Origin of the sequence: Paraburkholderia sejongensis, from assembly GCF_020880815.1 — a bacterium.
Lineage (GTDB): Bacteria > Pseudomonadota > Gammaproteobacteria > Burkholderiales > Burkholderiaceae > Paraburkholderia > Paraburkholderia sejongensis.
This window is the reverse complement of sequence record NZ_JAJITD010000008.1, coordinates 56,695-114,093: the sequence shown is the minus strand read 5'-3', so window position 1 is coordinate 114,093 and position 57,399 is coordinate 56,695. Positions and strand designations below refer to the sequence as shown.

At 65.7% G+C, this 57,399-nt stretch carries 48 protein-coding genes, 1 tRNA gene and 1 riboswitch; of the genes, 21 read left to right on the top strand and 28 right to left on the bottom strand.

All coding sequences use genetic code 11. The annotated features are described in order from the left end of the window. Positions 1-234: 234 nt before the first annotated feature. The 3 genes from LJ656_RS17305 to hrpA all read right to left on the bottom strand — a co-directional run bounded on the left by LJ656_RS17305 (position 235) and on the right by hrpA (position 6,457). Positions 235-1,236, bottom strand: a complete 1,002-nt coding sequence (locus LJ656_RS17305) for a sterol desaturase family protein (RefSeq protein WP_230510614.1) — start codon at positions 1,234-1,236, stop codon at positions 235-237. A gap of 81 nt (positions 1,237-1,317) precedes the next feature. Next, positions 1,318-2,337 carry a YVTN family beta-propeller repeat protein gene (locus LJ656_RS17300; protein WP_230510613.1) on the bottom strand — a complete coding sequence of 340 codons (1,020 nt, stop codon included), beginning with the start codon at positions 2,335-2,337 and terminating at the stop codon, positions 1,318-1,320. A 124-nt stretch (positions 2,338-2,461) separates the two neighbouring features. Then, positions 2,462-6,457: an ATP-dependent RNA helicase HrpA gene (gene hrpA / locus LJ656_RS17295; protein WP_230510612.1), complete on the bottom strand. Its 3,996-nt coding sequence runs from the start codon at positions 6,455-6,457 to the stop codon at positions 2,462-2,464. 1,049 nt (positions 6,458-7,506) lie between these two features. Between hrpA and argA the strand changes: the two genes are divergently transcribed. The 3 genes from argA (at position 7,507) to proP (ending at position 11,451) form a co-directional block, all read left to right on the top strand. Next, the gene (gene argA, locus LJ656_RS17290; RefSeq protein WP_075301437.1) at positions 7,507-8,895 is read left to right on the top strand and encodes an amino-acid N-acetyltransferase; all 1,389 of its coding nucleotides are present in this window, start codon (positions 7,507-7,509) and stop codon (positions 8,893-8,895) included. A gap of 63 nt (positions 8,896-8,958) precedes the next feature. After that, positions 8,959-9,231, top strand: a complete 273-nt coding sequence (locus tag LJ656_RS17285; protein ID WP_230510611.1) for an oxidative damage protection protein — start codon at positions 8,959-8,961, stop codon at positions 9,229-9,231. 726 nt (positions 9,232-9,957) lie between these two features. After that, a complete protein-coding gene (proP, locus tag LJ656_RS17280) occupies positions 9,958-11,451 on the top strand; it encodes a glycine betaine/L-proline transporter ProP (protein ID WP_230510610.1) in 1,494 nt (497 codons plus the stop codon). Between the two features lie 60 nt (positions 11,452-11,511). On the opposite strand, the gene LJ656_RS17275 is transcribed toward proP, so the two are convergent. The 7 genes from LJ656_RS17275 to LJ656_RS17245 form a co-directional block, all read right to left on the bottom strand. Continuing rightward, positions 11,512-12,000, bottom strand: coding sequence for a metallophosphoesterase family protein (locus tag LJ656_RS17275; protein WP_230510609.1), 489 nt, complete (start codon positions 11,998-12,000; stop codon positions 11,512-11,514). 22 nt (positions 12,001-12,022) lie between these two features. Further along, positions 12,023-12,598: a TMEM175 family protein gene (locus LJ656_RS17270; protein ID WP_230510608.1), complete on the bottom strand. Its 576-nt coding sequence runs from the start codon at positions 12,596-12,598 to the stop codon at positions 12,023-12,025. Between the two features lie 117 nt (positions 12,599-12,715). Then, positions 12,716-13,087, bottom strand: a complete 372-nt coding sequence (locus LJ656_RS17265) for a cupin domain-containing protein (protein ID WP_230510607.1) — start codon at positions 13,085-13,087, stop codon at positions 12,716-12,718. Between the two features lie 10 nt (positions 13,088-13,097). Next, entirely contained in the window at positions 13,098-14,510 is a 1,413-nt protein-coding gene (locus LJ656_RS17260; RefSeq protein ID WP_230510606.1) for an FAD-containing oxidoreductase, read from the bottom strand. A 167-nt stretch (positions 14,511-14,677) separates the two neighbouring features. Beyond that, positions 14,678-14,866 (bottom strand): hypothetical protein, encoded by a 189-nt coding sequence (locus LJ656_RS17255; protein WP_230510605.1) that lies wholly within the window; start codon positions 14,864-14,866, stop codon positions 14,678-14,680. Between the two features lie 183 nt (positions 14,867-15,049). Continuing rightward, positions 15,050-17,368, bottom strand: coding sequence for a putative bifunctional diguanylate cyclase/phosphodiesterase (locus LJ656_RS17250; RefSeq protein ID WP_230510604.1), 2,319 nt, complete (start codon positions 17,366-17,368; stop codon positions 15,050-15,052). A 205-nt stretch (positions 17,369-17,573) separates the two neighbouring features. Further along, positions 17,574-18,446 (bottom strand): SH3 domain-containing protein, encoded by an 873-nt coding sequence (locus LJ656_RS17245; protein WP_230510603.1) that lies wholly within the window; start codon positions 18,444-18,446, stop codon positions 17,574-17,576. Positions 18,447-18,781: 335 nt separating this feature from the next. Between LJ656_RS17245 and LJ656_RS17240 the strand changes: the two genes are divergently transcribed. Then, positions 18,782-19,531, top strand: a complete 750-nt coding sequence (locus tag LJ656_RS17240) for an SDR family oxidoreductase (protein WP_230510602.1) — start codon at positions 18,782-18,784, stop codon at positions 19,529-19,531. Between the two features lie 71 nt (positions 19,532-19,602). On the opposite strand, the gene LJ656_RS17235 is transcribed toward LJ656_RS17240, so the two are convergent. Beyond that, the gene (locus LJ656_RS17235) at positions 19,603-19,983 is read right to left on the bottom strand and encodes a helix-turn-helix domain-containing protein (RefSeq protein WP_230510601.1); all 381 of its coding nucleotides are present in this window, start codon (positions 19,981-19,983) and stop codon (positions 19,603-19,605) included. A 115-nt stretch (positions 19,984-20,098) separates the two neighbouring features. Beyond that, complete coding sequence (locus tag LJ656_RS17230; RefSeq protein WP_230510600.1) at positions 20,099-21,535, bottom strand: aminotransferase-like domain-containing protein; 1,437 nt, start codon at positions 21,533-21,535, stop codon at positions 20,099-20,101. Between the two features lie 187 nt (positions 21,536-21,722). Between LJ656_RS17230 and LJ656_RS17225 the strand changes: the two genes are divergently transcribed. After that, entirely contained in the window at positions 21,723-24,083 is a 2,361-nt protein-coding gene (locus LJ656_RS17225; RefSeq protein ID WP_230510599.1) for an FdhF/YdeP family oxidoreductase, read from the top strand. 39 nt (positions 24,084-24,122) lie between these two features. Here LJ656_RS17225 and LJ656_RS17220 read toward each other — a convergent pair whose 3' ends face one another. Together LJ656_RS17220 and LJ656_RS17215 are read right to left on the bottom strand one after the other, a co-directional pair. Then, complete coding sequence (locus LJ656_RS17220; RefSeq protein WP_230510598.1) at positions 24,123-24,626, bottom strand: M48 metallopeptidase family protein; 504 nt, start codon at positions 24,624-24,626, stop codon at positions 24,123-24,125. A gap of 31 nt (positions 24,627-24,657) precedes the next feature. After that, positions 24,658-24,742, bottom strand: a tRNA-Leu gene (locus LJ656_RS17215). A 178-nt stretch (positions 24,743-24,920) separates the two neighbouring features. Between LJ656_RS17215 and LJ656_RS17210 the strand changes: the two genes are divergently transcribed. The 3 genes from LJ656_RS17210 to LJ656_RS17200 all read left to right on the top strand — a co-directional run bounded on the left by LJ656_RS17210 (position 24,921) and on the right by LJ656_RS17200 (position 27,547). Then, positions 24,921-25,745 carry a phosphodiesterase gene (locus LJ656_RS17210; RefSeq protein ID WP_230510597.1) on the top strand — a complete coding sequence of 275 codons (825 nt, stop codon included), beginning with the start codon at positions 24,921-24,923 and terminating at the stop codon, positions 25,743-25,745. Between the two features lie 121 nt (positions 25,746-25,866). Next, entirely contained in the window at positions 25,867-27,066 is a 1,200-nt protein-coding gene (locus tag LJ656_RS17205; protein ID WP_230510596.1) for an MFS transporter, read from the top strand. A gap of 31 nt (positions 27,067-27,097) precedes the next feature. Then, on the top strand, positions 27,098-27,547 hold the full coding sequence (locus LJ656_RS17200; protein WP_230510595.1) for a DUF1493 family protein: 450 nt from the start codon (positions 27,098-27,100) through the stop codon (positions 27,545-27,547). Here the strand turns inward: LJ656_RS17200 and LJ656_RS17195 are convergent. From LJ656_RS17195 to LJ656_RS17175, 5 genes are all read right to left on the bottom strand, one after another. After that, positions 27,469-27,900, bottom strand: coding sequence for a response regulator (locus tag LJ656_RS17195; RefSeq protein WP_230510594.1), 432 nt, complete (start codon positions 27,898-27,900; stop codon positions 27,469-27,471). The two genes, LJ656_RS17200 and LJ656_RS17195, sit on opposite strands and share 79 nt — an antisense overlap. A 20-nt stretch (positions 27,901-27,920) precedes the next feature. Next, positions 27,921-28,553, bottom strand: a complete 633-nt coding sequence (locus tag LJ656_RS17190) for a response regulator (protein ID WP_230510593.1) — start codon at positions 28,551-28,553, stop codon at positions 27,921-27,923. A gap of 116 nt (positions 28,554-28,669) precedes the next feature. Next, positions 28,670-29,227, bottom strand: a complete 558-nt coding sequence (locus tag LJ656_RS17185; protein WP_230510592.1) for a ferritin-like domain-containing protein — start codon at positions 29,225-29,227, stop codon at positions 28,670-28,672. Positions 29,228-29,354: 127 nt separating this feature from the next. After that, positions 29,355-29,516, bottom strand: a complete 162-nt coding sequence (locus LJ656_RS17180; RefSeq protein WP_230510591.1) for a DUF1328 domain-containing protein — start codon at positions 29,514-29,516, stop codon at positions 29,355-29,357. Positions 29,517-29,569: 53 nt separating this feature from the next. Then, positions 29,570-29,746: a DUF1328 family protein gene (locus tag LJ656_RS17175; RefSeq protein ID WP_230510590.1), complete on the bottom strand. Its 177-nt coding sequence runs from the start codon at positions 29,744-29,746 to the stop codon at positions 29,570-29,572. Positions 29,747-29,898: 152 nt separating this feature from the next. On the opposite strand from LJ656_RS17175, the gene LJ656_RS17170 reads away from it, so the two are divergent. Then, the gene (locus LJ656_RS17170) at positions 29,899-31,389 is read left to right on the top strand and encodes a sensor histidine kinase (protein ID WP_425605949.1); all 1,491 of its coding nucleotides are present in this window, start codon (positions 29,899-29,901) and stop codon (positions 31,387-31,389) included. Positions 31,390-31,608: 219 nt separating this feature from the next. Next, positions 31,609-31,746 carry an entericidin A/B family lipoprotein gene (locus LJ656_RS17165; RefSeq protein WP_075301481.1) on the top strand — a complete coding sequence of 46 codons (138 nt, stop codon included), beginning with the start codon at positions 31,609-31,611 and terminating at the stop codon, positions 31,744-31,746. 330 nt (positions 31,747-32,076) lie between these two features. Here the strand turns inward: LJ656_RS17165 and LJ656_RS17160 are convergent, their stop codons facing one another. Then, positions 32,077-32,871: a DUF4397 domain-containing protein gene (locus LJ656_RS17160; protein ID WP_230510589.1), complete on the bottom strand. Its 795-nt coding sequence runs from the start codon at positions 32,869-32,871 to the stop codon at positions 32,077-32,079. A 308-nt stretch (positions 32,872-33,179) separates the two neighbouring features. Between LJ656_RS17160 and LJ656_RS17155 the strand changes: the two genes are divergently transcribed. After that, positions 33,180-35,216 (top strand): NADPH-dependent 2,4-dienoyl-CoA reductase, encoded by a 2,037-nt coding sequence (locus LJ656_RS17155; RefSeq protein WP_230510588.1) that lies wholly within the window; start codon positions 33,180-33,182, stop codon positions 35,214-35,216. A gap of 22 nt (positions 35,217-35,238) precedes the next feature. Here the strand turns inward: LJ656_RS17155 and LJ656_RS17150 are convergent, their stop codons facing one another. Further along, entirely contained in the window at positions 35,239-36,162 is a 924-nt protein-coding gene (locus LJ656_RS17150) for an EamA family transporter (protein WP_230510587.1), read from the bottom strand. 140 nt (positions 36,163-36,302) lie between these two features. Here LJ656_RS17150 and LJ656_RS17145 point away from each other — a divergent pair, with 140 nt between their 5' ends. After that, on the top strand, positions 36,303-36,560 hold the full coding sequence (locus tag LJ656_RS17145; protein ID WP_230510586.1) for a hypothetical protein: 258 nt from the start codon (positions 36,303-36,305) through the stop codon (positions 36,558-36,560). A 170-nt stretch (positions 36,561-36,730) separates the two neighbouring features. Here the strand turns inward: LJ656_RS17145 and LJ656_RS17140 are convergent, their stop codons facing one another. Then, positions 36,731-37,180 carry a hypothetical protein gene (locus tag LJ656_RS17140; RefSeq protein WP_230510585.1) on the bottom strand — a complete coding sequence of 150 codons (450 nt, stop codon included), beginning with the start codon at positions 37,178-37,180 and terminating at the stop codon, positions 36,731-36,733. Between the two features lie 661 nt (positions 37,181-37,841). On the opposite strand from LJ656_RS17140, the gene LJ656_RS17135 reads away from it, so the two are divergent. The 6 genes from LJ656_RS17135 (at position 37,842) to LJ656_RS17110 (ending at position 44,946) form a co-directional block, all read left to right on the top strand. Continuing rightward, positions 37,842-38,243 (top strand): GreA/GreB family elongation factor, encoded by a 402-nt coding sequence (locus LJ656_RS17135; protein WP_230510584.1) that lies wholly within the window; start codon positions 37,842-37,844, stop codon positions 38,241-38,243. A 140-nt stretch (positions 38,244-38,383) separates the two neighbouring features. Then, positions 38,384-38,501, top strand: a riboswitch (TPP riboswitch). Positions 38,502-38,596: 95 nt separating this feature from the next. Beyond that, positions 38,597-40,528, top strand: coding sequence for a phosphomethylpyrimidine synthase ThiC (gene thiC / locus LJ656_RS17130; RefSeq protein WP_230510583.1), 1,932 nt, complete (start codon positions 38,597-38,599; stop codon positions 40,526-40,528). 329 nt (positions 40,529-40,857) lie between these two features. Then, positions 40,858-41,070 (top strand): glycine zipper 2TM domain-containing protein, encoded by a 213-nt coding sequence (locus LJ656_RS17125; RefSeq protein WP_230510582.1) that lies wholly within the window; start codon positions 40,858-40,860, stop codon positions 41,068-41,070. 377 nt (positions 41,071-41,447) lie between these two features. Further along, positions 41,448-41,825 (top strand): hypothetical protein, encoded by a 378-nt coding sequence (locus LJ656_RS17120; protein ID WP_230510581.1) that lies wholly within the window; start codon positions 41,448-41,450, stop codon positions 41,823-41,825. Between the two features lie 279 nt (positions 41,826-42,104). Further along, positions 42,105-43,703, top strand: a complete 1,599-nt coding sequence (locus LJ656_RS17115; RefSeq protein WP_230510580.1) for an L-lactate permease — start codon at positions 42,105-42,107, stop codon at positions 43,701-43,703. A gap of 316 nt (positions 43,704-44,019) precedes the next feature. Continuing rightward, a complete protein-coding gene (locus LJ656_RS17110) occupies positions 44,020-44,946 on the top strand; it encodes a DMT family transporter (protein WP_230510579.1) in 927 nt (308 codons plus the stop codon). Between the two features lie 642 nt (positions 44,947-45,588). On the opposite strand, the gene bamC is transcribed toward LJ656_RS17110, so the two are convergent. Then, complete coding sequence (bamC, locus tag LJ656_RS17105) at positions 45,589-46,815, bottom strand: NlpB/DapX family lipoprotein (RefSeq protein ID WP_230510578.1); 1,227 nt, start codon at positions 46,813-46,815, stop codon at positions 45,589-45,591. 422 nt (positions 46,816-47,237) lie between these two features. Between bamC and LJ656_RS17100 the strand changes: the two genes are divergently transcribed. After that, positions 47,238-47,654, top strand: a complete 417-nt coding sequence (locus LJ656_RS17100) for a DUF2844 domain-containing protein (protein ID WP_425605958.1) — start codon at positions 47,238-47,240, stop codon at positions 47,652-47,654. Positions 47,655-47,732: 78 nt separating this feature from the next. Next, positions 47,733-49,007, top strand: coding sequence for a DUF3443 domain-containing protein (locus LJ656_RS17095; protein WP_230510576.1), 1,275 nt, complete (start codon positions 47,733-47,735; stop codon positions 49,005-49,007). Positions 49,008-49,105: 98 nt separating this feature from the next. Here LJ656_RS17095 and LJ656_RS17090 read toward each other — a convergent pair whose 3' ends face one another. Beyond that, positions 49,106-49,603: a hypothetical protein gene (locus LJ656_RS17090; protein WP_230510575.1), complete on the bottom strand. Its 498-nt coding sequence runs from the start codon at positions 49,601-49,603 to the stop codon at positions 49,106-49,108. 323 nt (positions 49,604-49,926) lie between these two features. Here LJ656_RS17090 and leuA point away from each other — a divergent pair, with 323 nt between their 5' ends. Then, positions 49,927-51,633: a 2-isopropylmalate synthase gene (gene leuA, locus LJ656_RS17085; protein WP_230510574.1), complete on the top strand. Its 1,707-nt coding sequence runs from the start codon at positions 49,927-49,929 to the stop codon at positions 51,631-51,633. 116 nt (positions 51,634-51,749) lie between these two features. Here leuA and LJ656_RS17080 read toward each other — a convergent pair whose 3' ends face one another. From LJ656_RS17080 to boxC, 4 genes are all read right to left on the bottom strand, one after another. Beyond that, entirely contained in the window at positions 51,750-52,529 is a 780-nt protein-coding gene (locus LJ656_RS17080; protein WP_230510573.1) for an amino acid ABC transporter substrate-binding protein, read from the bottom strand. Positions 52,530-52,675: 146 nt separating this feature from the next. After that, positions 52,676-53,911 carry a benzoyl-CoA 2,3-epoxidase subunit BoxA gene (gene boxA, locus LJ656_RS17075; protein WP_230510572.1) on the bottom strand — a complete coding sequence of 412 codons (1,236 nt, stop codon included), beginning with the start codon at positions 53,909-53,911 and terminating at the stop codon, positions 52,676-52,678. Between the two features lie 34 nt (positions 53,912-53,945). Next, entirely contained in the window at positions 53,946-55,373 is a 1,428-nt protein-coding gene (gene boxB / locus LJ656_RS17070) for a benzoyl-CoA 2,3-epoxidase subunit BoxB (protein WP_230510571.1), read from the bottom strand. Between the two features lie 31 nt (positions 55,374-55,404). Then, positions 55,405-57,075 (bottom strand): 2,3-epoxybenzoyl-CoA dihydrolase, encoded by a 1,671-nt coding sequence (gene boxC, locus LJ656_RS17065; protein ID WP_230510570.1) that lies wholly within the window; start codon positions 57,073-57,075, stop codon positions 55,405-55,407. Positions 57,076-57,399 lie beyond the last annotated feature (324 nt).

The following is a 57,399-nucleotide window of genomic DNA, read 5'->3' as shown; positions in this document are numbered from 1 at the left end:
AGTGCCTGCGAACGAAACGAAAGGGAAGAAAACGCGCGGTGCGCCGGCCGGCGATGCCGGGGCGCGCGAGCGTGCGCACGAACGTGCACAGCATAAACTACCGGACGCGCCGCTGGGACGGCCGAACGACGCGCTCGCGAGGGTCACCGAACAGGATGAAAACGGCAGTCGGGCGGGGGTCAAGCGGGGTTCAGACGCGGTTCAAGCGGGATTCAAGCGGGATTCAGACGGTATTCAAACGGCCGCGGCGTCGTTGCCGGACGCGTGGCGCTTGCCGGGGGCCAGGCGCCGCGCGATGCGCGCGAACGCGAGCCAGTGCTGCGCCCAGAAACCGTCGCCATAACGGCGGCCGTCGAGCTGGTCGGCGATGCCGGTCGGCTCCATCTCGCGGCTCCACGACACGCTGCGAAACAGCATGTCCCACCACGGAAACAGCACGCCGAAGTTGCAGCCGTACTTGAGCCCTTCGTGGCCGTAGCCGATCGCATGATGGCGGCGATGGAAGGTCGGGCTCACCAGCAACCGTTCGCCGAGCCAGCCGTAGTACAGCCGGATATTCGCGTGCTGCACGCTCTGCGCGAGATTGGTGATCGCGACGAGTACGACGAATTGCGACGGCGGCACGCCGATCACCAGCGCGATCACCGCGAAAAACGACGCCTGCAGCAGATTGTCGAGCAGATGGTTGCGGTCGTCGGACCACAGCGACATCTGGCGCTGGCTGTGATGCACCGCGTGCAGCTCCCACCACACGCCGATCCGGTGCTGCCAGCGGTGATACCAATAGCCGGCAAAATCGAGCACCAGCAGATACATCACGAACGTGACGAGCGGCTGGGTGGTCACGCCGGGCCACAGATTGTCGAGACTGATATTGGCGATGCCGTGCAGCCGCAGCCAGCCCTGCACGGTGTCGAAGAACGGTTGCAGCGCGAAGAAGAAGAACAGATTCAGGATGCCGAGCTTGGCGATCCACGTGTACAGCACGTCGACCCGCACCGCCTTGCGGCTTTCCCATCGCTCGACCGGGCGCAGCGCCTCGAGCGGGCGCAGCACCGCATACATCGCGAGGACTTCGAGCACGCCGACGATCACCCAGTACAGCGCGTCGTAGGTGTCCTCGTCGTAGTCCATCAGGTTGAAACGGAACAGCAGCGGCTGCACCACGTCGACATACAGCCATGTCTGGATGGCTGAAACGAAGCTGTCGAGTGAAGAGAAAATCAGATGGAACATGGTGCTGGCCTGGTTGCTGCGTCCGTCGTGTGTCGCGCGGGCGCCCTGCTGCTGTGAGCCGCCGGGCGCCTGGAAACTTCGTCAGGCACCGTTAGGCGCGGTGACCGGCGCGCGATTGAAGAAGTAGATGCCGTGCGGCGAGCGGCCCACCGCGATGGTCTGGATCAGCTTGCGCGTGCTCAGATCGATGATGCCGATGTGCTTCGCGAAGCGGAACGTAACCCACAGATAGCGTTTGTCGGCGGAAAGTTCCATGTCGTCCGGGCCCGGCATCAGGCCCGTGATGTCGCCGACGTTGGTGAGCGTATCTTCGTCGATGATGCTGATCGTGCTCGCGACCCGGTTCGATACCGCGACGTGCTTGCCGTCCGCCAGCGAGCGGAAGTTGTGCGCGCCCTTGCCGGTGTGGATCGTCTTGACGACCTTCTGGTTGCGCCAGTCGACCACCGCGACGTAATCCTCGCCGGTCATGCCGACCAGCAGATACTTCTCGCCCGGCGTCATCCACAGACCCGCCGGCACCTTGCCGACCTTCATCTTCCACTTCACGGTTTGCGTAGCGAGGTCGATCGCGGCGAGTTCGCCCGAGACCTGCAGCGTGACGAATACCGTTTTGCTGTCATTCGTGAACGCCATGTGGCTCGGCATCACCGCGAGCGGCAGACGCGACGCCAGCGTCATCTGGTTCTTCTGGCTGTCGTAGTGATAGATGTCGAGCCGATCGAGCCGCAGGCCGGTGGTCACGAGCCACTTGCGGTCCGGCGAGAAGCCGATCTGATACGGATCTTCGATGTTCTCGACCCAGCGCTGCAACTGGCCGGTTTTCGGGTCGACGAACATCAGATTGTTCGACACCGAATTCGCGACGATCAGCGAGGAATTGTCCGGCGTTGCCATCAGGTGATGGGGTTCCTTGCCGGTGGGCACCGTGCCGATGACCTGGCGGCTGCTCTCGTCGATCAGACTCAGCGTCGCTTCGCCGGAATTGAGCACGATCACGTTATTGGCGTGGGCCGCCGGAGAAAAAAAGCCTGCGGCGGCGACCAGCGCGGCGGTCGCGGCGAACGTGGCAGTCAAGCCGGGAAGAAAAAATTTACGCATGAAAACTCGCTTCGGAGAACAACTGTCATTGTAGAACGTTTGCCGCGCCGAGCGGTTGACGCAAATCGTGGCCGCCGCCCCGGAAAAATGACCGGGGCGCTAGCGAGCGGGGCCGCTGCGCCCGCTAGCGCTGCATCGATTCCCACACCTTGTGCAGCCGTTTCACCGATACCGGCATCGGCGTGCGCAGCTCCTGCGCGAACAGCGAAATCCGCAGTTCTTCGAGCAGCCAACGGAATTCCGCCAGACGCGGATCGACCACCCCGCCGCGCTGCGACACCGCGCGCTGATAGTGCTGCTGCAACGGCTGGAATTCGGCGAACTGGCGCGCGTCGCGCGCCGGGTCCGCGCGCAGCTTGTCGATCCGCAGCGCGATCCCTTTCAGATAGCGCGGGAAATGCGCGAGCTGCGGGTACGGCGTATCGATGATGAAGCGCTTGCCGATCAGCGCATCGAGCTGACTCTGTAGATCCGCGTAGGCGGCCGCGAACGGCTTGGCATGCAGCATCTTTTTCGCGAGGCCCGCGTATTCGGCGAGGATCTGGCCGACCAGCCGCGAGATTTCCTGCGCGAGCAGCGTCAGGCGGCTGCGCCCTTCGTCGCGGCGAGTGTGGAAACTGCCGTCGTCGTCCGGCAGCGGGTCCTGCAGACACGCGCGATCGAGCGCGGTGTCGATCAATTGATCGCGCAGTTCCTCCTGGGTGCCGCGCGGCATGAACTGCATCGCCATTTCGCGCAGGCCCGGCAGGTTCTTCTCCAGATATTTGATCGGCTCCTTCAGTTGCAACGCGAACAGCCGGCGCAAGCCCGCGCGATGAATTCGCGCCGCCTCTTCCGGCGAGTCGAACACTTCGACGTCGCAATGCGTGCCGCGATCGACCAGCGCCGGATAGCCGAACAGCGTCTGGCCGCCGCGACGGATTTCGAGCAGCTCGGGCAGCTTGCCGAAATTCCACGTGGTCAGGTTTTGATACAGCGCGGTGCCGGGCGCGCCATCGTGCGCGGCGGTTTGCGGCGCGTTCGCGCCCTTGCCGCCCGACGCCGAACGCGCCGCGCCGGTCGCACCCGCCGGCGCCGACTGAGCCGCGTGAGCCGCCTGCCCCGCCTGCGCGGGCGTCGCCACCCCGCCGCCGCCCGCATCGGCCAGAGCCGCGCCGGCCGCGCTCGACACCAGCTTCTGGAAATGCTGCTGCGCCTGGCCGCCGAGTTCGGCGCGCAGTTGCGACAGGTTGCGTCCCATCGCGAGCTGCCGGCCGTGCTCGTCGATCACCTTGAAGTTCATGAACAGGTGCGCGGGCAGCGTCTCGAGCTTGAAGTCGGACTGCTTCAGCGCGACCTGGGTCTGCTCGCGCACGTCGGCGATCAGCGCTTCGAGCAGGCCGCCCGCGCCGAAGCGCGGCATCGCATGCCGCTCGGCGAAACCGGCCGCGTAATCGGGCAGCGGCACGCAATGGCGGCGCAGTTTCTGCGGCAGCGACTTCAGCAGCAACTGCGCCTTCTCCTTGATCATCCCCGGCACCAGCCATTCGCAGCGGCGCGCGTCGACCTGGTTCAGCGCGTAGAGCGGCACCGCGAGCGTCACGCCGTCGCGCGGCGTGCCCGGCTCGAAGTGGTAGGTGAGCGCCATTTCGATGCCGGCCATCGTCAGCCGCTTCGGAAACAGCTCGGTCGTCACGCCGGCCGCTTCGTGGCGCATCAGGTCATCGCGCGACAGATACAGCAGCCGCAGCTTGTCCTCCGGCTGGCCGCTCTTTTTCACCTCGTCGCGATACCAGCGCTCGAACGATGCACCGGTGTAAATACCGTCGGGCAGCGCCTGATCGTAGAACGCGAAAATCAGCTCGTCGTCGACCAGCACGTCCTGACGGCGCGACTTGTGTTCGAGCTGCTCGATATCGGCAAGCAGCTTGCGGTTGTGCGCGAAAAACGCGAGCTTCGTGTCGAACTCGCCTTCGACCAGCGCGCCGCGAATGAACAGCTCGCGCGCCCGCGCCGGGTCCTGCTTGCCGAACGCGACACGGCGCCGGTGATAGATCGGCAGCCCGTACAGCATCGCCCGCTCGAACGCGGACACCTGCGCCGGGCGCTTTTCCCAATGCGGTTCGGACAGCGATTTCTTCAGCAGATGCGCGCCGACCGTCTCGACCCACTCCGGCTCGATCTTCGCGATACAGCGCGCGTACAGCCGGCTGGTTTCGACCAGTTCGGCGGCCATCACCCACTTGCCGGCCTTTTTCACCAGCGCCGAGCCCGGCCACAGATAGAACTTGATGCCGCGCGCGCCGAGGTAGTACGGCTCGTCGTCGGCCTTCAGACCGAGATTGCCCAGCAGACCCGTTAGCAGTGCCAGATGAATCTGCTCGAACGTCGCTTCCGCTTCGTTCAGGCGCCAGCCGTGTTCGCGCACCACCGTCAGCAGTTGCGAGTGCACGTCGCGCCATTCGCGCAGCCGCAGTTGCGACAGGAAATTCTTGCGGCATTCGTCCTGCAACTGACGGTTCGATTTCTTGTGCGCGATCGCTTCGTCGAACCAGTTCCAGATTTTCAGCCACTGCAGGAATTCGGAGCGCTCGTCGGCGAAACGGCGATGCGCCTGATCGGCCTGCTCTTGCGCTTCGATCGGGCGGTCGCGCGGGTCCTGCACCGACAGCGCGCTCGCGATGATCAGCACTTCCTTCAGCGCGTGCTGATCGCGCGCGGCCAGAATCATCCGGCCGACGCGCGGATCGAGCGGCAGGCGCGCAAGTTCGCGGCCGAGCGGGGTCAGGTCGTTGTCGTCGTCGACCGCGCCGAGTTCGTTGAGCAGCTGATAGCCGTCGGAAATCGCGCGGCCTGGCGGCGGCTCGATGAACGGGAAGGTTTCGATCGCCGTCAGATTCAGCGACTTCATCCGCAGAATCACTGATGCCAGCGACGAACGCAGAATCTCCGGATCGGTAAAGCGCACGCGACCCTGGTAGTCGCTTTCCTCATACAGTCGGATACAGATGCCGTCGGCGACCCGCCCGCATCGCCCGGCGCGCTGATTCGCGGCGGCCTGCGAAATCGACTCGACCTGCAGCTGCTCGACCTTGTTGCGGTACGAGTAACGCTTCACGCGCGCGAGGCCGGTGTCGACCACATAGCGAATGCCGGGCACCGTCAGCGAGGTTTCGGCGACGTTGGTCGCGAGCACGATGCGGCGCGCGTTCGATGCGCGGAATACGCGCTCCTGCTCGGCCGCGGACAGTCGCGCGAACAGCGGCAGGATTTCCGTGTGCGGCGGATGATGCTTGCGCAGCGCCTCGGCGGCATCGCGGATCTCGCGCTCGCCGGGCAGGAACACGAGCACGTCGCCGGGGCCTTCGCGGCACAGCTCGTCGACCCCGTCGACGATCGCTTCCATCAGATCGCGGTCGGTCTCGCGCTGGGTCTTCGGGCGCTCGCGGCCCGCGGACGATGCGCCGCTCGCGGTGCCTTGCGCGTTTTTCACCGCCGGGCTGTCCTCGACGACCGGCCGATAGCGGACCTCGACCGGATACAGGCGCCCGCTCACTTCGATCACCGGCGCGGGTTTGTCGTCGCTGCCGAAATGACGCGCGAAGCGGTCGGCATCGATCGTCGCCGACGTCACGATCAGTTTCAGATCGGGGCGCTTCGGCAAGATCTCTTTCAGATAGCCGAGCAGGAAGTCGATGTTCAGGCTGCGCTCGTGCGCCTCGTCGATGATCAGCGTGTCGTACGCCTTCAGCAGCGGATCGGTCTGCGTTTCGGCGAGCAGAATGCCGTCGGTCATCAGCTTGACCGATGCACCCGCCGCGAGGTTGTCGTTAAAGCGCACCTTGTAGCCGACCACTTCGCCGAACGGCGTGCCGAGTTCCTCGGCGATGCGCCGCCCGGTCGCCGACGCGGCGATCCGGCGCGGCTGCGTATGGCCGATCAGGCCGCTGCCGCCGGCGCCGAGACCGCGGCCCAGCGTCAGGCAGATTTTCGGCAGCTGGGTGGTCTTGCCCGAGCCCGTTTCGCCCGACACGATCACCACCTGGTTTTGCGCGATCGCGCGCGCGATCTCGTCGCGGCGGCCGGACACCGGCAGCGCTTCGGGGAAGGTGATCGGCGGGATCGGGTTGGGGGTGATCACGCGCGGGGGACGTGGCTCGCGGGGCTCGCGTGGTGGGTTCGGTTTGCGGGGTTCCACCGTTGCACGCGGCTGGCGCGTGTCCTGCGCTTCGCGCGGTGCGCGAGGCTGGCGGGCCTCGGCGGTTGCGGGTGGTTCGTGTTGCGTGCGCGGCCCGCGCGCTTGCTGCGCGTCGCGCGGTGCGTTCGGCTTGCGTGCTTCGGCTGTTGCGTGTGCTTCGCGTTGTGCGCGCGGTTCGTGTGCTTCCCGCCCCTCGCGTGGTGCGTTTGGCTGACGAGCTTCGGCCGTTGTGCGTGCTTCATGGGGCTCGCGCGCTTGCTTCGCGTCGCGCGGTGCGTTCGGCTTGCGTGCTTCGGCTATCGCGCGAGGTTCGCGTGGCGTGCCCGGTTCGCGGGTTTTCTGCGCGTCGCGCGGTGCGTTCGGCCGGCGAACTTCGGCAATGACACGCGGTTTCTGTTGCGTGTGCGGATCGCGCCGCCCTTCGCCGCTCTCGCCCCGGCCTTCGTGACGAGGCCCGTTGCGCTCGTGCCCCGCCACGGCCGGCGACTTCTGCTCAGGCGTTGCCGCCGCGTGCGGCGACTGTCCGCCTTCGCGTTGCCCGCGCCCGCGATCCCGCCCGGCTTCACGGCCGCCATCGCGCCGCGTATTTTCCGCTTGCGGTTGCGCTTGCGGTTGTCCTTGCGCTTGCGGTTGTGCCTGCGCTTGCGGTTCTGCTCGCGCCGCCGACACCGCCGTCGCCTTCGAAGCCTGCGCCGGCTTCCCAGCCTGCTCAGCCTGCCCACCGGTATCGGCATACTTCGCCGCGCCGCCGGTCAACGGTCGATCGGCGCCGCGCGCCACCACCAGAGTATTTTTCAGTTCGGACAACTGCGCGGACAACGACGCGGCGGACCGCTCGCGCGACGCGCGCGGCGGGTTGGATTCGGTGCCCTGCGCAGTGCCGCGCGACGCGTCACCGGGGTTCTTTTGAGCGGCGCCGGACGCCGGTTTCTCGTTCGCCTCAGCAGGGCTTTTGGGTACATTCGACATGGGGGCGCATTATAATCCCGGGCATGAATTCCCAAACCGACCTCGTCCCCGCGCCCGCGAGCGTTCCGGCCCCCGCCGGCACACCGGAAACCCTCGCCCAGCACGCGCAATTCGTCGACTGGATGCGTTCAGTCGCCCCTTACATCCACGCGTTCCGCAACAAGACGTTCGTCGTCGGTTTCGGCGGCGAAGTGGTGCATCAGGGCTTGCTGAATGCGCTCGTGTCGGACATCGCGCTGCTCCAGGCAATGGGCATCCAGATCGTGCTGGTGCACGGGTCGCGCCCGCAGGTCGAAGAGCAGATGAGCCTGCACGGCGTCGAGTCGGAGTTCTCCCACGGCATGCGCATAACCGATGCCCGCGCGCTCGAATCCGCGAAAGAAGCGGCCGGCGAAGTGCGTCTGGACATCGAGGCCGCGATCAGCCAGGGCTTGCCGAACACGCCGATGGCGCACGCGCACATCAGCGTCGTGTCGGGCAACTTCGTGACCGCGCGTCCGGTCGGCATTCTGGACGGCGTCGATTTCCAGCACACCGGCCTCGTGCGCAAGATCGACGCGGATTCGATCCGCCACTCGCTCGCGAGCCGCAAGCTGGTGCTGCTGTCGCCGCTCGGTTTCTCGCCGACCGGCGAGGCGTTCAATCTGTCGATGGAAGACGTAGCCTCGGCCGCCGCGATCGCGCTGCGCGCCGACAAGATCGTGTTCCTGACCGAAACGCCGGGCCTGATGGAACCCGGCGAAGAGGGCGCGGAACTGATCCGCGAACTGTCGCTCGACGACGCGTACAAGCTGCACGAAAGCGGCGAGCTGACCGGCGACACCGCGTTCTATCTGAAGCATTCGATCCGCGCGTGCCGCGGCGGCGTGCCGCGCGCGCACATCATCCCGTACGCGCTCGACGGCAGCCTGCTGCTCGAACTGTTCCTGCACGACGGCGTCGGCACGATGATCTCGTATGAGAATCTGGAAAGTCTGCGCGAAGCGACGCCGGACGACGTCGGCGGCATTCTCGCGCTGATCGAGCCGCTCGAAGCGGATGGCACGCTGGTGCGGCGCGGCCGTCACCAGATCGAGCGCGACATCGACCATTTCTCGGTGATCGAGCACGACGGCGTGCTGTTCGGCTGCGCGGCGCTGTATCCGTATTCGCAGGAGCGGATCGGCGAGATGGCATGCCTGACGGTCGCCCCCGAAGCGCAAGGCACCGGCGACGGCGAACGCCTGCTCAAACGCATCGAGCAACGCGCGCGGGCGCGCGGCCTGACGCGTATTTTCGTGCTCACCACCCGCACCGAACACTGGTTCCTCAAGCGCGGCTTCGTCAAGGCCACGGTCGACGATCTGCCCGAAGACCGCCGCCGTCTCTATAACTGGCAGCGCAAGTCGCTGGTGCTGATGAAACATATCTAAGCGGCCCCATCTGCACAGCACTGGCGATTGCCCACCCCACATCGATTACAGGAGAAGCACAGCATGACTCGTATGGTTCAATGCGCGAAGCTCGGCAAGGAAGCCGAAGGCCTCGATTTCCCGCCGCTGCCGGGCGAACTCGGCAAGCGGATCTACGAAAGCATCTCGAAACAGGCGTGGCAGGACTGGTTGAAGCAGCAGACCATGCTGATCAACGAAAACCGCCTGAACATGGCCGATCCGCGCGCGCGCCAGTACCTGATGAAGCAGACCGAAAAGTTCTTCTTCGGCGAAGGCGCGGACACCGCGTCGGGCTACGTGCCGCCGTCGGCCTGAGCCAACTGGCGACCGTTTCGTTCGCCACGTAAGCGCCACGGCAATTTCCGGCGCGCCATCCGCAGCACCAAAAAATCCGCGCCGCGAGCGCGGATTTTTTTCGTCTGCGCTTCGACTGCGTTGCGCCTGCGTTGCGCCCACAAACTGCCTTCGTCTCAAAAAATCGACGTCGAAAATGTTCTAAATGGTCCGTTTTTTAAACCGTTGCGACCCCGCTGAAAGCCCCGCCCCGCAATGGATTGAGCGGCATCGCACGGGGTGCCCTCAAGGCCCGGTTTGCACGATCCTCGCCCATCGTGCTAACATGTGCGTCGTTTCAACGGCAATTCACCTTCATTCGCGTTCGCTTCAAACCGGCCCGGCGCCCTTCGTACAGTGCCTTCGCCAACCTGAATCGAGCTGTTTTTTAAACAAGAAGGCTCGTCGGTCGTTTCCCCGCGCAAGCGGAAAAATTCAAGACCGGCCTTTTTCGTTTCAAGCCTTCCAGTGGCGCTGCGTCGAGCTATCGGCCATCCGGCGTCCGTCATGTACCTGCCCCCCTTCCACGGCCACGCAGGTGCAAAGTCAGCACAATCCAGACGAGTGTTCTTTCGCGACCAGTTCGCGAGGCACAGGCGTTGGTTTTTTTCTCGACGCCTCCTGTTCCGCCGCCGGGCCACCGGTGCCGCGGCCCGCCTTGCATTGCTCGCGAAATTACACTCCCCGGCAACCGTGGCGGAACGCATCATGAGTTTCGTCGCAGTCATTGGAGTTTTAACCTTGACCGCTTCCAGCAACGGCTTCTGGCGACACCAACAAGAACAACGCCTGTCCCTCGACGACATCACCGTCGTCGATCACTCCCTTCTCAAGCGTGCCGTCGGCGCAATGGCGCTCGGCAACGCGATGGAATGGTTCGATTTCGGCGTGTACAGCTACATCGCTGTCACGCTCGGCAAAGTGTTCTTCCCGTCGTCGAGCCCGTCCGCGCAGTTGATCGCGACCTTCGGCACGTTCGCCGCCGCGTTCCTGGTGCGGCCGATCGGCGGCATGGTGTTCGGCCCGCTCGGCGACCGCATCGGCCGTCAGCGCGTGCTGGCGATGACGATGATCATGATGGCGCTCGGCACCTTCGCGATCGGCCTGATCCCCGATTACGCGACGATCGGCATTTTCGCGCCGGTGCTGCTGCTGGTCGCGCGTCTGGTGCAGGGTTTCTCGACCGGCGGCGAGTACGGCGGCGCGGCGACCTTCATCGCCGAGTTCTCGACCGACAAGCGGCGCGGCTTCATGGGCAGCTTCCTCGAGTTCGGCACGCTGATCGGCTACGTGTTCGGCGCGGGCACGGTCGCGTTGCTGACCGCGCTGCTGTCGCACGACGCGCTGTTGTCGTGGGGCTGGCGCGTGCCGTTCCTGATCGCCGGTCCGCTCGGCCTCGTCGGTCTGTATATCCGCATGAAGCTCGAGGAAACGCCGGCGTTTAAGAAGCAGGCCGAAGAGCGCGAAGCGCAAGACCGCGCGGCGCCGCAGCAGTCGTTCGGCCAGCTGCTCGTGCAGCAATGGAAGCCGCTGCTGCTGTGCGTCGGCCTCGTGCTGATCTTCAACGTGACCGACTACATGGCGCTGTCGTATCTGCCGAGCTATCTGTCGGCGACGCTGCACTTCAACGAAACGCACGGCCTGTTCCTCGTGCTGATCGTGATGGTGCTGATGATGCCGATGACGCTCGCCGCCGGCCGCCTGTCGGATACGGTCGGCCGCAAGCCGGTGATGCTGCTCGGCTGCGTGGGCCTGTTCGTGCTGTCGATTCCGGCGCTGCTGCTGATCCGCATGGGCACGGTGCTGCCGGTGTTCGGCGGGCTGATGATTCTGGGCATGCTGCTGTCGTGCTTCACCGGCGTGATGCCATCGGCGCTGCCGGCACTGTTTCCGACCCGGATCCGCTACGGCGCGCTCGCGATCGGCTTCAATATTTCCGTGTCGCTGTTCGGCGGCACCACGCCGCTCGTGACCGCATGGCTGGTCGAGCGCACCGGCAATCTGATGATGCCCGCGTACTACCTGATGGGCGCGTCGCTGATCGGCATCGTGTCGGTGCTCGCGCTGCGCGAAACCGCTCGCAAGCCGCTGCTCGGCTCGGGTCCGTGCGTCGCGTCGCGCGCCGAAGCGCATGCGGTGCTGCGCGGCGAGCGTGAAGCCGAAGAGATGGATGAGCGTTTCGCGGCGGCGGCGACCGTGTGAGGATCGGTTTGATCCGCAACAGCCCGCCCGGCTTGCGCCGGTGCGGGCTGTTTTTTCATGTCAGGTCGGCAGCGCATCGAAACACGCGCTGACCTGCGCGCCTTCTATCGTCAGCATCCCCGCGCTGATCGGCAGCTTGAAACGCCGTGGCCCGGCGCTGCCCGGATTGACGAACAGCACGCCGTCGCGCTCGACGATCGACGGCTTGTGCGAATGGCCGCTCACCACCACGCGGATACCTTCGTCGCGCGGCACGCAGCCGAGTTCGGCGATGTCGTGCACGACCAGAATCGTCACCTGCTGCACGCTCAGCCGCGCATGAGTGGGCAGCGCCGCCGCCCACTCGCCAATGTCGTTGTTGCCGCGCACCGCGGTAAGCGGCGCGATGTGCGCGAGCGCGTCGAGCACCTCCGGCTTGCAGATGTCGCCCGCGTGAATGAGCGCGTCGCAGCCTTCGAGGTAGCGCAGCGCTTCGGGCCGCACGAGATTGTGCGTATCGGAGATCAGGCCGATGCGGGTCGCCGACGAAGAGGATGAACGGGCAGTCATGGTTTCGTGGCGAACGCCCTGCTCACGCTTCCATCACGTGTTCGATGCGCCGGTCAGGCACGAACCACCACGCGGCGGCGAGCGCATACAGCACGGCCGATAGCCACGGCAGCACGAACGCGAGCGCGATACCGAGCAGATAGATGACCACCGATACCTTGCCCTTGAAGTCGGCGCCGACTGCGCGCGCGATCGCCGAGTCCCTGCCGTGCTCGGCGATCAGCATTTGGATCAGGATGAAATACGCGATCGCGGACATCAGCAGCACGATCCCGTAGGTCGCGGTCGGCCACGCGGCCAGATGGCTTTCGCCGATCCAGTGGGTGACGGCCGGCAGCAGCGACAGCCAGAACAGCAGATGCAGGTTCGCCCACAGCACGCGGCCGTTGACCTTCTGCACCGCATGGAACGTGTGATGGTGGTTGTTCCAGTAGATGCCGACGTAGACGAAGCTCAGCACGTACGCGCAGAACACCGGCACGACCGGACGCAGCGCGGCGAGATCGTGACCCTCGGGGACCTTCAGCTCGAGCACCATGATCGTGATGATGATGGCGATGACGCCATCGCTGAAGGCTTCGATGCGTCCCTTGCCCATGCGAGTTCCAGTGATGAATGCGGTTAGGCGCACAGCCCGCGCGTTGCGCGCTGGCCGCGCCGCTGCCGATTATCGGTGATCGCGCGCGGCTTTGTCGATGCGCTCAGCCCCGCGCGTTCAGCACGCCGGCTCGGGTGGGTAATGCACTGCGAGCCAGACGCTCGGCTCGGTCTCGCTGGTCCACGCGACGCGGTGATGGCGATGGGCGTCGATCAGCACGTGATCGCCGGGCCGTAGATGCAGCGGCTCGGGCTCACCGGCGAATTCGAGCGTCGCCGCGCCGCTCAGCAGCACGACCCACTCGGCGCGCGGGTTGTCGTACCAGAAGCCCGGCGCACTCGCCTGCCCGGTCGAGACGATCCGCTCGATCGTGATGCCGCCCTGCTCGACCAGCGTGTCGAACCGCTCTTGCGCGGGCGATGATGCTTGCGGCCCGGCGATGGCGGCGACGTGAGCGAACAGATTGCCGGTCTCGAGTGCCTGTTTCATAGCTCGCGCGTCACCGCTCCAACGGTTTTAACGGCTTCAACCCATCGAGCAGCGTCGGCACCAGCTCGCAGATCGTCGGATGCACGTGCATCGCGTATTGCAGCGTCGGGTACGGCGCGCCGGCGCTCATGATGTCGATGAACGTATGAATCGCCTCGTCGCCCTCGATGCCGTGAATCGCCGCGCCGAGGATCTGTTTGCTGTGCGCATCGGCAAGCACCTTCATGAAACCGTCGATCTCGCCGCGCTCGCGCGCGCGGCCGACCCGCGCCATCGGCATCGTCGCGATCAGCGCGTCGCGGCCACTCGCGCGCACTTCGTCCTCCGACATGCCGACCCGCGCGAGCGGCGGATCGACGAACACCGCGTACGCCATGATCCGCGTGTCGACGCTGCGCGCGCCGCCGTCGAGCAGGTTGGCGGCGACGATCTGGTAATCGTCATAGGACGTATGCGTGAACGCGCCGCGCCCGTTCACGTCGCCGATCGCCCATACGCCGCGCACGCTGGTGCGCAACTGGCCGTCGACGACGATCATCCCGTGCCGGTCGACCTCGATACCGGCGAGTTCGAGCCCGAGGTCATCGGTATTCGGCTTGCGGCCGGTTGCGAACAGCAGATGCGACGCTTCCATCGCCGGCAGATTCTGCTCGAAGCCGATACACACGTCGGGCGCGCGATGCGGATGCGGCTCGACCCGGATCGGCTGCACGTTGAAATGAAATTCGACGCCGTCGCGCGCAAGCACCTTGCGCACCGACTCCGCAAAATCCGCATCCTCGCGGCTGAGCACGCGCTCGCCGCGCACCAGCACGCTGACGCGGCTGCCGAAGCGGCGAAACGCCTGCGCGAATTCGAGCGCGATATAACTGCCGCCGACGATCGCCAGATGCTCCGGCAACTCGGTCAGTTCCAGCAGCGTCGAGTTCGTGTAGTGAGCAATCCGCTGGATTCCTTCGAGCGGCGGCACGATTGCGCGCGCGCCGGTGTTGATGAAGATTTCGTCGGCGCTCAGCTCGTAAAGCAGCTGGCCGTCGCGGCCGCTGATCGCGAGCGTATGCGCGCCGGTGAAGCGCGCGTGCCCATTGACCACCGTGAGGTTGGGAGTGCCGCGCAGCCATTTTTCGACCCCGTCGCGCGACTCGCCGATGATGCGATCCTTGCGCGCCTTGACCGCCGCGAGATCGACGCTGATCGAGCCGCCCACCTGCACGCCGAGTTCGCCCGCGTGACGCGCGACGTGCGCTGCGCGAGCGCTCGCCACATACGACTTGGTCGGCGTGCAGCCGACGTTCACACAGGTTCCGCCGAAATCGCCCCGCTCGATCACCGCGGTCTGACGGCCGCTCTGGGCGAGGCGCACCGCGAGCGGCGAGCCGCCCTGTCCGGTACCGATCACGACTGCGTCGAAGTGCTGTGGCATGGCGACTCTCCCGGAGCGGGTGCAGGTCGTAGCATCTTACGCTTAGTGTCACGCGCCGCGGTGCGCGAGCGGTACGCGTTTTGCGGGGAAGTTGGTTCTGCTGACGACCGCGCGCAGGTCGCCGCGCGATCAGTTCGGATTACTGCCCATCCATTTGCGCGCGCGGCTCAGCCGTGGCAGTGCGCCGCGCAGATCAACTCGCGCGAGCGCTGCAGCGCCGCCCGCGCACCGCGCGTCGCGACCACCCAGCCGACCTGGCCGAGATTGAAGTCCTGCGACACCATCACCTGCATCAGCGCGACCATCGGCAACACGACCGACGGCCGGTACAGCTGGTTCCTGATCAACTCCGACATGATGACCCCCATCGCACGGCTGCCGCTTCGGCAGCACGCCTGATTAACCGTTTCGATGGAGGGATTGTAGGGAGCGCACCGGCGCCGATAAATAGCGGCAAGCCGAAGTCACTTGTTGCGCAATCTGAACAATCGCGCCGGCACGTGAGCAGCCGGCTGCCGAACCCGCGCGCGACGTGCGAATCAGGACGCCTTCGCGATCCCGACCGCCGCTCGCGCGTCGCACAGCGAGCGCGCATACGCGCTCGCGCCGACCGGCCGGCTGTACAGATAGCCCTGCTGCTTGTCGCAATCGATCGAGCGCAGAAACGCCGCCTGCGCGGCCGTCTCGACCCCTTCCGCGGTCACGTTCATGCCGAGCGAGTGCGCCATCGCGACGACCGCCTGGGTGATCGCGATCGAGTCGCGGTGATCAGGCAGCCCCGCGACGAACGAGCGGTCGATCTTCAGGTTATGCAGCGGAAAGCGCTTCAGATACGACAGCGACGAATAACCGGTGCCGAAATCGTCGACCGAAATGCGCACGCCCATTGCGCTGAGCGCGCTGAGCATCGGCAGCACCACGTCGCTGTCGCTCATCAACAGGCGCTCGGTGATCTCGAGTTCGAGCGCGGCCGGCTCGAGCCCCGACTGTTCGAGGCAGCGTTCGATTCGTTCGAGCAGCCCGTCGGTGAACTGCCGCGGCGACAGGTTCACCGCGACGATCAGATGCGGCGCGAGCGTGCGGCGCCATTGCGCGACCTGCCGGCACGCGTGTTCGAGCACCCATTCGCCGATCTCGACGATCAGGCCGGCGTCCTCGGCGACCGGAATGAATTCGCCCGGCGACACGTTGCCGAGTTCGTTGTTGTACCAGCGCAGCAACGCCTCGGCGCCGATCGTCAGGCCGCTCTGGCTGTCGACGATCGGCTGGTACACGAGGCTCAGCTCGTTGGCGGCGAGCGCGCGCCGCAGCGACTGCTCGATCGTGAAGCGGCGCTGCAGATGATGGTTCAGCTCGGCGGTGAAGAACTGGAAGTTGTTGCGGCCGCGCTGCTTCGCGTGATACATCGCCGAGTCCGCGTTGCGCATCAGCGTCGCGACATCCTGGCCGTCCTCGGGAAACAGGCTAATGCCGATCGACGCGCCCAGGTAGTATTCGTTGCCGGCGACCGCGAACGGCACCGCAATCATGTCGAGGATCCGGCGCGCGAGGCCGATCAGCTCGCCGGTGTTGCCGTACGCGCTGGCGACGATCACGAACTCGTCGCCGCCGACCCGCGCCAGCGTGTCGCCGCGCCCGACACACGCCGACAGCCGTTCGGCGACGCTGCACAGCAGCGCGTCGCCGGCCTCGTGGCCGGCGGTGTCGTTGACCTTCTTGAAGCCGTCGAGATCGACGAACAGCACCGCGACGCTGGCGAGTTCGGCGGCGCCGTCGTCCGCGCCGCGCGACGCGAACAGATCGCGCATCCGCTCGCTCAGATACGCGCGGTTGTAGAGCCCCGTCAACGAATCGCGGGTGGCCAGAAATTTCAGCTGGCGCTGCGCCTCGCGCACCGGGCCGATGTCGGAAAACGAAATCAACACCGAGTCCGGCTCGCTCTCGCCGGGGCGCAGGATCGGCACGACGTTTTCGGTGATCCACACCACTTCGCCGTCGCTCAACTCGACGCCGACGGTCACGCCGAGCATCGGCCTGCCGGTCGCGAACACGTGCGCGACCGGATGGTCGGCCATATTGATCAGGCAGCCGTCCTCGCTGTACGCGCGCGCGATCACCGTATCGATATGGCAGCCGACGAACTGCGGGCTCGCGCGCAGCATCCGTTGCGCGCTCGGATTGCAGGCCAGCACGATGCCGGCGCGCGACTGCACGACGATCCCCTCGCTCAGATGATCGACCACCAGCCGATGGCGCTCCTCGCTATGCGCGAGGCGCTGCGCCATCGTGTCCTGATGAACCGCGAGACCGACACTGCCGCCGATGTCGCGCAGCATCGCTTCCTCCTCGGGGGTGGGCCGGCGGGCGACGTTGTAGTAGATCGCGAACGCACCGAGCACGATGCCGACGTCGTTCTCGAACGGCACCGACCAGCACGCGCGCAGCCCGTACGGCAAGGCGAGATGGCGGAAAGGTTCCCACAGCGGATCGGTTGCGATGTCGTCGACGATCACGAGGCGCCGCTCGAACATCGCGGTGCCGCACGAGCCGACCCGCGGGCCGATCTCGGCGCCGTCGATCGCGGCGCTGAGCACCGGCGGCAGCGACGGCGCGCCGCCGACGCGCATATGCCGGCCGTCGGGATCGAGCAGCAGGATCGAGCAGGCCGAGCCCGCGCCGAGCAGCGCTTCGGCGCGGCGGCAGACTTCGTCGAGTAGTTCCGGCAAGGGCGTGTTGCGGGTGATCAGCCGCAATACGCTGCGCTCGGACGCGAGCACCTGCTCGGCCCGTTCCGGCCGGTAGCGCACGCCGTCAGGCGCGTCTGCCGTGATGCCACGTGATGTCGCTTCGCAACTCATAGATGCGCCCCCCAACCCAACATCGGCAAATTAGTACTCGTGGCACACCCGGGTTTACGCGAACCCGGCTCGAAAATCCGTGATGCATCGCGCGCGACGGTTACGGGGCGAAATGGGCAACCGCCGGTTGACGCGGAAACATCGTACTGCGGTTTTGCTGCGTTGCGCGGTTGTGGTTCTGTGGTGCCGCGGCGCGGGCGCGGGATCAGTTGTTGCCGCCACCGGGCGGACGGTTTCCGCCGCCGCCTCCACCTCCTCCGCCTCCACCACCTCCGCCGCCTTGCGGCCCACCCGGCGGACGGCCACCGCCCCGGCCCTGCTGGCCGCCACCGCCCGGCGGTCGATTGCCGCCGCCCTGCGCGTCACCACCCGGCGGACGATTACCACCGCCCTGCGCACCGCCGCCCGGCGGGCGATTGCCTGCGTGACCCGGCGGCCCGCCTTCCGGCCGGTTGCCCGCGTGGCCGGGCGGTTGGCCGCCGGGACCTTGCCCGCCGGGCGGGCGGCCACCGGCATGGCCGGGCGGTCGATTGCCTTCATGGCCCGGCGGGCGGCCGCCCGCGTGACCCGGCGGCCGCCCGCCCCCGTGACCCGGCGGCGGTCCGCCGACGTGGCCCGGCAGCGTCTGCCAGTTCGGCGGATGCCCGGCGCCGGGCCGCGGCGGCGGCGGTGGCGGATGGCGCGCCCAGCGCGACTGCTGGCCGTACCACGGCTGGCCGCGGTAATGATTGCCCCAGTAATCGGCGAGCGAAAACGCGAGAATCGGCAAGCCGATCGCCGCGCCGTAGTTCATCAGCGGTACGTTGCCGCCCTGATACGGCGAACTGAGCAGCGATGCATAGACCCAGCCGCGCACATTGGGCGTGGCCACGTCGCACCACTGATAGTTGCTCAGGCACCCCAGCACGGATACCGGGACGCCTCCGGGCAGTTGCGTGACGATCGGGTAATCGGATGCGGGACCTGCGCGCACGTTGACCCGGCTCGTCGTATAGGCCTGCGACTGCGCATCGGCCACGACAGGCAGCGCCAGCAGTCCCGCCGCCACGTAACAACCCAGAACGAGTTTTTGTTTCATTCTTTCTCCCGTTTTTCGAAAACCGCTTTGAACCAGCCGGCATCAAGGTGCTGCTGAACTCCCCGCTGCTGAACGCCCCGACACGCCCTTCTTATGCCCCTTCTTATATATAGACGTTGCGGCGCACATATGACATCCGCGCGCCGCTGTCCGCGCGGCGAGCGCTGCGCCGACATCCTAAGCTGACTGGAGCCAGCGCAAAGACGGGCGCCCGCCAACTCATGCGAAAAATCATGCGAAAACTTCGAACGAGTTCATCGGGAAAGTGGTACGGCACGCGCGTGGCTGGCGCGCATTATCGCTATCACCAACCCTCACTCTTTCGGAGAAACGAAATGACCCGCTTTCATAACAGCACTGTTCTGGTCACCGGCGGCAGCAGCGGCATCGGCTTCGCGGCGGCGCAAGCGTTCGCGCGTGAAGGCGCGCGCGTGATCATCACCGGCCGCGACGCGGATGCGCTCGAAACCGCGAAGGCCGCGCTCGGCGAGCGCGCGATCGCGCTTCGCAACGACGCCGGTTCGGTCGCCGCGGCCCGCGAGCTGGCCGCCGCGCTCGACGCGCAACGCGTGCGGCTCGACGCGGTGTTCATCAACGCCGGCATCGCCAGGCTCGCGCCGTTTGCCGCGATCGACGAAGCGCTGTGGGACGCGACCTTCGATATCAACGTCAAGGGCGCGTACTTCCAGATTCAGGCGCTGTTGCCGCTGCTGAACCGCGGGGCGTCGATCGTGCTGAACGGCTCGATCAATGCGCATATCGGCATGCCGGCGTCGTCGGTCTATGCGGCAAGCAAGGCCGCGCTGATTTCGCTCGCGAAGACGCTGTCGGCGGAATTGCTGCCGCAAGGCGTGCGGGTCAACGTGGTCAGCCCGGGGCCGGTGCGCACGCCGCTCTACGGCAAGCTCGGGCTCGACGCCGCGACGCTCGATGCAACCGCCGCGCAGATCGTCGCGCAAGTGCCGCTCGGCCGCTTCGGCACGCCGGACGAAGTCGCATCGACGGTGCTGCACCTCGCGGCGCCGGAGTCGGCGTTTATCGTCGGGACGGAGATCATTGTCGATGGGGGGATGAGCCAGCTGTGAGCGTGCGCGGCGCGGCGCGCGCTGGTGGTGGCGCTGGTGCGGCGCGGTTTGCTCCGGCCCACCCCGGCGGCTTAGTGAAGCGTGGGCGGCGTGGCCGGGCCGTCGTCGGTGGGTGCGCCGCCGTCGCCTTCGTCATCGCTGTCACCGCTGTCGTCGTTCGCACCGCCCTCGTCCGCGCCGCCGTCGTCGCCAGTCCCAAACAGCTCGCCGCACAGATCCGCGCCGAGCTCGCTGAGGGTGGCGGCGCCGGTGCCGTCGTCGTTGACCAGCGTCGTGACGAGACCGCCGTCCGCCAGCGCGGTCAACTGACGCCGCAAGCTGCTCATCGGCACACCCGCCTGCTTCGACAGCTTCGCCAGCGACCACGCGCGCCCCGGCGTCTCGCAATGCGCGCGCCATAGCTGCGCGAGAATCGCGGCAAGCTGCGGGTCGAAGTCTTCGTCATCACTCATGCGGGTCTCCTCGTTCAATTGGGTCCTTCGCCTGGTCCTTCGGCCGGGTCCCGGTTACGTCGCCAACACTTCACCGCCACCCGCCCGCTCGCCGCACGCCGCGTGCCATTCACACTCAAGCAGCCGCCATCGCGCTCACCAGCTCACCGAGCGTCTTCAGCGCCGCTTCGGCGTGCGCGGTCCACGGATAGCTGTAATTGAGCCGGATGAAATGCCGGTAGTCGTTACGCGTCGAAAACATCAGGCCCGGCCCGATCGTAATCCCGCGCGCGAGCGCCGCCTGATAGAGCCGCATCGCATCGACCTGCGGCGGCAGTTCGACCCACAGCACGTAGCCGCCCTGCGGCGTCGACACCCGCGTGCCGACCGGAAAAAAGCGCAGCACCAGCGCGCTCATGATGCTCGCCTGCTGCCGGTACACCTTCCGCAGATGCCGCAGATGTCGATCGTAGCCGTCCTGGCGCAGATAGTCGGCGACCGCGACCTGCGGCACCGACGGCGTGGTCAGCGTATTCAAAAATTTCAGCTTCTCCACCTGCGCGCGATACCGTCCCGGCAGCGCCCAGCCGATCCGGTACGACGCGCTCAGGCTCTTCGAAAACGACGCGCAGTGCAGCACCAGGCCGTTGGTATCGAATGTTTTCAGCGACGACGGCCGCGTGTCGCCGAAATAAAGCTCCTGATAGACGTCGTTTTCGATCGCCGGAATTTCGTGCGCGGCGAGCAGTTCGACCAGTTGCCGCTTGCGCTCGTCGGGCATCCGGAACCCGAGCGGATTCTGGAAATTCGGCATCACCATGCAAGCGGCGATCTTCTGGCGCGCGATCACCTTCGCGAGCGCATCGATATCGACCCCGTGTTGCGGATGCGTGGTCACCTCGATCGCGCGCATGCCGAGACGCTCGATCGCGTGCAGCATCGCGTAGTAGGTCGGCGATTCGACCGCGACCGTGTCGCCCGGCTTCGCGACCGCCTGCAGACTCAGATTGATCGCCTCGGTCGCGCCGAGCGTGATGACGATCTCGCCCGGATCGACCGGCAGGCCGTTTTCCGCGTAGCGCCGCGCGATCTGCCGGATCAGCTCCGGATTGCCGGGCGGCAGATCGTCGATCAGGTTCCAGCTCGCGTGACGCCGCGCGATCGCGTTCGCGTACTGGTTGATGCGCCGCCACGGGAACAGCGACGGATCCGGGTACGGCGAGCCGAACGGCACCGCGTCGTGCGCGCGGATGCTGCGCAAGGTGGACAGCACCAGCCGGCTCACGTCGACGGTCGCCGGCACCGGCGGCGGCGCTTTGCGGGCGGTGCGCGGCGACGCCGGGGCCGTGGCAAGCGCGCGCGCGGCGGCGTCGCGCACGAAGTAACCGGACTGCGGCCGCGTCTCGACGATGCCGCGGCTCTCCAGCAGCGCGTACGCGTGCAGCACGGTCTTGATGCTGACGCCGTGCTGCTGGCTCGCCTGCCGCACCGACGCGATCCGCTCGCCGGCCGCGAACACGCCGCGGCGCACGGCTTCGGTAATTTCGTCGGCGAGTTTTTCGTAGAGTTTCACGGGCAGCGGGACGGTTTTGACGGTGGCGTGAGCGGGCGGCAAACGCCCAGGGTTCGAGCCAAGGGTACAGTTGCGCAACTGTACTCCTGTTCTTTGCGATTTTCTGTATCCGATGCACTTTTTGGAACACAGTAGGCTTGCGGGTATCGGCTCAAAGAGCCTCTCGAGTCCCTCCCTCGCCACCGCCATGAAGAAGAACGAAGTTCGCGCCGCAATCCGCACCGAAGCGCGCACCGAAGCCCGCATCGAACCGTACAAGCACCCGGCCGCCGGCTGGGGCGCGCTGAAGTACGTCGCGATCAACCTGCTGAAGGAAAAAGTCGCGGGCGGCAACTACCGCACGCTGCTCAAACAGAACCAGCCCGACGGCTTCGACTGCCCCGGTTGCGCGTGGCCGGATCGCGAGCACGCATCGACCTTCGAGTTCTGCGAGAACGGCGTGAAAGCGGTGGCCGCCGAGGCGACCAGCAAGCGCGTGACGCCCGCGTTCTTCGAGGAGCACAGCGTCGCCGAACTGATGACGCAGTCCGACTTCGAACTCGAACAGCACGGCCGCCTGACCGACCCGCTGGTCTACGACGCGCTGCGCGACCGCTACGTGCCGATCGGCTGGGACGAAGCGTTCGAGCTGATCGCGAGCCATCTGAAGCGGCTCGACGATCCGGACCGCGCCGCGTTCTACACGTCGGGCCGCGCGAGCAACGAGGCCGCGTTCCTGTATCAACTGTTCGTGCGCATGTACGGCACCAACAATTTCCCCGACTGCTCGAACATGTGCCACGAGGCGACCAGCCGCGGACTGCCGCACACGGTCGGGATCGGCAAGGGCACGGTCACGCTCGATGACTTCGAACATGCGGACACGCTGCTGATCTTCGGTCAGAACCCGGCGACCAACCATCCGCGCATGCTCGGCGAACTGCGCGAATGCGCGAAGCGCGGCGCGACCATCGTGTCGATCAACCCCCTGAAGGAACGCGGACTCGAACGCTTCGCGAGCCCGCAGCACCCGGTCGAAATGCTGACGATGGGCAGCACGAAGATCAGTTCGGTGTTCATCCGCCCGAAGGTCGGCGGCGATTTCGCGCTGATCAAGGGCGTCGCCAAGCGCGTGCTCGAACTCCACGACGAAGCGCTCGCATCCGGCCTGCCGCGCGTGCTCGACGTCGAGTTCATCGCCGAGCACACGGTCGGCTTCGCGGCGTTCGCCGCCGATCTGCGCGCCGAGCGCTGGGATACGATCGTCGCCGAAGCGGGTGTACCGCTCGACGACGTGCTCAAGCTCGCGGACATCTATGTGAAGGGCCGCGCGGTGATCTCGACGTGGGGGATGGGCCTCACGCAGCACAAGAACTCGGTCGCGACCGTGCAGCTGCTGTCGAACCTGATGATGATGCGCGGCAATATCGGCCGGCGCGGCGCGGGGTTGTGCCCGGTGCGCGGCCACTCGAACGTGCAGGGCGATCGCACGGTCGGCATCGAGGAAAAGCCGACCCAGGCGTTTCTCGACAAGCTCGGCGCGGTTTACGATTTCGAACCGCCGCGCGAGCATGGGCTCGACGTCGTCAACACGATTCAGGCGATGCTCGACGGCAAGGTGAAGGTGTTTATCGGCCTCGGCGGCAACTTCTCGATCGCGACGCCGGACACGCCGCGCACGTGGGAAGCGATGCGCGCCTGCGATCTGACCGTGCACGTGACCACCAAGCTGAACCGCAGCCACCTCGTGCATGGCCGCGACGCGCTGATCCTGCCGACGCTCGGGCGCACCGAGATCGATCTGCAGAACGGCGTGCCGCAAGGGGTGAGCGTCGAGGATTCGATGAGCATGGTGCACATCTCGTACGGGATGAACAAACCGGCGTCCGATAATCTGCTGTCCGAAGTAGCGATCGTCGCGCGCATCGCGCATGCGACACTCGGCAGCGCGAAAGTCGACTGGCTCGCGCACGCGGCCGACTATGCGCTGATTCGCGACGGCATCGCCAAGGTGATCGACGGCTTTGCGGACTACAACGAGCGCCTGAAGAAGCCGGGCGGTTTTCACCTGGGCGTCGCGTCGCGCGATCGGGTGTGGAAAACGCCTAGCGGCAAGGCACAGTTCATCGCGCACGCGATTGCGCTCGACACGCCGATTCACCTGGCGCGCGAACAATACGGCGAACGCCTGATGACGCTGATGACCACACGTTCGCACGATCAGTACAACACGACGATTTACGGTCTCGACGATCGCTATCGCGGCGTGTATGGACAACGGCGCGTGCTGTTCGCGAACAAGGACGACCTCGATATGCTCGGTTTCGCGGCCGGTCAGCGGGTCGATATCACGAGTGTTTGGGCCGATGGGATCGAGCGGCGCGTCGATGGATTTCTGCTGGTCGAATACGACATTCCGCGCGGCTGTCTCGGCGCTTATTATCCGGAGACCAATCCGCTCGTGCCGCTCTCCTCTGTCGCCGACGGCGCGGGGACGCCGACGTCGAAGTCGATTCCGGTGCTGTTGAGCGCGTCGGCGGTGGAAGTATTGGAAGCGGTGGCTGCCTGAGTTTTTCTACGGGTCGCCGCGCAACGCGGGACCCGTGTTTCAGGCGCTCGCCTTCGCCAGATCGCGATGCGTTAGATATAAACGCAGATCGAATTCGATCTGGTGGTAACCCGGCTGCATGAATTCGCACAGCCGATAAAACGCCTTGTTGTGATCGCTCTCTTTCAGATGGGCGAGTTCGTGCACGACGATCATCTTCAGAAACTCCGGCGCCGCTGATTTGAATAGCGACGCGATGCGGATTTCCTTCTTCGCTTTCAGCTTGCCGCCCTGCACCCGCGAAATGCTCGTGTGCAGGCCGAGCGCATGACGCACGACGTCGAGCTTGCTGTCGTAGGTGACCTTGTCGATCTGTTCGGCGCTGCGCAGGTGCTCGCGTTTGAGTTCCGCGCAGTAGGCGTAGAGCGCGCGGTCGGTCTGGATCTCGTGCGTGTGCGGGTACTTTTTTGCTATGTACGAGCCGAGTTGATCGGAGGCGATCAGCGCTCGCACCTTGTCTTGCAGGGGTGCGGGGTAGCCGGTCAGGTATTTGAGGTGGGACACGGCATCTGCCTGCCAGAACAAGAATTACCGTTGGTGCCGGGGACCGGACTCGAACCGGCAAGCTGCGAAGCGGCGGATTTTAAGTCCGCTATGTTTACCAATTTCATCACCCCGGCGGGGGTCGCAAAAGCGCGTGGACGCGAATTCTACCATTGCGTCGCCGGGCGCCCAAGAGCCACCGCGGTCGGCATCTCGATCGCCCCGAACGCGCTACATGCGCTATCCTGGAGACAGCGTCAAAGACAGCGCCGGCTCGCGGCGCTCAACACGCAGGAACCCGAAGGATTCCCCACCATGCTGCTGGCTCAAATTAGCGACCTGCATATCAAGCAAGCGGGCGTGCTCGCGTATCGCCGCGTCGACACCGCCGCCTGTCTGACGCGCTGCGTCACCGCGCTCAATGCGCTTGCGCCGCGTCCCGACGCGGTGCTGATCACCGGCGACCTCGTCGACCAAGGCGACTCGCGACAGTACGCACACCTGAGGACGCTGCTCGCGCCGCTCGAAATCCCGTACTTCCTGATGGTCGGCAATCACGACGAACGCGCCGCGTTGCGCGCGGCGTTTCCCGAGCGAGCGGAACTGCGAGGCGGCGGCGAATTCGTCCAGTACGCGGTCGATGTCGGACCGCTACGCGTGCTCGCACTCGATTCGATGGTGCCCGGCCAGAGCGGCGGCACGCTGTGCGATGCGCGGCTCGACTGGCTCGCCCGGCAACTCGACGCGGCGCGCAGCAAGCCGGTCGTGGTCGCGCTGCATCATCCGCCGTTCGCGTGCGGAATTGGCCATATGGACGACATGCGCCTCGACCAGGCGGCGGCTCACAAGCTCGCGGCGCTGATCGGCCAGCATCCGAACGTCGAGCGCGTGCTGTGCGGCCACGTGCACCGCGCGATGTTCGTGCGCTTCGGCGGCACGATCGCGAGCGCGATTCCGGCGCCCGCGCATCAGGTCGCGCTCGATCTGCGCGAACACGCGCCGTCGGCGTTCGTGATGGAACCGCCCGCTTATGCGCTGCATCGCTACGAGCCGGCGACCGGTCTCGTCACGCATCACGCGTATGTCGATGCGGCCGACGGACCGTATCCGTTCCATGACGAAGGCGGCCCGATCGACTGAACGCCGGCACCGAATGAACGATCCGGCGACGCACCGTCGTCGACAGCAGGAACCACGCTGCTCCGGTATGATCGGCACGCTTGAGGACCGTGCATGGGCCGGTCCGCCGATCCTTTCTGTCATGGCCACTCCCGACGCCTCCACCTCCGCTTCCTCCGCGCGGTCGTTGCGCAGCCTGTTGCTGCTGCTCGCGACGATCGCCGGCATCTCGGTCGCGAACATCTATTACAACCAGCCGCTGCTCGACAACTTCCGCCAGTCGTTTCCGGGCAGCGCGTCGTGGGTCGGCGCGGTGCCGGCCGTCACGCAGCTCGGCTACGCGGCCGGCATGCTGCTGCTCGCGCCGCTCGGCGACCGCTTCGACCGGCGCCGGCTGATCCTGCTGCAGATCGCCGGGATGTGCGTCGCGCTGATCGTCGCGGCCACCGCGCCGACGCTCGCGGTGCTGATCGTCGCGAGTCTGGCGATCGGCGTGCTCGCGACGATCGCGCAGCAGGCGGTGCCGTTCGCGGCCGAACTCGCGCCGCCGTCCGAACGCGGTCACGCGGTCGGCATGGTGATGAGCGGTCTGCTGCTCGGCATCCTACTCGCACGGACCGCGTCGGGCATCGTCGCCGAATACTTCGGCTGGCGCGCGGTGTTCGGCGCGTCGGTGCTCGCGCTGGTGGCGCTCGCGGTCGTCATCATTCTGCGTTTGCCGAAGAGTCAGCCGACTTCGACGCTGCCGTACGGCAAGCTGATGGTGTCGATGTGGCATCTGGTGGTCGAGCATCGCGCGCTGCGCGAAGCGTCGTTGACCGGCGCCTCGCTGTTCGGCGCGTTCAGCATCTTCTGGTCGGTGCTCGCGCTGCTGCTCGCGGGCGCGCCGTTTCATCTCGGGCCGCAGGCCGCGGGGCTATTCGGCATCGTCGGCGCGGCGGGCGCGCTGGCCGCGCCGCTCGCCGGCAAGTTCGCCGACCGGCGCGGACCGCGCGCGATCATCACCGTCTCGCTCGTGCTGGTCGCGATCTCGTTCGTGATTTTCGGGGCGTCGGCGAAGAGCATCGCCGGGCTGGTAGTCGGCGTGATCATTCTCGATATCGGCGTGCAGGCCGCGCAGATTTCGAATCAGTCGCGCATTTACGCGCTCAAGCCCGATGCGCGCAGTCGCGTGAATACCGTGTACATGGTCGCGTATTTCATCGGCGGCGCGTTGGGCTCGGGGGTCGGCGCGATCGTCTGGCCGATGTTCGGCTGGATTGGCGTGAGCATCGCGGGCATCGTGTTCGTCGCGCTCGGCGCGTGGAATCATTTGCGGTTGCCGGCGCGGGCGGGGAATTGATCGCAATGCCAGGCCATAGCGAGGAACTTCGATGAACGACACATGGCCTGATCTCGAACAATTCATCCGCGAAATGCGCGGCCCTTCTCTCTTCTCTCTCGACGAAGAACTAAGCCGCGAGATGGATCTGTATCACGATCTCGATTGGGAACCGCCAAGAATCGTCGAGGTGATGCAGGCATGGGCCGAGCGCTTCCAGGTGGACCTGCGCGATTTCGACGTCAGCTACTACGTTCCCACCGCCAGCATGCGAAAGCGCGATGCCGTCGCGGCCGCGCTGAAGTCGCCGTTCAGCGCCACAGCGCGCGAACTATTCGAGGGGCCGCGAACTCACGCTCGGCATGCTCGAAGAAGCAATGCAGCGCGGCGCATGGCAGCGCGACTAACCACCAGCCGCAGCACTCACCTGCCGCCCCCGCGCTCCTGCGCATACTCATGCAACGCGTCGAGCACCCGGTCGAACTCGAACGACTTGTCGTAAAAGTGGCGCACCCCGTACTGCTCGCAACGCGCACGATACGCGGGCAGCGCGTGATTGGTCAGCACCGCCGCGAACATCGAATCGATCAATCCCTCGCGTTGTAGATACGCGAGCACCGGCACCCCCGAGCCCTGTTTCAGTTGCAGATCGACGATCACCGCGTCGAACGCTTCGGCGTCCAGCAGCGCGATCGCCTGCTCGGCCGAATCGGCATACGCGGCCACCTGCAACAATCCCGACGAATCGATCGCCTCCACGAGAGAGCGCCGAATCAGCGGCGAATCCTCGATCAGCAGCACGCGCAGCGGCGCGTGAGCGGCTGATCCATCGACAGGGTTCGGTTCGCTGTTCATCGGCGTGTCTCGCTCGTCCATCATTCGATCAAACCGTTCTTGATCGCGTAATAGGTGAGGTCCGCGTTGTTCGTCAGACGCATCTTCTCGAGCACGCGCGCGCGATACGTGCTGATGGTCTTCACCGACAGATGCAGTTCCTCGGCGATTTCGGTCGGCAATTGCCCGGCCGCGAGCTTGCAGAAGATCTGGAATTCACGCTCCGACAACGCTTCATGCGGCCGGCCCGCGGCGGGTTTGTCGAGATTGTCGGCGAGCGTGTCGGCGACCGCCTCCGACAGATAGCGATGCCCGCGCGCAACCGAGCGGATCGCGCGGACGATTTCGTCGGGCTCGCAATCCTTGTTCAGATAGCCGTTCGCCCCGGCGCGCAGCAGGTTGATCGCGTACTGGCTTTCCGGGTAGCCGGACAGAATCAGCACGCCCTGCTCGGGACGCACCTGCTTGATCACGCGCAGCGTGTCGATACCGTTCTTGTCCGGCATCGCGATGTCGAGCAGCACCACGTCGAACGCCTGCTCGCGCACGAGACTGATCGCCTCCTCGCCGGTGGCCGCCTCCGCGGCGACGCACATATCCGGCTCGTCGGCGACGAACTGTCTGAAACCGCCTCGAACGATCGCGTGATCGTCAGCTATCAGCACTCGAATCATCGGTTGGGTGTCCGTGCAAAGAGCGTCGCTCCGAAGCCGATATTGTAATGAGCCGCGCCACGCCCGCGCGGCGCGGGTCGCCGCCGCTTCACCACCGCTCGCGGCGTGAGCGTGCGTTATTCGCGCCCTTCGAGCAGGTCGGCCATATCGTCCGCATGCTCTTCCTCGACCGCGAGGATCTCCTCGAACAGCCGCCGCGTGGTCACGTCCTTGTCTCCCAGATAGCGAATGATCTCGCGATACGTATCGATCGCGATGCGCTCCGCAATGAGGTTCTCGCGGATCATGTCGGTCAGGTCGGTGCCTTCCTTGTACTCGGAATGCGCGCGGCCCTTGATGCCGTCCGGCGCGAAATCGGGCTCGCCGCCCAACTGCACGATCCGTTCGGCGAGCCGGTCCGCATGCTCCTGCTCCTCGCTCGCATGCTCGGCGAATTCCGCCGCCACCGCCTCGGAATTGATGCCCTTCGCCATGAAGTAATGCCGCTTGTAGCGCAGCGTGCAGACGATTTCGGTGGCAAGTGCATCGTTGAGCAGCTTGAGCACCGTCTCGCGGTGGGCGCCGTAGGTTGCGGTCACCGGACCATCGGACATGTGCTTGCGCGCGTCGTCGCGAATCTTCTGCAGATCCATCGAAAACGAACCGCCCGCCTGGGCGTCAGATTGCTTCGTCATCGAACTTCTCCTTGAACCGTATTGGGGGAACCCGCGCACCAGCACGAATCGCGCCTGGCGCACGGGTGAAAACTGTTGGCGTTCCGCGTACTTCGCGAGTACTGCGCGCGGCGCCGGCTTGTTATCGCTACGTTCGGAACACGCCGAGCAACAACGTGACCACGAACACGACGAGGAAGATATAGAACAGGACCTTCGCGATCTCGGCCGCGCCGGCCGCGATGCCGGTAAAGCCGAACACCGCGGCGATAATTGCAATCACAAAAAACACAATGGCATAGTGAAGCATGGCATTTCTCCCTTTGTTATCGGCTTGCGATGGCAACGAGCAAAGCCGCGTCGCTAATCGATCATTTTCTTCGTCACCACGAAGCCGAGCACGAGGAACACCACGCACAGCACGACGAAGACGAAGAACAGGAACTTCGCGATGGCCGCGGCGCCGGCGGCGATCCCGGTGAAGCCGAGAACGCCGGCAATCACGGCGACGACCGCGAAGATCAGTGCCCACTTCAACATGGTTGCCTCCCGAAACATTGATTGAACGATCGGGTCCATGCTATCGATGCAGCGCGGCGCGCGCATTCCGACGCTCGCCGTTTTTCGTGTGAGAATCCGCTTACATCGGATTACAACGGCGTTACGCCGCAATCCTCGCCAAGGAGTCGAACGTGTCGAACGTGCAGAACCTGCCGGAAGTGCGCAGCGCTACGAGCGCCGCGCGACTCGCCGACTGGATGCGCAACCGCAGCTGGGCGATCGCGATGACGGTCGCGATCGTGATTACCGTCGGCGGTCTGGTGATTCTCGAGACCGCGCGCCAGCGCATCACCGCCGAATATGAAACCGCGCTGGAAGCGCGCGACGTGACCGTGCAACTGAGCACGCTCGCGAGCGAGCTAGCGCGCCTCGACGCGCACCAGAACCAGTTTCTTCTGACGAAGGACGACGTCGCCGCGCAGGCGTTCTGCGCGAGCGCCGCGCGCATTCGCGACAACACCCGGCAACTGGAGCGCTTCTACCGCGGCGGCCGCGCGGACAACGCTGAGCTCGCCAGCTTCACGCAGATCCTCGCGCTCATCGACGCGCGCATCGGCGCGGGCGCCGCCGCGCTGCAGCACGCGGCGCCCCACCCGCTCGAACTGCGCGCATGCGGCGAGGCCGCCAGTGTGAATCCGGCCGACGCGTCGCTGATCGACAGCACGCTCACGCTGCTGCGCGACAACGAAGAGCGGCGCGCGCAGCACGCGCTGGCCGCGAGCCGCGCCGATCAGCGGCTCTCGACGCTGTGCGCGGCCGGTTTGTCCGCGTTGAACATCGTGCTGTTCATCCTGCTGTTTCGCAATCTCGGCATCCAGATCGACCGGCAGGCGCGCGCGCAACGGCAGCTGATCACGCAGCAGGAAGAACTGGATCAGCTGGTCAATGAGCGCACCCGCCAGCTTGAAGCGCTCGGCTGGCATCTGCAGGCGGTCAGCGAAAACGAAAAAACCCAGCTCGCGCGCGAGCTGCACGACGAACTCGGCGCGATTCTGACCGCGTGCCGGATGGACGTCGCGTGGGCACGCCGCAAATTGAAGGACAGCGAACCCGAACTCGCCGACAAGCTCCAGCGCGCGCTCGCCAATCTCGACCAGGGGATCGCGCTGAAGCGCCGCATCATCGAAGACATGCGTCCGACCGTGCTCGCCAACTTCGGACTCGTCACCGCGCTGCGCACGCTCGCCGACGAAGCCGCGCAGCGCAACGGCTGGGCGCTCGAACTGCACCTGCCGGCCGACGACATCCAGCTCGACGAGCAGACCGAGATCGCGCTCTTTCGGGTCGCTCAGGAGTCCCTGACAAATGCGGCGAAATATGCGCGGGCGTCGAAGGTGTCGATTGCGTTGCGCGTCGACGACGGCGAGGTCGCGCTGCATATCGCCGACAACGGCGTGGGCATCATGCCGGCCGATCTGAAACGCACCCACACGCATGGGCTGCTCGGAATGCGCCAACGCGTCGCCGCGCACGGCGGGCGCTTCGAGATTCGCCGCGGCCCGCACAACGGCACCGATATCGATGTCGTGATGCCGAGCGCGAGCACCGCGACGCCATCGGTCGATGTGCGGCAGGAAATACCGCCCGCGGTGCCTCCCACAGCGTCGCAAAACCCGCTGTAGCAACGCTGCCCGGCGCCCCGATGCGACCCGCTGTAGGACGACGCCGACGCCAACACCGGAGTGCGCCTACAACAAAATCGCGGCGCCGCCGACAGCGCCGCCTCCGCCCTTTTTTTACCATGCAATCAGGCCGGTTCGAGACCGGATGGAAACCTGATCGACTGGCATGTCCCCGGTCGGACGACATCAACCGATGCATTCTCGACAAGGAGAACTTTCATGACTCGACTGATCGCTGTGCTTCTGCTTGCAGGAACCGCCGTGCTGGCCACCGGTTGCAACACGATGGCCGGCGCCGGTGAGGATATTTCGAAGGGCGGCAACGCGTTGACGAACTCGGCGGAAAAGGCGAAATAAAACGCGAAATAAGAGACGAAACAACGGCGCAGCGGGCACGCGAGCCGCGCCCGTCGTCACCGGGTTTTACGCAGGATTGCCAGGCGCCCGCCGCGGGAAACCGCGGCGGGCTTTTTCGTGCGCGGCGTTCATGCGCGGCGTTGACTCACGACAGAAAGTCGGAAATGAAAACAGAACGGCGACCCGCTTTCGCGGTGTCGCCGTTCTGCCCTTCCAGCGCCTGCTATTGCGCAGTCCTTGTTATCGGCAGCGCGTGCGCACCAACCCCGCACGCGCCGCGGCGGGCACCTCGTGAGTGCCCGCGCCGTCACCCCCCGCTATGCGCCGCCGTCACTGCCCGGTCAGCGCATTCGTCAACTCGATGCTCGGCGTGCTGGTGTTGCCGTTCTGCGCGATCAGCAGATGGATCTGCCCCGGCAGCAGCTGGCTCAACGCGCCGCCGATCGGCACCGACGTAATCAGCCAGTCCGCGTTATTCGCAAGCGAGAACGCGGCCGACCGGAAGATCGGCGTCTTGTTGCCGGACACGGTCGCGATCAGCACGTACTGCCCGCCCGACACGTAGATCGAATCCTGGCCGCTCGCCGGCACCGCATTCTTGAACGACACGCCGGCCAGCGTCGGCGACACGTTCGACACGTCGGTGGTGCCTGCCTGCACGAGGTAGAGATCGAGATTGCTCGCATTGGCCGACGCATTGAAGCTGCGCACGCGCGCATCGTTGGTCAGCAGGCCCTTGTCGAACGGATCGTCGATCAGGTCGATGTCGGGCGCGCTCAGTCCGGGTAACGCGAGCACCGTGTATTCATGGCCTTTCGCGACGTTCGGGAACGTGCCGCTGGCGAGCGCGGTCGTCGAACCGGTGGCCGCGTACGCGACGGTGGTCGAACCGGTGTTGATGTTGGTGAGATTGGTCACCCCCTTGTACGCGATGTTGGTCTGCCCGGACGGCGCGCTGCCGTTGACGAGGAAGTCGACCGCCGGGCCGCCCGGAATCGCGTGAATGAAGTGGATCTGCGGATTGGTCAGCCCAAGCTCCTTGCCGGCATCGCTGCTACCGCCGCCGCACGCGCTGAGAATCGATGCGGCTGCAACCACTGCCGCGATGGTTCGGATCGCTTTCATTATGTTCACCTGTGTCGATGTCGGGCTTGACGCCCTTGCCTATTGATATGCGGACTGCCGCCGCGAAGCTCGCGGCTGCCCTCCCCCATCCGAACCGGAGCGCGCGCCATGCATTGGTTAAGGCGAGCACCGTGGCGGTGGATGCTCGCAAATAGCAATGCATGTGCCGCGACAATGCCAGGGACTTGCGAGCCGCACGAAGCTCTCGCGCGGCAGCACCGGGCCGCGATTTAGAATTTTTCCTCGGCCGTCAGGCACGCGCGCGCGGTGTATCGTTCGAGCGGCTTCCTTCCTTACACGGCTTTCGCATGTCTTACCAACACTTACTCGCCGAGCTCGATCTCGGCTTCACGCGGCTGCGCAATCGCGTCGTGATGGGTTCGATGCACACCGGCATGGAAGACCGCTTCTGGCATTACCCGCAACTGGCCGCGTACTTTCGCGAGCGCGCCAAGGGCGGCGTCGGTCTGATCATTACCGGCGGCATCTCGCCCAATCGCGAGGGCTGGCTGCTGCCGTTCGGCGGCACGCTGAACTCGGTATTCGATCTGCGCAATCACCGGCTGCTGACCGAAGCGGTGCATGCCGAAGGCGGCAAGATCGCGCTGCAGATCCTGCATGCGGGACGCTATGGCTATCAGCCGTTCGTGGTGTCGGCATCGAGGTTGAAGTCGCCGATCTCGAAGTTCAGGCCGCGCGCGTTGAGCGTCGCCGGCATCGCGAGGACCGTGCGTGCTTATGCGCGCTGCGCGCGCCTCGCGCAGCGCGCCGGCTACGACGGCGTCGAGATCATGGGCAGCGAAGGTTATCTGCTGAACCAGTTCCTGTGTCCGCGCACCAACCAGCGCACCGACGAGTACGGCGGCAGCCTCGAGAACCGGATGCGGCTCGCGCGCGAAATCGTCGAACGGGTGCGGCAAGTGTGCGGCGAGCGCTTTATCGTCGTGTACCGGCTGTCGCTGATCGATCTGGTCGAAGGCGGCAATACGTGGGACGAAACCGTGCAGGTCGCGCAAGCGCTCGAAGCAGCCGGCGTGACGATCTTCAATAGCGGGATCGGCTGGCACGAGGCGCGGGTGCCGACCATCGTGACCTCGGTGCCGCGCGCCGCGTTCGTCGCGCTCAGCGCGCGCCTGAAGGCCGCGGTCAATGTGCCGGTGATCGCGTCGAACCGCATCAACACGCCGGAGATCGGCGACACGCTGATCGCCGACGGCGCGGCCGATCTGGTGTCGATGGCGCGGCCGCTGCTGGCCGACCCCGAGTTCGTGCTGAAGGTCGCCGAGGGACGCGCGCACGAAATCAACACCTGCATCGCCTGCAATCAGGCCTGCCTCGATCACACGTTCAAGAACCAGCGCGCGAGCTGCCTCGTCAATCCGCGCGCGGGCCGCGAGACCGAACTCGTCTACCGGCCGCTCGCGCATGCGCAGGCCGCGCGCTCAATCGCGGTGGTCGGCGCGGGGCCGGCCGGGTTATCGGCGGCGACAGTGGCCGCCGCGCGCGGTCATCGGGTGACGCTTTTCGAAGCGAGCGACACGCTCGGCGGCCAGTTCAATCTCGCGATGCGGGTGCCGGGCAAGGAAGAGTTCAGCGAAACGATCCGCTATTTCCGCAGCCAGTTGCAGCGCCATCACGTCGACGTGCGGCTCGGCACCCGCGTCGATGCTGCGCTGCTCGCGGCCGGCGGGTTCGATGACGCGATCGTCGCGACCGGCATCGTGCCGCGCCGGCCGGCGATCGCCGGGATCGACGGGCCCAACGTGCTGTCGTATGTCGACGTGCTGCGCGGCGCGCCGGTCGGCGCACGGGTCGCGGTGATCGGCGCGGGCGGAATCGGCTTCGACGTCAGCGAGTTTCTGCTGCATCGCGCGGGCGAGCCGTTGCCGGTGCCGCGCGATACGTGGCTCGACGAATGGGGCGTCGACCTCGCGGTGCGCGAGCGCGGTGGACTGAAACCGCCGTCGCCCGCGCGACCGCCGCGGCAGATCTGGCTGTTGCAGCGCAAGCCCGGCAAGCTCGGCGCGGGGCTCGGCAAGACTTCGGGCTGGGTGCATCGCGCGACGCTGGCCAGAAACGGTGTGCAGATGCTCGGCGGCGTCGAGTATCGCGAGATCGGTGCGCGCGGTCTGCGCATCGCGCGCGACGGTGTCGAGCAATGGCTCGACGTCGATACGATCGTCGTCTGCGCGGGGCAGGAGTCGCAGCTTGAGTTGCTGCCCGCGACCGGCGGCGGGCGCGCCGGCGGTCCACGCTTTCATGTGATCGGCGGCGCGAAGCTCGCGACCGAACTCGATGCGAAGCGCGCGATTCGCGAAGGCGCGGAACTCGCGGCGAGACTTTGACGAAGGCCGCGCCGCTGACTTTCTACGCGCTGCCCTTCTTCCGGTAATCGAACCAGAAAGACAAACCGACGCTCAGCAAAATTACGAGCGTCGCGATCACCGTATAGCGGGTGACCTGTTCGCCGAGCAACAGCGCGCCGAGCGCGACCGCGACGAGCGGATTCACGTACATGCAACTGCTCGCGATGATCGGGCTGGTATGACGGATCAGAAAGCCGTACGCGACATACGCGGCCATCGAACCGATCAGCACCAGATACAAAAACGCTAGCACCGGCAGGAAATGCAGTTCGAGCATCCGCTCGCCGGAGATCAACGCGAGCACCGTCGATATCGCGCCGCCCAGGCCGATCTGCAGCGCGGTCGACAGAAACAGATCCGACGGCAGCTTCAGTTGCGCGGCCAGTTGCGCGCCGCCGGCCCAGAACAGCGCGCCGCACAGAATCGCCAGACTGCCGCCGGCCGAGCCCGGGGTGTTGTCGCCGTGACTGAGAATCGCGATGCCGACCAGCCCGAGCCCGACCGCGACCCATTCGCCGCGGCCGATCTTGCGGCCGGCGAGCGCCGCGATCACAGTCGCGAACAGCGGCACGGTCGCGACCATCACGGCTGCGGTGCCGGTGCCGACCGTGCGCATCCCGTACGCGAGCATGCCGCTCGACAGGCCCACCAACATCGTGCCGACGAGGCCGGCGTTGCGCACTTCGGCGACGCTCGGCCAGACCGGCTTGCGCCGCACCGCGAACGCGAACAGTCCGAGGCCGGCGAACAGGTTGCGCAGCCCCGACATCAATAGCGGCGGAAACGAACCGAGCGCGACATGCACGCCGAGATAGGTCGAGCCCCACACGAAATAGACGACGGCGAGCGCAAGCGCGATCTGGCTGTTGCGCGAGCGCGGCAGGCGCAGCCAGTCCGGCAGAAAATCAGGCGATTGCAGCGACATGCGTTCAGTCCGCCCGGCTCGCGCGCGCAAGTTTGCGCATGATCGAACGCGCGCAGCGCGGCGCGCCTGTGCAAACGCCACCGGGGCGGGACGGCGGACACCGCATCGGCGATGCGGTCTGACGGGCGAAGCTGGCGGGCATGGTGCTGGAACGGGAAGACGTGAAAGGCGCGGGCCGCGCCGAAAGCGGCGCCGACGCCGGATCGGTCAAAACGACCCGATGCGGTGCCGGCGCGACGCGCGCCGGCATACGGAACGCCGCCGCGCGGCCTGGCGAGAAACGCCGCCGCGCGGCTTCGCATTATGCAGTAAGCGCCCAATGCGCCGGGCGGGAGAATCGTAACTTTTTAGCGTACTTGCAACAGAAAAGCCGGGGACTGAGCCGCGGCTTCAAATGACTTGCGAATTACTTCGAGGTCCGGCGTTTTCCGGCGGGCTGGATTGCCCGGCGTGGCCCGGGATCGGCAGGATCGCTAAGCACTTGGGGAGCGATCACGCATGCGCCAGCGCTTCGCGTTTTGCGGCCGCCAATCGAGCCGCCGTCCGCTCTCCAACCTGAAACTGCCGCTCACTCGTAGCTGACCACCAACGTCACGCGTGTATCGACATCGGTGCGCTTTGCGTTAAGCGACAGCACGCCGCCGCTGCGATTGACCGGGTAGTGGCCGTTGCGGGCCGCACCGACCCGGCCGTTGCCGTCGACGAAGCGCGCCGTTACCCGCTCGGCCGGCGGCGCTTTGCCGTCGACCTCCAGCGCGACATCCGCGCCGCCGGCCGCTCCCGGCGGCGCGCTGAACGTCACCGTACGCGCAAAGCCCTGCCCCGTCGCACTCGCGATACCGCCCGACATCGGCAGCGCAGCGGTGCGGATCTGCAGCGGCGGCGCGACGATCGCCCCGACGAACCGGATCACCCCGCCATTGGCCCCCGCCGCCGATGCCGCCAGCGGCGCCGCGAGCAAGGCCGCCAGTACCGCCGCATGAGCGGCGCTTCGCAACTGCATTCCTTTTGTTTTCATGCGCACCCCTCTCTGTCAGTCGGCGCGAGTCGCCTCGCGCCATTTACACGCTGCTCACGCGCTACTCACGCGCCATACACACTCCATTCACGCGCCATCGCGCGAATCGCTGCGCGAAGCGGCGCCCTTCGCCACATACTGATTAACGACGCTTTTTCGACAGGCTTGAACGCATCGCGCATCATTTGCCGGCTTCCCCGCTCGCGCGAACCGCATGCGGCGGGGCACGCGTGATCGCGAGACATAAGCGCGAGACAGAAGCGCGCGACAGCGTGCTAACATCAAGCTTTCGTTTCACGATTGCCGCATCGCTGCGATGCTCTTCGCTGCCGTTCGCCGCGCCCCCTTTCCCACCCTGTTCGTCCTGTCCCTAACGCCTATGCGCCGACTGACATTCCGTGCTCTCGCCCGCCTGCGCCGCTGCCGCGCAAGCGTCGGCGCACGTGCGGCCGGCGCGCCGCACAGCCGCGCCGGGGCGTCCCGAACGCTCCCGCTTCACGCCGCCCGGCGCCCGCACTGACGTAGCCCATCGCTGATCCGGGGCCGCGTCGCCGGGCTCCGGGCCCGCTTCGTTCGCCCCCTGGCTGCCCCCATTCGCAGATCGCGCCGCGCGTATTGCTACGCGTGTCCTTCCCTCACAGATTGATCCGGAGTACTCATCGTGAAGAAAACCAAAGCCTGCTACCTGACCGAACTCGACGTCGCCCGTCTCGAAAAACACGCAGCCGCCAACGCGAAACTGCAGGACATGCTCGACGACGTGCTCGAACGCGCGGTGATCGTCGACTCGCACGAGATCCCCGCCGACGTCGTCACGATGAACTCGCAAGCAACCCTGATCGATACGGCGAGCGGCGAGCAGATGACGTGGACCGTCGTCTATCCGCCCAACGCCGACTTCGCGCAGGGACGCCTGAACGTGTTCTCGCCGGCCGGCCTCGCGCTGCTTGGTGCGCGGCGCGGCGAGAACATCCGCTTTACGCCGCCGAGCGGCACGCAGAAGGTGCTCAAGGTGAACAAGATCCTGTATCAGCCGGAAGCCGCCGACGACTTCACGCTGTAAGCCGTCTGTTGCTGCGCCGTAAGCCCGCCGACCGGTCCTGTCCCGAGCAGCATAGAACGAATCCTGACGCGGCCGAACGTGTGATCGAGTCCACAAGCGGACAGGTTGCCAAATAGCGGGCAGGCAGTGTATTGTGTGCGCTGCTAACGCGGGGGTCCTGCGTAGCGCGGAGCTGGAGGTCCGTGCCACGTGGGTGAGAAATACCCTTTGAACCTGATCTGGATAATGCCAGCGCAGGGAAGCGTACGGATTTCGCACTCCAGCCTCACCCGCCTCATCTCTCACGCGATCTCCGGCTACTTCCGTCTCGTCTCCTGCTTAGCCGCCCCACATTGCTTTGTATGGAGACACGCATGAACGCCAATCCGAAATTCATTTCCGCCGAAGCCCACGTGGACGAGGCGGCCGTCGCGCCGTTGCCCAATTCGCGCAAGGTCTACGTGACCGGCTCGCGTCCCGACATCCGCGTGCCGATGCGCGAAATCTCGCAGGCCGACACGCCCGACGGCTTCGGCGGCGAAAAGAATCCGCCGATTTACGTGTATGACACGTCGGGCCCCTACTCGGACCCGGACGCGAAGATCGACATCCGCGCCGGTCTGCCGGCGCTGCGTCAGGCGTGGATCGAAGAGCGCGGCGACACTGAGCCGCTCAGCGGTCTGTCGAGCAGCTTCAGCCGCGAGCGCGCCGCCGACCCGGCCACCGCGCAATTGCGCTTCCCGGGCCTGCATCGCACGCCGCGCCGCGCGAAGGCCGGCAAGAACGTCACGCAGATGCACTACGCGAGACAGGGCATCGTCACGCCGGAAATGGAATACATCGCGATCCGCGAGAACCAGCGCCGCGCCGAGTATCTGGAGAGCCTGAAAGCGAGCGGTCCGAACGGCACCAAACTCGCCGCGATGATGGGCCGCCAGCATCCGGGCCAGGCGTTCGGCGCGAGCGCGTTCGGCCCGAACGGCGTTGCCGGGATCACCGCCGAATTCGTGCGCGAGGAAGTCGCGCGCGGCCGCGCGATCATCCCGAACAACATCAATCACCCGGAAAGCGAGCCGATGATCATCGGCCGCAACTTCCTCGTGAAGATCAACGCGAACATCGGCAACTCGGCGGTGACCTCGTCGATCGGCGAGGAAGTCGACAAGATGACGTGGGCGATCCGCTGGGGCGGCGACACGGTGATGGATCTGTCGACCGGCAAGCACATCCACGAAACCCGCGAATGGATCATCCGCAACAGCCCGGTGCCGATCGGCACGGTGCCGATCTATCAGGCGCTCGAAAAGGTCAACGGCAAGGCTGAAGACCTGACCTGGGAAATCTTCCGCGACACGCTGATCGAGCAGGCCGAGCAAGGCGTCGACTACTTCACGATCCACGCGGGCGTGCGCCTGCAATACGTGCCGCTGACCGCGAACCGGATGACCGGCATCGTGTCGCGCGGCGGCTCGATCATGGCCAAGTGGTGTCTCGCGCATCACAAGGAAAGCTTCCTGTACGAGCATTTCGAAGAGATCTGCGAAATCATGAAGGCGTACGACGTGGCCTTCTCGCTCGGCGACGGCCTGCGCCCCGGCTCGATCTACGACGCCAACGACGAAGCGCAGCTCGGCGAGCTGAAGACGCTCGGCGAACTCACGCAGATCGCATGGAAGCATGACGTACAGGTGATGATCGAAGGTCCGGGTCACGTGCCGATGCAACTGATCAAGGAGAACATGGACCTGCAGCTCGACTGGTGCGACGAGGCGCCGTTCTACACGCTCGGGCCGCTCACCACCGACATCGCGCCCGGCTACGACCACATCACATCGGGCATCGGCGCGGCGATGATCGGCTGGTTCGGCACCGCGATGCTGTGCTACGTGACGCCGAAGGAACACCTCGGACTGCCGAACAAGGACGACGTGAAGACCGGCATCATCACGTACAAGCTCGCCGCGCACGCGGCCGACCTCGCGAAGGGTCACCCGGGCGCGCAGGTACGCGACAACGCGTTGAGCAAGGCGCGCTTCGAATTTCGCTGGGAGGACCAGTTCAATCTCGGCCTCGACCCGGACAAGGCGCGCGAATTCCACGACGAAACGCTGCCTAAGGACTCGGCGAAGGTCGCGCATTTCTGCTCGATGTGCGGGCCGCATTTCTGCTCGATGAAGATTACCCAGGACGTGCGCGAGTTCGCCGCGCAACAGGGGATGAGCGACGATGAAGCGCTGAAGAAAGGGATGGAAGTGAAGTCGATCGAGTTCATCAAGCAGGGCGCGGAGATTTATCAGCGGCAGTAACGCTTCACGTCGCATCGAATCCCTTGCGCATCGCTTGCATCGCTTGCATCAGGAGCATCGCGGCATCGAAGCCCGCCGGCATGGCGGGCTTTTTTATTTGCGCCGCGCACGTGATGCCACGTAGAGCAGGCACGCGACCTGCTAAAGCATAGGAAACATTTGATTACCAAAGCGGCGCCGCGCTGACAAGCGCATACATCTGGATACGGCGTTCGCGGCTACGATCAAATGCAAAGGAGCGAAACGAGTGCGTCGTCGTGAATTACGCCGCTCGCGCCTACGTCAATTCGCTTGATCAAACGTGGTCAACTACAAACGGAGTCAGCATCATGAAAACGATCCGTCATCTCGGTACGCTCGCCACCATCGCGACCCTTGTGGTCAGTCTGTCGGCTTGCGACGGCATGACCCGACGTCAACGCGACACGGCCATCGGCGCGGGCGTGGGCGGCGCCGCGGGCGCGGCGATCGGCGGCAATGCACTGTCGACGCTGGGCGGCGCGGCGGCGGGCGGCATCATCGGTAACCAGGTCGGCAAGTAAGCGCGCGCATCGCGCGTGAACCTGTTCACGCGCGATGTTGAACGCGCCCGTCGATTCACACAGGATCCCGAAGCAAATTTTCAGACTACCCAGCGCGGCGCAAACCGCCGTGCCTTGTTTCTGCCTTCACATCTGTCGGACCGCGCATCTGTCGGACCGCAATAAGCCGTTACGGTTTCGCCACTGCATTCGCGCCGCAAAAGCGTAAGCTCTCCACAGTGATGCCGCGCCACGCGGTATCGAGTCCCCGGGAGCGCGCCATGAATTCACGCGTCGTTCATCCTTGCCGCGCCGCTCGCGCGCACTTTCTCCAGCATTCACGCGTTCCGCTCCGCTCCATCCGCTCTGTCCGTGCATCCGCACGTCCCACTCGCGCGATGTGGGTAGTCGTCGGCGGCGCCATCGCGTTGTCCGGCTGTTATTACTACCCGGCCAGTTACTATCCGTCCGGCTATTACACGTCGTATTACTCGACGGTGGCCGCCCAGCCGGCCGATCCGCAGCAGGCTCAAGCGCAGGTCCAGGGACAAACCTCGGCGCCGGGCACCGCGCAGGACGGCGCGCCCACTTATGCGGTCGCCGCGCCACCCGTCTATGTGGCGCCGCCCGTCTATCCCGCTTACTACCCGCCGCCTGTCTATCCCTATCCGGCCTACTACGGCTATCCCGGCTGGTACGGTCCGTCGATCGCGATCGGTATCGGCGGCTATTGGGGTGGACATTGGGGCGGGCACGGACACGGCCACTGGCATTGACGCCAGCGCGCGAGCTGCCGCTCGCTCAGGCGCCTGTCTTGCTCATCGATCAGCGCGACGCGACGCCGCCCGCCCTCGGCGGCGCGCGCCGCGCTCGTACTTTCCCGGCTTGACTCGCCGGCATTGCGCCCTATTCTTGGAAAGCCTCATGCAGCAACCGCTTAACTGCCGCGGCACCCGCTTCATCGAGTTCTCCGGCGCGCGTCCGCCCGCTTACCGCGACGCGCCCTTTTTGCGCAGTCCCGCCGCGTCGATCCGAACAACAACGAAGGAGACGTGATGTTCCATCAACTACTCACTCCGGTCGGCAATTCGCTGCTCGCGTCGTTTATGGTCGCGGCGCTGCCGATCATCGCGGTGCTCGCGCTACTCGGCTGGGCCCGTCGACCCGCGTGGCAGGCGTCGCTCGCGGGGCTGATCATCGGTCTGGTGGTGGCGATTTTCGTCTGGCAATTTCCGGTGGGACTCGCGTTCAACTCGGTCGCGGCCGGCGCGGTGTTCGCGTGCTGGCCGGTGATGTGGATCGTGTTCACCGCGATCCTGCTGTACAACATCGCGCAACGCTCGGGACGCTTCGAAGCATTCCGTGTGTGGATGATCGAGAACCTGCCCAACGACCGGCGCATCGTGCTGGTGGTGGTCGGCTTTTCGTTCGGCGCGCTGCTCGAAGGGATTTCGGGCTTCGGCACGCCGGTCGCGATCACCAGTTCGCTGCTGATCCTGCTCGGCTTTCCGACCCTCGAGGCGCTCACCTTCACGCTGATTTTCAACACCGCGCCGGTCGCGTTCGGTGCGCTCGGCGTGCCGATCACCGTGCTCGGCGCAGTCACCCATCTGCCGTCGGATCTGCTCGGCAAAATGGTCGGCCGGCAGTTACCGTTCTTCGCGGTGCTGCTGCCGTTCTATGTGATCGGCGTGTACGCGGGCTTTCGCAACATGCTGCGGATCTGGCCGGTGCTGCTGGTGTCGGGGCTGAGCTTCGCGCTGACCCAGTTCGTCGTGTCGAACTTCGTCAACTACAGCTTGACCGACGTGCTGTCGTCGCTGGTGTCGCTGATTCTCACCGTCGCGTTTCTGCGCGTGTGGAAACCGGCCGCCGATCCGCAATTCGCGGTCGACGTCGAGCGGACCGGCGATACCCGCGGCCGCATCGGCGGCGTGCAGGGCTGGTATCCATGGATCATCGTCTCGGTCGTCGTGATCATCTGGACGGTCGCGCGGATCTTTACGATCGGCAACATCAAGGTGCCGTGGCCGGGGCTCGACAAGGCCGTCTTCATCACGCTGTACAACACGCCGTACGCCGCGGTGTGGGACTTCCAGCCGCTCGCGACCGGCACCGCGATTCTGGTCGCCGCGATCATCACCGCGCTGGTCGTGCGGCTGAGCGTCGCCGAGTTCGGCCGCGCGATCGCCGACACGTGGGAGCAGACGCGCATCGCGATTCTGACCGTCGCGACGATCGTCGGCCTCGCGTATCTGATGAATTACTCGGGACTCACCTATACGCTCGGGCTCGGGGTCGCGTCGGTCGGGCCGGTGTTTCCGCTGGTGTCGGCGTTCCTCGGCTGGGTCGCGGTGTTCCTGTCGGGCAGCGACACGTCGGGCAACGCGCTGTTCGGCAACCTGCAGGTGGTGGCGGCCAAACAGCTGAACCTGAACCCGGTGCTGATGGCGGCGACCAATTCGTCGGGCGGCGTGATGGGCAAGATGATCTCGCCGCAGAACATCTCGACCGGCGTCGCCACCACCGAGCTCAAGGGCAAGGAAGGCGTGGTGTTCGCGAAGACCTTCAAGCACTCGATTCTGCTGACGGTGCTGCTCGGTCTGCTCGTGTGGGCGCAGCAGAATTTCCTGCAGTGGATGATTCCGCATTGAGGCTGCGCGTCGATCATCCGCTTTGATTGGCTGCGGCGTCACGCGGCAGTCACGCGCCGCGCACACGTCAAGCCCGCGCTGCCCCACCGGCAGCGCGGCACCGTCTACAATGCCGCCCCGGGTCTGATCGCAATTTTTCTCACATACGGGTGAGAATTGCTCGTTTTGCGCGCGCCCTCGCGACGCTTACGATCGACCCCACCGGACGCCGCCATCTCCCGTATCTTGCCGTTTCATCGCACGCTGAAACGTCTCGCGCGATTGCGCTGCTACGATGCGCTGGCGTCCCGACTCAATCGCGCGCGGCGCCTGTCCAATGAACCCCAAAAACCTGCTGCAACTCCTGATTCTCGCCGCCCTGTGGGGCGCGTCGTTCCTGTTCATCCGCGTCGGCGTCAGCGACTTCGGCGTCGCTCCGCTGATGGCGCTGCGCGTCGGAATCGGCGCGCTGTTTCTCGCCGTGGTCCTGATCGCGCGACGCCCGCTGCGGCAGTCCGCGGCCTTGCTGCGCAGCCGCGCGCTGCCGTTGCTGGTGGTCGGCATCCTCAATTCGGCCGCGCCGTTCTGCCTGTTCGCGTATGCGGAGCTGACGCTGTCGGCCGGCGCGACCTCGGTGATCAATGCGAGCGCGCCGCTGTGGGGCGCGCTAGTCGCCTTCCTGTGGCTGCGCGACAAATTGAGCGCGCTGCGCACGCTCGGGCTCGCAGTCGGTTTTCTCGGCGTGCTGATGCTGGTGTGGGATCAGATCTCGGCGCCGGCCGGCTCGGCGGCGGCGCCCTTGACCATCGCGCTCGCGGCCGGCGCCGCGCTCGCCGCGACGCTGCTGTACGGGATCGCCGCCAACTACACCAAGCGCTACCTGACCGGCGTCGACGCGCTGACCGTCGCGACCGGCACGATGCTCGGCGCGACGCTCGTGTTGCTGCCGCTCGCGGTGATCTACTGGCCCGCCGCGCCGATCTCGCCGCGCGCTTGGGGCGCGGTGATCGCGCTCGGAGTGGCCTGCACCGGCGTCGCGTACATGCTGTTTTTCCATCTGATCGCGGTGGCCGGCCCGGCACGCGCGATTGCCGTGACCTTCGTGATTCCGATCTTCGGCATTCTGTGGGGCGCGCTGTTTCTCGGCGAGGCGATCTCGCCCGGCATGCTCGCAGGCTGCGCGGTGATTCTGCTCGGCACCGCGCTCGCGACCGGCGTGGTCAAGCGCTTGCCGTGGTTCGGCACGCGCCGCGCGGATACGTGAACGTCTGCCGCGCCGGCAGGCGCGCAAAATCCACCGCACAAAAAAATAGCCCGCACTGCTGGAGTGCGGGCTAAAAACCGTCGCCCTACGAGGATAGGCGACGGGGCCACCGGGGCCGCGCGTCGCGCGGCCGTTGTCGGCTCGGCGCAGGCTCTTCGGCCTATGCCATTAGCGAAGGGAAACGCAGTTGGGGATCCGGCCGCCAGGCTTCGCCGGGCATCCCATCCGGCCCCATGAGTCCTATAAAGCAGCTTGTGTGCCAGTTAGCGCGTAGCTCGGCGGATTGGTTGCAAGCCACTGATTTTTATTGTGATATTTCTTGTTGGGCAGCGGCAAAGCGCGCCGACCGAGCGGTCGGAGAGCGTCCGGGCGAGTTACGTCACTGGGGTAACGTCACGTTACACGGGCTCGCGTGTGCGCTCGTGCTGAGGCAATTTGCGCGGATAGTCGGCGGTAGATGGAGAGCCGCTCGGCGCGACGATCGTCCGACGCACGGGGCGCGATGGCCGGGCGCGTCTTCAGCACGCAAAACCCATGTGCAACGTCTGCGCCACCCGCGCGCGAACGAAAAAAAAGCCCGGCTCGGCCGGGCTTTGTTTTTAAGCAGCAGCGCGAGCCGCAAGGCTCACGCATCAATGCGCATCAGTGCAGCTGATAAACCATCAGACTCAGGATCTGCTTGGCCTGCGGGCTTTCGTCGACCTGCCCCTTGTCGTCGACGATAGCGACGCGGGTCTCGTTCGGCGTCACCGCGCGCACGTTCACGCGATACTGTTTCGCGACCTTTTCCTTCCTGCCGTGAAACACCTGGCTCCAGAAGCCCTGCTCGGCCGACGACATATCCTTCGGATCGACGTAACGCACGAAGTACAGGCCACGGCTCACGTCGCGATCGTCGACGGTGAAGTTGCTGCGGTCGAGCGCGAGTCCGACGCGCAGCCACGCGCGGTCATACGGCTCGCCGAGCGTGAGTTCGGTCGACGACATCTGCGCGGACGTATGGGCCGCGTCATCCGGCATCGGCTGCTGGGCCGCGAGTGCGACGTTCTGCGCAGCGGTCGCGGCCGCGGCCGACTTTGCACCGGCGCCCGCCGCGCCAGGCGCGATCTGCGCGCCGGCCGGCGACAGTTCCGCGTTCTGCGTGTCGCCCTGCGAGCGCGCATCGGCGCGCGCGAGCGCGGCCATCAACCGCTTCAGATATTCCTGCTCGAGCGCCGGGTCGTTCGGCTTCGGCTGCCATTCGCTCGAATCCTTGTTGGTGCCGGTGATCGCCTCGCGCATGCCCTTCTGGCTGACGAACACGTAGGTGCCGCCGTTCGGCGACTTTTCGAGACGGGTGCGGAACTTGTTGCGCTCCGAGGTCACGTAGCTGTTGCCCATCGTCTTGGACAACGTATTGCGGATAAAGCCGTTGTCGATCTGCGCGTGGGTTTCGTTCCAGTCGGTTTCCATCACGCCCTTGTCGCGCTGGTCGACCACCAGCAGGAAGCCCTGCTCCTGCCAGAAACGGCGGATTTGCGGCCATGCCTGATCGGGCGCCTTGTTGTCGATCACGAGCCAGCTTTCGGTGCCGTCGCGCTGGATATGCATGCCCTGAACCTGCGGCACGACTGCCACCGCGTCGCCCGCCGGCGCCTGCGCCTGTACCTGCTTCAGCGTGGACAACGACGTTTCGCCGCCCTGCGGCGGCAGCGAACGCTGATCGGCCGTCTCGTCGATCATGTTCGGCGGCACGGCAAGCGATGCCTGCTTCGACTTCGAGTCGCTCTTGTAGTCGATTTTGGTCGGCGACGAGGTGCCGCAGCCGGCGACCAGCCCGCCCGCCATCAGCAATACTGCAAACCGCTTGGTAAGACGAAGATCAGTCATGTTCGGGGAATCCTTCCGCTACGCCACGGCAAGTTTCCGTGGATCAACCCAACATTTTACCGGTCCCGGGCAAGCGTGTGCAAAAACTGGGGTTTGCCCGCGCTAAAGCCGAAGGCCGCCGCTGCCGACAAGCGCATAGTGACCTCGACGAAGGCGGACGGTTATGCAACAAAAAATGACGGTCCCCGATCGACGTGGGAAAGTTCTCGGGTCTTCGCCGGAAGCTGCTTCAGAACGGGCTTTTCGCGGACAGGCACCCGGCTGCGAGGTGCAGGGGTCTGTGTCCAACACGGCCTACGAAAAATTAAAAAACCCGGGCGGTTCACCAATCCGTTATCTCAATAAAGCCCGGCCGCCAGACGAGGACAAGCCACATGTACAAGCACTGTTTCAATCGATCGGCGAGCGCCGCGGCGCTCGCGATGGTCGCCTGCTGCGCGAGCGTGAGCGCGCATGCGCAATTGGGCGGCGCGATGCCCAGCGGGGCCGTGGCCGGCGCGAGCGCGCCGCATACGGTGCTCAACGGCGCGCTGCGCGAGCGCACGTGGACCGACGCCGGCACCACCGTGATCAACGAATACGCGACCAGTACCGGTCAGATCGTCGCCTATGCATGGCAGGGCCCGACGATGCCGGACCTGCACGCATTGCTCGGCAACTACGCGGATTCTTATCGGGCCGGCGCGGCCGCCGCGGCGGGTAGTGGCAACCTGCATGCGTCGCGGGTCGCGCGTTCCGACGTGATCGTGGAGTCCGGCGGGCCGATGCGCGGCTACGTCGGCCGGGCGTGGTTGCCGGCGGCGCTGCCGGCCGGCGTGAGCGCCGACGACATCCAGTAACTCACGCGCGCGTGTGCCGTCGCGTCGTGCGCGCGCCGGCACACGCGCCCTTCCGTGCATCCGACCGGTCCTCACGCCATGAAATCCGCCCTGCGTTTCCACGCCCTGCTCCTCGTCGTCTGCGCGGCCCTCGCCGCATGCGGCGGCGGGGGTGGCGGCAGCTCGTCGACGAGTGCGACGCCTTCCACGCCTTCGTCCGGCGGCCCCAGCTCCACCGGTTCCGCCGGCTCGACCAGCGCAACCAACACGACCCAACCCGCCAGCGTGCCGCAATCGACGGTGGCCAACGTGCAGCCGATCGCGGTCGGCGTGTCGCCCGGCAACACCCGCAACATGCTGACGACCAGCGTCACCGTCTGCGAGGCCGGCACCAGCAACTGCGCGACGATCGACGATATCCAGGTCGACACCGGCTCGAACGGCCTGCGCATCCTTGCGTCGGCGCTGCCGGCGACTCTGTCGCTGCCGACGATCGCGGCGGGCGGCGGCGTCAGCGCCGAATGCGCGGTGTTCGGCAGCGGCTACGCGTGGGGCTCGCTGCGCAACGCCGACGTGCGCCTCGCCGGCCAGCTGGCAGCGTCGATTCCGATTCACGTGATCGCCGACAGCGCGCTGCCCGCCGCGCCGACCGACTGCGCGAACGCGGGTCCGGCGCTGCTGACCGTCGCGAGCCTGCATTCGAACGGGATCCTCGGCGTCGGTCTGTTCCCGGTCGACTGCGGCAGCGGCTGCTCGAACGCGGCGCTGCCGCGCTGGTACTACAACTGCACGACGGGCGGCAGTTGCACCGCGACGCGGCAACCGCTCGCGCAGCAGGTGACCAACCCGGTCAGCAGCTTCGCGCTCGACAACAACGGCGTCGTGATCGATCTGCCGGCCGTCGCGGATGGCGGCGCGCCCAGCGTGGCGGGCTCGCTGATCTTCGGCATCGACACCCAGGCGAACAACACGCTGAGCGGCTCGACGGTGCTCAAGGCGAATGCGGCGACCGGCTACGTGACGACCAGCGCAGGCGGCCAGACCTATGCGCTGAGCTATCTCGACAGCGGCTCGAACGGGCTGTTCTTCCGCTCGACACAGTTCCCGCTGTGCGGCTTCTGGTTCTGCCCGAGCACGACGCAGGCGTTGAGCGCGACGATCACCGGCGCCAACGGCGTGTCGAGCACGGTGTCGTTTACGGTCGGCAATTCGAGCACGATGTTCGCGTCGGCGAACAACGCGTTCGCCAATCTGGCCGGCAACGCGAGTCAGGGCTTCGGCTGGGGGCTGCCGTTCTTCTACGGCAAACGGGTGTATACGGCGATCGCGGCGCGCAATACGTCGGCGGGCGCCGGGCCGTATTACGCGTTCTGAAGTGGGTCGGTGGAGTCAGGAGGGAGAGGAACGCAGCGGGAACGCAGCGGGAACGCAGCGCGCTTGCGTGACCGGAACGCGGCAAGCGCGCGGCGGGCCTAGCCCGCTTCGCTGGCCGCCTGCTCGAGCGGCGCGGCCAGTTGCGCCGGTGCGAGCCAACGGAATACGTCGAGCGTTTCGCCGTTGAACGTGCATTCGGCCGCGGCCGGCGTGTCGATCTTCTTCGACACGGGATGGCTAGCCGCCGCTTCGAGTTCCGAGGCCGCGTGCGGCGCCGACGCGGCCAGCGGCGCGGAAGCCGCGAGCGCGTCCGAAGCGGCGGCGTCCGGCACACTCACCCGCTTCTGGATCGACCCCTCGACTACCACGCGCGAGCCGCGAATCGCGGCGCCCCGGTGGCTGACCCGCAGTGTAGCGGCCGTCATTCCCAACGCCGGATCGGCGAGCTTGTCGCGCATCAACTGCTCGCATGCGCTGGAGTTGCGGGTGGCAATCGTGCAGCCCGCGAGCAGCGCGGCGGCGCTCACGATACAGGCCGCGGTACAGGCCGCAGTAGAGGCCGCAGTACAGGTGAAAGGGAGGAGCCGAATTTTCATCGAAAGTCCGTTGTTCCAGGCGTCGGCCATTGTAGCTCAGGGCTTGTCGAGCGGCATCGCAGCCGTTTCGGCGCTTGACGGGCCGCCGCGAATGTGTTCCTATTGCGCCCTATGTACCGCGCCCAGACCACCCTATCGCTACTACTAGCCCGCTCTACCGGGCTAGGTCTGCTGCTGCGCGCGTCCGCTTCTCTCTGATCCACCGAAGCATCGCTTGAATCCCCAGTAACTGACCCAGCCCCGGTTTCCGACCGGCGGCCCAGTATCGCGTTTTCGTCGTCCGGTCGACACCCGTTCCACGGTCTCTCCCCCGGATGATGAAAATGTTGAAAAACCCTGCTACCAAGTACCGCTCGTTCAAGCCCATCAATTTGACGGACCGCCAGTGGCCGTCGCGCACCATCACGCGCGCGCCGATCTGGATGAGCACCGACCTGCGCGACGGCAACCAGGCGCTGTTCGAGCCGATGAACGCCGAGCGCAAGATGCGCATGTTCAAGACGCTGGTGCAGATCGGCTTCAAGGAAATCGAAGTCGCGTTTCCGTCGGCGTCGCAGACCGATTTCAACTTCGTGCGCGAGCTGATCGAGGGCGGCCATATTCCCGACGACGTGACGATCGAAGTGCTCACCCAGGCACGCGACGATCTGATCGAACGCACCTTCGAATCGTTGCGCGGCGCCCCGCGCGCGATCGTCCACCTGTACAACGCGACCGCGCCGGAATTTCGCAAGATCGTGTTCGGCCTCGAAAAGAGCGGCGTGATCGAACTCGCGCAGAAAGCCGCGCGCACGATGAAGCGCCTCGCCGACGCGCAGCCGGAAACCCACTTCACGCTGCAATACAGTCCCGAAGTGTTCAGCGGCACCGAACTCGAATTCGCGAAGCAAGTGTGCGACGCGGTGTTCGACATCTGGGAACCGACGCCGCAGCACAAGGCGATCGTCAATCTGCCGGCCACCGTCGAAATGGCCACGCCGAACGTCTACGCGGACCAGATCGAATGGATGCACCGCAACCTCAAGCGCCGTGATTCGCTGATCGTGTCGGTTCATCCGCATAACGATCGCGGCACCGCGGTCGCCGCCGCCGAACTCGCGGTGATGGCCGGCGCCGACCGTATCGAAGGCTGCCTGTTCGGCAACGGCGAGCGTACCGGCAACGTCGACCTCGTCACGCTCGCGTTGAACCTGTACACCCAGGGCGTCGACCCCGAACTCGATTTCTCGAACATCAACGAAGTCGCGCGCACCGCCGAGGAATGCACGCAGTTGCCGGTGCATCCGCGTCATCCGTATGTCGGCGATCTGGTGTTTACCGCGTTCTCGGGCTCGCATCAGGACGCGATCAAGAAGGGTTTTGCCGCGCAGAAGCCGGAAGCGATCTGGGAAGTGCCGTACATGCCGATCGATCCGAGCGACCTCGGCCGTACCTACGATTCGGTGATCCGCGTCAACAGCCAGTCGGGCAAGGGCGGCATCGCGTATTTGCTCGAGCAGAGCTACGGCGTGGTGTTGCCGCGCCGTCTGCAGGTCGACTTCAGCTCGGCCGTGCAGCGCTACACCGACGACAGCGGCCAGGAAGTCACGCCCGCGCAGATCTGGGAACTGTTCCAGCAGGAATACGTGCATGCCGCCGAGCCGGTTCGCTATCTCAGCCACAGCCTGTCCGAGCAGGACGGCCGCGAGCACATCAAGCTGAACGTCGAAATCAACGGCACGCCGCGCGTGCTGAGCGGTTCCGGCAACGGCCCGCTCGACGCGCTGATGCAGGCGTTCGACGTGCCGGTGCGCATCCAGCACTACGAAGAGCGCGCGCTCACGCAAGGCGCGGATGCCCGCGCGATCGCGATCGCCGAAATGGCCGGCGCGGATGTGTCGGGCAGCGCGTTCGGCGTCGGTGTCGACGCGAATCTGGTGACCGCGTCGATCCGCGCGGTGATCAGCGGCGTGAACCGTGCGTATGCCCGCGTGAGCGCGGATGCGCAGGAGCGTTTCTTCGACGCGGCGCTGAGCGACGCGACGGTCTGAGTTCGGCTCTGCAATCGACGAGGCGGCGCGCCGGATAAGCGGCGCGCTGCCGGCAAAAAAAAGAGGGGGCGTGAAGACGCCCCCTCTTTTTTATTGGCGATTCATCACGCGCCGATTCATTGATAAACGTCGCGACCGAAGTACTTCTGCGAAATTCGCAGATAGGTGCCGTCTTTGCGCAGGCGCGCGAGCGCGTCGTCGAGCGCCGCGCGCAGTTTCGGGCTGCCCTTGCGGATCAGCACCGCGGCGTGATCACCACTGCCGGCCGACTGATCGACCGCGACGACTTTCACCGGGGCATCCGGCCGGCGCTTGCGGTAATCGAGAAACGACAGCGAATCGTTGACCGTCGCATCGACGCGGCCCGCGATGACGAGCTCGATCGAGTCCTCGAAACTCGCCGCCGGAATCACCTGCGCGCCATGCGCGGCCGCGACCCGGCCGACCGCGCTGCCCAGCGTATTGGCCGTTTTACGGCCTTTCAGATCGTCGAACGAGTGGATGCTGGTGTTGTCCGACGCGACGATCAGCACCGAGTGCGACGTGAGGTACGGCGTCGAGTAATCGTATTTGAGCTTGCGTTCGTCGGTGATCGCCACTTCGTTGATCACCGCGTCGTAACGGTTCATGTCGAGCCCGCCGATCATGCCATCCCATTTGCCCTCGATGAATTGCGCGTCGACGCCGAGCCGCTGTGCGATCGCGCTGCCGAGTTCGACGTCGAAGCCGGTCAGCCGGCCCGTCTCGTCGTGATAGCTGAACGGCGCGTAGGTGCCCTCGGTGCCGATGCGCAGCACGCCGGCGGCCTTGATCCGCGCGAGATCGTCGGCGTGCGCGGGCAGCGCGAGCGCGATCTGCAGCAACGCGACGAGCGCGAGGGAACGAAGCGGATTCATCGATGACTCCGTGGGGTGGCGACCTGTAAGCGGCTGTGGCGCCGGCCCTTTCGGGCCGCGGCGCAACGTGGGCCGACTGTAGCAAACCGTCCACCTTTTTCAAAGCGGAACGCGGCAGCCGCGCGAAGCGCGCGGGCGCGCGCCGCTCAGTAAGTCTCCAGATGCAGGCGCCCTTCCCGCTTCAGCTTCGCCCACAGCGCGTCCCAGTCGAGTTGCCGCTGTTCGGCGATCTCCCGCAACGCCTGCAACACGCCGTCCTCCATCCCCTTCAGACCGCACACGTAGATGTAGGTGTTGTCGTCCTTCAGCAGACTCGCGACGTCGGCCGCGCGCTCGCGCATCGCGTCCTGCACGTAGCGCTTCGCCTGCCCCGCGGTGCGCGAAAACGCCAGCGTGGTATCGATGAAATCCTTTGGCAGATTCGTCAGCGGCCCGAAGTAAGGCAGTTCCTCCTTGGTGCGCGCACCGAAAAACAGCATCAGCTTGCCGGTCGCGCCTTTCAGGCGCTTGCGCCGGCGGTACTCGGTCATCGCCCGCATCGGCGCGGAGCCGGTGCCGGTGCAGATCATCAGCAGATGCGAGTTCGGATGATTAGGCATCAGAAACGTGCTGCCGAACGGCCCGATCACGCTGACCGTGTCGCCCTTTTTCAGATCGCACAGATAGTTCGAGCAGACGCCGTCGACCGCATCGCCGTGCTGGCGCGCGACCCGCTTGACCGTCAGCGACACGTTGTTGTAGCCGGGCCGCTCGCCGTCGCGCGGGCTCGCTATCGAGTACTGGCGCGCATGATGCACGCGGCCGTCGGCGCTCGCGCCCGGCGGCAGAATGCCGATCGATTGTCCTTCGAGCACCGGAAACGGCATCGCGCCGAAGTCGAGCACGATGTGATGAATATCGCTGGAAGTCGACGCGTCGGTCAGGCGGTAGTTGCCGACCACGGTCGCGCTGGTCGGGCTCGCGTGCGTGTACAGATTCACGTACGGCTTCGCGGCCGACCACGGCGGCACCTGCGCGCCGCGCACCGTGTCGACTTCGATGCCGTCCGCCTCGTCGGTGCTGTCGCCCTGGGCGGGCAACGCCGGTTCCGCGGGCGGCACCGCCATCGTGTTCTGTTCGGGCAGCACGTCCCACGTGAATTGCTCGTCGATCGAATACGCGTCGGCCCTCAGCACGGTGCGCCAGTTGTCGATCGCGCCGGTCGGGCACGGCGGCACGCAGGCCATGCAGCCGTTGCAGATATCCGCCCTGACCACGTAGTTGTTCTCGTCGTGCGTGATCGCGTCGATCGGACAGGTCTCTTCGCAGGTGTTGCAGCGAATACAGATTTCCGGATCGATCAGATGCTGGCGCACAACTTCGATCGACGCTGGGCCGTTCATGACTTCCTCCGACTGCAAAGACGGGCCGCGCGCGTCAATTGAAGCGCACGTATTCGAAATCGACCGGTTGCCGGTTCACGCCCATCGCCGGCGGCGCGATCCAGTTTGCGAACTTGCCCGGCTCGGCGACGCGTCCCATCAGCGACGCGACGAACGCGCGGTCTTCCGGCGTGGCGAGCCACTTCGCCTCGTTCGCGGCCCATTCGGTCTCGCTGAGCACGCGGCCGTCGGGCGACACCCGGGTGCCCGCGAAGGTGCCGATCTGCCGGTTGAACGCCTTGTGCGGCACTGTCATGCGCCAATCGATGCCGGCCTTTTCCAGCACCTTGTTCCAGCGGCCGACGCCGGCCACCGAATCCTTGATGTAATCGTCGCGCAGCACTTCGTTCATCGCGTTCAGCATCGGCACCTCGCGCTCGACCAGCTTGCCGTCCTGCACGTCGAGCAGCTTGTAGCTGTGCTCGTTCAGACGATGATCGTCGTCGCGCTTGCCTTCCTCGTAGCGGCCCTTCAGCCCCGAGCTATAAAACGTCGCCGCATTCGACGAATGATCGGCGCCGAACAGGTCGATCGTCACCGAGTAGTGGAAGTTCAGATAGCGCTGGATCGTCGGCAGATCGATCACGCCGGCCGCGCGCAGCTTCGCGACGTCGTCGGTGCCGAGTTCGTTCATCACCTGCGCGGTGCGCTGAATCACGCGCGACACGCCCGATTCGCCGACGAACATATGATGCGCTTCTTCGGTCAGCATGAACCGGGTGGTGCGCGCGAGCGGATCGAAGCCCGACTCGGCGAGCGCCGACAGCTGGAATTTACCGTCGCGATCGGTGAAGTACGTGAACATGTAGAACGCGAGCCAGTCCGGCGTTTTCTCGTTGAACGCGCCAAGAATGCGCGGATTGTCGTCGTCGCCCGACCGGCGGCCGAGCAATGCTTCGGCTTCCTCACGACCGTCGCGGCCGAAATAGCGATGCAGCAGATAGACCATCGCCCACAGATGGCGGCCTTCCTCGACGTTGACCTGGAACAGGTTGCGCAGATCGTACAGCGACGGCGCGGTGAGCCCGAGGTGACGCTGCTGTTCGACCGAAGCCGGCTCGGTATCGCCCTGGGTCACGATGATGCGGCGCAGATTCGCGCGATGCTCGCCCGGCACGTCCTGCCACGCGGCTTCGCCCTTGTGCTCGCCGAAATGGATCTTGCGCTCCTGCTCGCCCGGCGTGAGGAAAATGCCCCAGCGGTACTCGGGCATTTTCACGTAATCGAAATGCGCCCAGCCGCCGGCGTCGACGCTGACCGCGGTGCGCAGATACACGTCGTAGCCGTGCGAGCCTTCCGGGCCCATGTCGCCCCACCACGACAGGAAGTTCGGTTGCCACTGTTCGAGCGCGCGCTGCAGTGCGCGGTCGTCGGCGAGGTTGACATTGTTCGGAATCTTTTCGCTGTAGTTGATCGTGGACATGGGGTCGGTTTCCTGTGCGAAAGCCGCGTGATCAGACGCGCGACACATCGAATTGCGGCTTGCTGCCCTTGCCGTACACCTTGAGCGCGCCCTTCTCGCCCACCGCGTTCGGACGGTTGAAAATCCAGTTCTGCCAGGCGGTGAGACGCCCGAAAATGCGTGTCTCCATCGTCTCCGGTCCGTTGAAGCGCAGATTCGCTTCGAGCCCGGTCAGTGCATCCGGCGACATCGCCGCGCGCTCCTCGAGCGCGATGCGGATTTCGTCGGCCCAGTCGATATCGTCCGGCGCCGCGGTGACGAGACCGAGGCGCTCGGCGTCGCGCGGCCCGAGCGGCTGGCCGAGCAGCGCGCGCACCGCGTCGAGCGGTTCGGACTCCTCGTAGAAGCGCCGCGCTAGCCGCGACTGATGCGTGACGAGCGGATACAGACCGAAGTTGACTTCCGACAGCGTCAGCGCCGGCTCGTCGTCTTCGCGGTCCGGCAGCGCGGCCATGTAGCTGCGATCGGCGGCGAACGCGATCTCGGCGAACGTGCCGGCGAAACACGAACCCGGTTCGATCAGCGCGAACAGCGAGCGCGACGACACGTCGATACGCGCGAGCGTGCGGCGCAGCATGCCGATCGTCTCGCGCACGAACCAGTGATCCCTGTGCTGCAGCAGCGTCGCGTCGGCCGCCAGCAGATGACGGGCGTCGCCGGTGGTCTTGAACACCCAGGTGCCGATGTCGAGTTCGTTGGTGCGCATCGACAGGATCGCGTCGTCGAGTTCGCGTGCGAATTGCAGCGGCCACCAGTTCGCGCCGGCCGCGACGATCGCGTCAAGCTCCGAAGGCGGCGCGCTGAGCGGCGCACGCGCGGTAAAAGTCGCAACGCGTTTGGCGCGATCGATCGTCACGTCGACGGTTGCATAGCTCAGGCCGTCCGCGCGCTCGCTGCGTTCGATACGGGTGAGCGCGACGCCTTGCGCATCGACGGGCCGGTCGCTGTGCGCGGCCAGTTCGAGCGCGCGCGCCTGAATCGCCTGCTCGAACTGGTTCGGCTTCACGACTTCATCGACGAGCCGCCACGCCTTCGCACGCTCGCCGCGCACGCCTTCGACCAGCGTGCAAAAGATATCCGCGCGATCGTGGCGCACGTGGCGCTTGTCGGTCACCCGCGTCAGACCGCCGGTGCCGGGCAGCACGCCGAGCAGCGGCACTTCCGGCAACGATACGGACGACGAACGATCGTCGATCAGATAGATTTCGTCGCAGGCAAGCGCGAGTTCGTAGCCGCCGCCCGCGCACGAACCGTTCACCGCGGCGAGAAATTTGAGCCCCGAATGACGCGACGAATCTTCGAGGCCGTTGCGGGTTTCGTTGGTGAACTTGCAGAAGTTGACCTTCCACGCGTGCGACGACAGACCGAGCATGAAGATGTTCGCACCCGAGCAGAACACCCGGTCCTTCAGGCTCGTCACCACCACGGTCCGCACTTCCGGATGCTCGAAGCGGATTCGCTGCAGCGCGTCGTGCAGCTCGATATCGACGCCGAGATCGTATGAATTGAGCTTGAGCTTGTAGCCGTCGCGGATCCCGCCGTCCTCGGCGATGTCGATGCCGAGCGTCGCAACCGGGCCGTTGAAACTGAGCTTCCAGTGCTGGTACTGCGACGGGTCGGTGCGGTAGTCGACCGGGGCGACGGCGGGCTCAACTGCGGACATGGGGGTGTCTCCTGATTGACGATGCGAGGCTATTTTTTGAACCATAGTGCACTTTATTTAACAAGTAAAGCACTTTAGTGCACTTACTGGCAAACCCCGACGCGGCCCCGCTCGGCGCGATCCAGCTGCGCAGATGAGGGCTTTCCCTGAGAGTACTTTTGATTCATATTCTGCGACCTCGTGAATTCGGCGCATGTACTATAGTGCTTGACAGGCGTCGACTGAACGGTTTAATTTTTCGCCAAATGCAGATTCAAACAAACATTCGCGCGCAGCCGAGCAAGCCCGGCTGCGTCATGGAGACCGCGCGGCAGCACGCCTGCA

Bases quoted from the DNA above. Each gene is read 5' to 3' on its own strand.
- LJ656_RS17165 (WP_075301481.1), top strand. From the start codon at position 31,609: ATGACTCGACTGATCGCTGTGCTTCTGCTTGCAGGAACCGCCGTGCTG.
- LJ656_RS17095 (WP_230510576.1), top strand. From the start codon at position 47,733: ATGAAATCCGCCCTGCGTTTCCACGCCCTGCTCCTCGTCGTCTGCGCG.
- LJ656_RS17110 (WP_230510579.1), top strand. From the start codon at position 44,020: ATGAACCCCAAAAACCTGCTGCAACTCCTGATTCTCGCCGCCCTGTGG.
- boxC (WP_230510570.1), bottom strand. From the start codon at position 57,075: ATGTCCGCAGTTGAGCCCGCCGTCGCCCCGGTCGACTACCGCACCGAC.
- LJ656_RS17270 (WP_230510608.1), bottom strand. From the start codon at position 12,598: ATGGGCAAGGGACGCATCGAAGCCTTCAGCGATGGCGTCATCGCCATC.
- LJ656_RS17175 (WP_230510590.1), bottom strand. From the start codon at position 29,746: ATGTTGAAGTGGGCACTGATCTTCGCGGTCGTCGCCGTGATTGCCGGC.
- LJ656_RS17140 (WP_230510585.1), bottom strand. From the start codon at position 37,180: ATGAAAACAAAAGGAATGCAGTTGCGAAGCGCCGCTCATGCGGCGGTA.
- LJ656_RS17275 (WP_230510609.1), bottom strand. From the start codon at position 12,000: ATGACTGCCCGTTCATCCTCTTCGTCGGCGACCCGCATCGGCCTGATC.
- LJ656_RS17190 (WP_230510593.1), bottom strand. From the start codon at position 28,553: ATGATTCGAGTGCTGATAGCTGACGATCACGCGATCGTTCGAGGCGGT.
- boxA (WP_230510572.1), bottom strand. From the start codon at position 53,911: ATGAACGGCCCAGCGTCGATCGAAGTTGTGCGCCAGCATCTGATCGAT.
- leuA (WP_230510574.1), top strand. From the start codon at position 49,927: ATGTTGAAAAACCCTGCTACCAAGTACCGCTCGTTCAAGCCCATCAAT.
- LJ656_RS17080 (WP_230510573.1), bottom strand. From the start codon at position 52,529: ATGAATCCGCTTCGTTCCCTCGCGCTCGTCGCGTTGCTGCAGATCGCG.
- LJ656_RS17160 (WP_230510589.1), bottom strand. From the start codon at position 32,871: ATGAAAGCGATCCGAACCATCGCGGCAGTGGTTGCAGCCGCATCGATT.
- LJ656_RS17180 (WP_230510591.1), bottom strand. From the start codon at position 29,516: ATGCTTCACTATGCCATTGTGTTTTTTGTGATTGCAATTATCGCCGCG.
- bamC (WP_230510578.1), bottom strand. From the start codon at position 46,815: ATGACTGATCTTCGTCTTACCAAGCGGTTTGCAGTATTGCTGATGGCG.
- LJ656_RS17205 (WP_230510596.1), top strand. From the start codon at position 25,867: ATGGCCACTCCCGACGCCTCCACCTCCGCTTCCTCCGCGCGGTCGTTG.
- LJ656_RS17285 (WP_230510611.1), top strand. From the start codon at position 8,959: ATGACTCGTATGGTTCAATGCGCGAAGCTCGGCAAGGAAGCCGAAGGC.
- LJ656_RS17265 (WP_230510607.1), bottom strand. From the start codon at position 13,087: ATGAAACAGGCACTCGAGACCGGCAATCTGTTCGCTCACGTCGCCGCC.
- LJ656_RS17145 (WP_230510586.1), top strand. From the start codon at position 36,303: ATGGTGCTGGAACGGGAAGACGTGAAAGGCGCGGGCCGCGCCGAAAGC.
- LJ656_RS17200 (WP_230510595.1), top strand. From the start codon at position 27,098: ATGAACGACACATGGCCTGATCTCGAACAATTCATCCGCGAAATGCGC.
- LJ656_RS17115 (WP_230510580.1), top strand. From the start codon at position 42,105: ATGTTCCATCAACTACTCACTCCGGTCGGCAATTCGCTGCTCGCGTCG.
- LJ656_RS17225 (WP_230510599.1), top strand. From the start codon at position 21,723: ATGAAGAAGAACGAAGTTCGCGCCGCAATCCGCACCGAAGCGCGCACC.
- LJ656_RS17100 (WP_425605958.1), top strand. From the start codon at position 47,238: ATGGTCGCCTGCTGCGCGAGCGTGAGCGCGCATGCGCAATTGGGCGGC.
- LJ656_RS17150 (WP_230510587.1), bottom strand. From the start codon at position 36,162: ATGTCGCTGCAATCGCCTGATTTTCTGCCGGACTGGCTGCGCCTGCCG.
- LJ656_RS17185 (WP_230510592.1), bottom strand. From the start codon at position 29,227: ATGACGAAGCAATCTGACGCCCAGGCGGGCGGTTCGTTTTCGATGGAT.
- LJ656_RS17155 (WP_230510588.1), top strand. From the start codon at position 33,180: ATGTCTTACCAACACTTACTCGCCGAGCTCGATCTCGGCTTCACGCGG.
- LJ656_RS17300 (WP_230510613.1), bottom strand. From the start codon at position 2,337: ATGCGTAAATTTTTTCTTCCCGGCTTGACTGCCACGTTCGCCGCGACC.
- LJ656_RS17250 (WP_230510604.1), bottom strand. From the start codon at position 17,368: ATGAGTTGCGAAGCGACATCACGTGGCATCACGGCAGACGCGCCTGAC.
- argA (WP_075301437.1), top strand. From the start codon at position 7,507: ATGAATTCCCAAACCGACCTCGTCCCCGCGCCCGCGAGCGTTCCGGCC.
- LJ656_RS17125 (WP_230510582.1), top strand. From the start codon at position 40,858: ATGAAAACGATCCGTCATCTCGGTACGCTCGCCACCATCGCGACCCTT.
- boxB (WP_230510571.1), bottom strand. From the start codon at position 55,373: ATGTCCACGATCAACTACAGCGAAAAGATTCCGAACAATGTCAACCTC.
- LJ656_RS17255 (WP_230510605.1), bottom strand. From the start codon at position 14,866: ATGTCGGAGTTGATCAGGAACCAGCTGTACCGGCCGTCGGTCGTGTTG.
- LJ656_RS17240 (WP_230510602.1), top strand. From the start codon at position 18,782: ATGACCCGCTTTCATAACAGCACTGTTCTGGTCACCGGCGGCAGCAGC.
- LJ656_RS17210 (WP_230510597.1), top strand. From the start codon at position 24,921: ATGCTGCTGGCTCAAATTAGCGACCTGCATATCAAGCAAGCGGGCGTG.
- LJ656_RS17305 (WP_230510614.1), bottom strand. From the start codon at position 1,236: ATGTTCCATCTGATTTTCTCTTCACTCGACAGCTTCGTTTCAGCCATC.
- thiC (WP_230510583.1), top strand. From the start codon at position 38,597: ATGAACGCCAATCCGAAATTCATTTCCGCCGAAGCCCACGTGGACGAG.
- LJ656_RS17120 (WP_230510581.1), top strand. From the start codon at position 41,448: ATGTGGGTAGTCGTCGGCGGCGCCATCGCGTTGTCCGGCTGTTATTAC.
- LJ656_RS17260 (WP_230510606.1), bottom strand. From the start codon at position 14,510: ATGCCACAGCACTTCGACGCAGTCGTGATCGGTACCGGACAGGGCGGC.
- proP (WP_230510610.1), top strand. From the start codon at position 9,958: ATGAGTTTCGTCGCAGTCATTGGAGTTTTAACCTTGACCGCTTCCAGC.
- LJ656_RS17235 (WP_230510601.1), bottom strand. From the start codon at position 19,983: ATGAGTGATGACGAAGACTTCGACCCGCAGCTTGCCGCGATTCTCGCG.
- LJ656_RS17195 (WP_230510594.1), bottom strand. From the start codon at position 27,900: ATGAACAGCGAACCGAACCCTGTCGATGGATCAGCCGCTCACGCGCCG.
- LJ656_RS17090 (WP_230510575.1), bottom strand. From the start codon at position 49,603: ATGAAAATTCGGCTCCTCCCTTTCACCTGTACTGCGGCCTCTACTGCG.
- LJ656_RS17245 (WP_230510603.1), bottom strand. From the start codon at position 18,446: ATGAAACAAAAACTCGTTCTGGGTTGTTACGTGGCGGCGGGACTGCTG.